General features: G+C 68.8%; 60 protein-coding genes and 1 pseudogene. 14 read left to right on the forward strand and 47 right to left on the reverse strand.

The window, feature by feature from the left end:
- Positions 1-109: 109 nt before the first annotated feature.
- The 4 genes from ACFT9I_RS07145 to tsaB are packed head-to-tail and all read right to left on the reverse strand — an operon-like array spanning position 110 to position 2,652.
- Positions 110-361, reverse strand: a complete 252-nt coding sequence (locus tag ACFT9I_RS07145) for a hypothetical protein (protein ID WP_382561654.1) — start codon at positions 359-361, stop codon at positions 110-112.
- Entirely contained in the window at positions 358-1,455 is a 1,098-nt protein-coding gene (gene tsaD, locus ACFT9I_RS07150; RefSeq protein WP_382561655.1) for a tRNA (adenosine(37)-N6)-threonylcarbamoyltransferase complex transferase subunit TsaD, read from the reverse strand. The genes ACFT9I_RS07145 and tsaD overlap by 4 nt, the downstream gene beginning before the upstream one ends.
- Positions 1,448-1,948, reverse strand: coding sequence for a ribosomal protein S18-alanine N-acetyltransferase (rimI, locus tag ACFT9I_RS07155; protein ID WP_382561956.1), 501 nt, complete (start codon positions 1,946-1,948; stop codon positions 1,448-1,450). The genes tsaD and rimI overlap by 8 nt, the downstream gene beginning before the upstream one ends.
- Positions 1,949-1,977: 29 nt before the next feature.
- Positions 1,978-2,652, reverse strand: a complete 675-nt coding sequence (tsaB, locus tag ACFT9I_RS07160) for a tRNA (adenosine(37)-N6)-threonylcarbamoyltransferase complex dimerization subunit type 1 TsaB (protein ID WP_382561657.1) — start codon at positions 2,650-2,652, stop codon at positions 1,978-1,980.
- A gap of 138 nt (positions 2,653-2,790) precedes the next feature.
- Between tsaB and ACFT9I_RS07165 the strand changes: the two genes are divergently transcribed.
- Complete coding sequence (locus tag ACFT9I_RS07165; RefSeq protein ID WP_382561957.1) at positions 2,791-3,321, forward strand: hypothetical protein; 531 nt, start codon at positions 2,791-2,793, stop codon at positions 3,319-3,321.
- A 27-nt stretch (positions 3,322-3,348) separates the two neighbouring features.
- On the opposite strand, the gene ACFT9I_RS07170 is transcribed toward ACFT9I_RS07165, so the two are convergent.
- The 5 genes from ACFT9I_RS07170 to ACFT9I_RS07190 all read right to left on the reverse strand — a co-directional run bounded on the left by ACFT9I_RS07170 (position 3,349) and on the right by ACFT9I_RS07190 (position 7,389).
- On the reverse strand, positions 3,349-3,534 hold the full coding sequence (locus ACFT9I_RS07170; protein ID WP_382561659.1) for a hypothetical protein: 186 nt from the start codon (positions 3,532-3,534) through the stop codon (positions 3,349-3,351).
- 177 nt (positions 3,535-3,711) lie between these two features.
- Positions 3,712-4,251, reverse strand: a complete 540-nt coding sequence (tsaE, locus tag ACFT9I_RS07175; protein ID WP_382561661.1) for a tRNA (adenosine(37)-N6)-threonylcarbamoyltransferase complex ATPase subunit type 1 TsaE — start codon at positions 4,249-4,251, stop codon at positions 3,712-3,714.
- A complete protein-coding gene (locus ACFT9I_RS07180) occupies positions 4,223-5,443 on the reverse strand; it encodes an alpha/beta fold hydrolase (RefSeq protein WP_382561663.1) in 1,221 nt (406 codons plus the stop codon). Before ACFT9I_RS07180 ends, tsaE begins: the two co-directional genes overlap by 29 nt.
- Positions 5,440-6,654, reverse strand: a complete 1,215-nt coding sequence (gene alr / locus ACFT9I_RS07185; protein WP_382561665.1) for an alanine racemase — start codon at positions 6,652-6,654, stop codon at positions 5,440-5,442. The genes ACFT9I_RS07180 and alr overlap by 4 nt, the downstream gene beginning before the upstream one ends.
- Positions 6,655-6,741: 87 nt before the next feature.
- Positions 6,742-7,389 (reverse strand): dihydrofolate reductase family protein, encoded by a 648-nt coding sequence (locus ACFT9I_RS07190; protein WP_382561667.1) that lies wholly within the window; start codon positions 7,387-7,389, stop codon positions 6,742-6,744.
- Between the two features lie 138 nt (positions 7,390-7,527).
- Here ACFT9I_RS07190 and ACFT9I_RS07195 point away from each other — a divergent pair, with 138 nt between their 5' ends.
- Entirely contained in the window at positions 7,528-8,388 is an 861-nt protein-coding gene (locus ACFT9I_RS07195) for a LysR family transcriptional regulator (RefSeq protein ID WP_382561669.1), read from the forward strand.
- A gap of 18 nt (positions 8,389-8,406) precedes the next feature.
- Here ACFT9I_RS07195 and ACFT9I_RS07200 read toward each other — a convergent pair whose 3' ends face one another.
- Complete coding sequence (locus tag ACFT9I_RS07200) at positions 8,407-8,862, reverse strand: MarR family winged helix-turn-helix transcriptional regulator (protein WP_382561958.1); 456 nt, start codon at positions 8,860-8,862, stop codon at positions 8,407-8,409.
- A gap of 212 nt (positions 8,863-9,074) precedes the next feature.
- Between ACFT9I_RS07200 and ACFT9I_RS07205 the strand changes: the two genes are divergently transcribed.
- On the forward strand, positions 9,075-10,313 hold the full coding sequence (locus ACFT9I_RS07205; RefSeq protein ID WP_382561671.1) for an FAD-dependent monooxygenase: 1,239 nt from the start codon (positions 9,075-9,077) through the stop codon (positions 10,311-10,313).
- On the opposite strand, the gene ACFT9I_RS07210 is transcribed toward ACFT9I_RS07205, so the two are convergent.
- Genes ACFT9I_RS07210 through ACFT9I_RS07220 form a run of 3 tightly spaced genes read right to left on the reverse strand, consistent with a single transcriptional unit; the run spans position 10,294 to position 11,530 of the window.
- A complete protein-coding gene (locus ACFT9I_RS07210) occupies positions 10,294-10,500 on the reverse strand; it encodes a DUF397 domain-containing protein (RefSeq protein ID WP_382561673.1) in 207 nt (68 codons plus the stop codon). The two genes, ACFT9I_RS07205 and ACFT9I_RS07210, sit on opposite strands and share 20 nt — an antisense overlap.
- The gene (locus tag ACFT9I_RS07215) at positions 10,497-10,706 is read right to left on the reverse strand and encodes a DUF397 domain-containing protein (protein ID WP_382561675.1); all 210 of its coding nucleotides are present in this window, start codon (positions 10,704-10,706) and stop codon (positions 10,497-10,499) included. The genes ACFT9I_RS07210 and ACFT9I_RS07215 overlap by 4 nt, the downstream gene beginning before the upstream one ends.
- Positions 10,703-11,530, reverse strand: coding sequence for a Scr1 family TA system antitoxin-like transcriptional regulator (locus ACFT9I_RS07220; RefSeq protein WP_382561677.1), 828 nt, complete (start codon positions 11,528-11,530; stop codon positions 10,703-10,705). The genes ACFT9I_RS07215 and ACFT9I_RS07220 overlap by 4 nt, the downstream gene beginning before the upstream one ends.
- A 110-nt stretch (positions 11,531-11,640) precedes the next feature.
- Here ACFT9I_RS07220 and ACFT9I_RS07225 point away from each other — a divergent pair, with 110 nt between their 5' ends.
- The 3 genes from ACFT9I_RS07225 to ACFT9I_RS07235 all read left to right on the forward strand — a co-directional run bounded on the left by ACFT9I_RS07225 (position 11,641) and on the right by ACFT9I_RS07235 (position 15,296).
- Positions 11,641-11,841 (forward strand): hypothetical protein, encoded by a 201-nt coding sequence (locus ACFT9I_RS07225; protein ID WP_382561678.1) that lies wholly within the window; start codon positions 11,641-11,643, stop codon positions 11,839-11,841.
- Positions 11,842-11,843: 2 nt separating this feature from the next.
- Positions 11,844-12,455: a hypothetical protein gene (locus tag ACFT9I_RS07230; RefSeq protein ID WP_382561680.1), complete on the forward strand. Its 612-nt coding sequence runs from the start codon at positions 11,844-11,846 to the stop codon at positions 12,453-12,455.
- A gap of 411 nt (positions 12,456-12,866) precedes the next feature.
- The gene (locus ACFT9I_RS07235; protein WP_382561682.1) at positions 12,867-15,296 is read left to right on the forward strand and encodes an ABC transporter substrate-binding protein; all 2,430 of its coding nucleotides are present in this window, start codon (positions 12,867-12,869) and stop codon (positions 15,294-15,296) included.
- A 106-nt stretch (positions 15,297-15,402) separates the two neighbouring features.
- On the opposite strand, the gene ACFT9I_RS07240 is transcribed toward ACFT9I_RS07235, so the two are convergent.
- Entirely contained in the window at positions 15,403-16,611 is a 1,209-nt protein-coding gene (locus tag ACFT9I_RS07240) for a S8 family peptidase (protein ID WP_382561684.1), read from the reverse strand.
- 248 nt (positions 16,612-16,859) lie between these two features.
- A complete protein-coding gene (locus ACFT9I_RS07245; protein ID WP_382561686.1) occupies positions 16,860-17,165 on the reverse strand; it encodes a hypothetical protein in 306 nt (101 codons plus the stop codon).
- 12 nt (positions 17,166-17,177) lie between these two features.
- On the opposite strand from ACFT9I_RS07245, the pseudogene ACFT9I_RS07250 reads away from it, so the two are divergent.
- A pseudogene (locus ACFT9I_RS07250) lies at positions 17,178-17,584 on the forward strand (GNAT family N-acetyltransferase); the annotation flags it as partial.
- A 344-nt stretch (positions 17,585-17,928) separates the two neighbouring features.
- Here ACFT9I_RS07250 and ACFT9I_RS07255 read toward each other — a convergent pair.
- The 4 genes from ACFT9I_RS07255 to glmS form a co-directional block, all read right to left on the reverse strand.
- Positions 17,929-18,837 carry a cyclase family protein gene (locus ACFT9I_RS07255; protein WP_382561687.1) on the reverse strand — a complete coding sequence of 303 codons (909 nt, stop codon included), beginning with the start codon at positions 18,835-18,837 and terminating at the stop codon, positions 17,929-17,931.
- A gap of 82 nt (positions 18,838-18,919) precedes the next feature.
- Positions 18,920-20,383 carry an NAD(P)H-hydrate dehydratase gene (locus ACFT9I_RS07260; protein ID WP_382561690.1) on the reverse strand — a complete coding sequence of 488 codons (1,464 nt, stop codon included), beginning with the start codon at positions 20,381-20,383 and terminating at the stop codon, positions 18,920-18,922.
- Between the two features lie 30 nt (positions 20,384-20,413).
- Complete coding sequence (locus tag ACFT9I_RS07265; RefSeq protein WP_382561692.1) at positions 20,414-20,782, reverse strand: holo-ACP synthase; 369 nt, start codon at positions 20,780-20,782, stop codon at positions 20,414-20,416.
- A gap of 16 nt (positions 20,783-20,798) precedes the next feature.
- Positions 20,799-22,664, reverse strand: coding sequence for a glutamine--fructose-6-phosphate transaminase (isomerizing) (glmS, locus tag ACFT9I_RS07270; protein WP_382561694.1), 1,866 nt, complete (start codon positions 22,662-22,664; stop codon positions 20,799-20,801).
- Positions 22,665-22,909: 245 nt separating this feature from the next.
- On the opposite strand from glmS, the gene ACFT9I_RS07275 reads away from it, so the two are divergent.
- The 3 genes from ACFT9I_RS07275 to ACFT9I_RS07285 are packed head-to-tail and all read left to right on the forward strand — an operon-like array spanning position 22,910 to position 28,661.
- Positions 22,910-23,287 (forward strand): SseB family protein, encoded by a 378-nt coding sequence (locus ACFT9I_RS07275; RefSeq protein ID WP_382561960.1) that lies wholly within the window; start codon positions 22,910-22,912, stop codon positions 23,285-23,287.
- Positions 23,284-23,931 (forward strand): hypothetical protein, encoded by a 648-nt coding sequence (locus tag ACFT9I_RS07280; protein WP_382561696.1) that lies wholly within the window; start codon positions 23,284-23,286, stop codon positions 23,929-23,931. Before ACFT9I_RS07275 ends, ACFT9I_RS07280 begins: the two co-directional genes overlap by 4 nt.
- Positions 23,931-28,661 carry a putative T7SS-secreted protein gene (locus tag ACFT9I_RS07285; protein ID WP_382561698.1) on the forward strand — a complete coding sequence of 1,577 codons (4,731 nt, stop codon included), beginning with the start codon at positions 23,931-23,933 and terminating at the stop codon, positions 28,659-28,661. Before ACFT9I_RS07280 ends, ACFT9I_RS07285 begins: the two co-directional genes overlap by 1 nt.
- Positions 28,662-28,967: 306 nt before the next feature.
- On the opposite strand, the gene ACFT9I_RS07290 is transcribed toward ACFT9I_RS07285, so the two are convergent.
- Positions 28,968-29,159: a hypothetical protein gene (locus ACFT9I_RS07290; RefSeq protein WP_382561700.1), complete on the reverse strand. Its 192-nt coding sequence runs from the start codon at positions 29,157-29,159 to the stop codon at positions 28,968-28,970.
- A 237-nt stretch (positions 29,160-29,396) separates the two neighbouring features.
- Between ACFT9I_RS07290 and ACFT9I_RS07295 the strand changes: the two genes are divergently transcribed.
- On the forward strand, positions 29,397-31,310 hold the full coding sequence (locus ACFT9I_RS07295) for a hypothetical protein (RefSeq protein ID WP_382561702.1): 1,914 nt from the start codon (positions 29,397-29,399) through the stop codon (positions 31,308-31,310).
- A gap of 182 nt (positions 31,311-31,492) precedes the next feature.
- Here ACFT9I_RS07295 and ACFT9I_RS07300 read toward each other — a convergent pair whose 3' ends face one another.
- The 7 genes from ACFT9I_RS07300 to ACFT9I_RS07330 form a co-directional block, all read right to left on the reverse strand.
- Positions 31,493-32,050, reverse strand: a complete 558-nt coding sequence (locus ACFT9I_RS07300) for a hypothetical protein (protein WP_382561704.1) — start codon at positions 32,048-32,050, stop codon at positions 31,493-31,495.
- A 173-nt stretch (positions 32,051-32,223) separates the two neighbouring features.
- Entirely contained in the window at positions 32,224-32,835 is a 612-nt protein-coding gene (locus ACFT9I_RS07305) for a hypothetical protein (RefSeq protein WP_382561706.1), read from the reverse strand.
- 178 nt (positions 32,836-33,013) lie between these two features.
- Positions 33,014-33,922 carry a hypothetical protein gene (locus ACFT9I_RS07310; protein WP_382561708.1) on the reverse strand — a complete coding sequence of 303 codons (909 nt, stop codon included), beginning with the start codon at positions 33,920-33,922 and terminating at the stop codon, positions 33,014-33,016.
- Between the two features lie 247 nt (positions 33,923-34,169).
- Positions 34,170-34,448 carry a hypothetical protein gene (locus ACFT9I_RS07315; protein WP_382561710.1) on the reverse strand — a complete coding sequence of 93 codons (279 nt, stop codon included), beginning with the start codon at positions 34,446-34,448 and terminating at the stop codon, positions 34,170-34,172.
- Positions 34,449-34,500: 52 nt separating this feature from the next.
- The gene (locus ACFT9I_RS07320) at positions 34,501-35,388 is read right to left on the reverse strand and encodes a Hint domain-containing protein (RefSeq protein WP_382561712.1); all 888 of its coding nucleotides are present in this window, start codon (positions 35,386-35,388) and stop codon (positions 34,501-34,503) included.
- A 55-nt stretch (positions 35,389-35,443) separates the two neighbouring features.
- Positions 35,444-35,680, reverse strand: coding sequence for a hypothetical protein (locus tag ACFT9I_RS07325; RefSeq protein WP_382561714.1), 237 nt, complete (start codon positions 35,678-35,680; stop codon positions 35,444-35,446).
- A gap of 445 nt (positions 35,681-36,125) precedes the next feature.
- On the reverse strand, positions 36,126-36,962 hold the full coding sequence (locus ACFT9I_RS07330) for a hypothetical protein (RefSeq protein WP_382561716.1): 837 nt from the start codon (positions 36,960-36,962) through the stop codon (positions 36,126-36,128).
- Positions 36,963-37,154: 192 nt separating this feature from the next.
- On the opposite strand from ACFT9I_RS07330, the gene coaA reads away from it, so the two are divergent.
- Positions 37,155-38,183, forward strand: coding sequence for a type I pantothenate kinase (gene coaA, locus ACFT9I_RS07335; protein ID WP_382561718.1), 1,029 nt, complete (start codon positions 37,155-37,157; stop codon positions 38,181-38,183).
- 29 nt (positions 38,184-38,212) lie between these two features.
- Positions 38,213-39,160 (forward strand): DUF389 domain-containing protein, encoded by a 948-nt coding sequence (locus ACFT9I_RS07340; RefSeq protein ID WP_382561720.1) that lies wholly within the window; start codon positions 38,213-38,215, stop codon positions 39,158-39,160.
- Between the two features lie 94 nt (positions 39,161-39,254).
- On the opposite strand, the gene glmM is transcribed toward ACFT9I_RS07340, so the two are convergent.
- The 4 genes from glmM to ACFT9I_RS07360 form a co-directional block, all read right to left on the reverse strand.
- Complete coding sequence (glmM, locus tag ACFT9I_RS07345; protein WP_382561722.1) at positions 39,255-40,613, reverse strand: phosphoglucosamine mutase; 1,359 nt, start codon at positions 40,611-40,613, stop codon at positions 39,255-39,257.
- 212 nt (positions 40,614-40,825) lie between these two features.
- On the reverse strand, positions 40,826-41,353 hold the full coding sequence (rpsI, locus tag ACFT9I_RS07350; RefSeq protein WP_354609323.1) for a 30S ribosomal protein S9: 528 nt from the start codon (positions 41,351-41,353) through the stop codon (positions 40,826-40,828).
- Between the two features lie 42 nt (positions 41,354-41,395).
- Positions 41,396-41,839, reverse strand: a complete 444-nt coding sequence (gene rplM / locus ACFT9I_RS07355; protein ID WP_354609322.1) for a 50S ribosomal protein L13 — start codon at positions 41,837-41,839, stop codon at positions 41,396-41,398.
- Between the two features lie 279 nt (positions 41,840-42,118).
- Positions 42,119-43,750, reverse strand: coding sequence for an ABC-F family ATP-binding cassette domain-containing protein (locus tag ACFT9I_RS07360; RefSeq protein ID WP_382561962.1), 1,632 nt, complete (start codon positions 43,748-43,750; stop codon positions 42,119-42,121).
- 97 nt (positions 43,751-43,847) lie between these two features.
- Between ACFT9I_RS07360 and ACFT9I_RS07365 the strand changes: the two genes are divergently transcribed.
- On the forward strand, positions 43,848-44,732 hold the full coding sequence (locus ACFT9I_RS07365) for a hypothetical protein (RefSeq protein ID WP_382561725.1): 885 nt from the start codon (positions 43,848-43,850) through the stop codon (positions 44,730-44,732).
- Here ACFT9I_RS07365 and truA read toward each other — a convergent pair.
- From truA to rpsH, 16 genes are all read right to left on the reverse strand, one after another.
- Positions 44,700-45,605: a tRNA pseudouridine(38-40) synthase TruA gene (gene truA / locus ACFT9I_RS07370; protein WP_382561727.1), complete on the reverse strand. Its 906-nt coding sequence runs from the start codon at positions 45,603-45,605 to the stop codon at positions 44,700-44,702. The genes ACFT9I_RS07365 and truA overlap by 33 nt on opposite strands.
- 79 nt (positions 45,606-45,684) lie before the next feature.
- Positions 45,685-46,200: a 50S ribosomal protein L17 gene (rplQ, locus tag ACFT9I_RS07375; protein ID WP_382561729.1), complete on the reverse strand. Its 516-nt coding sequence runs from the start codon at positions 46,198-46,200 to the stop codon at positions 45,685-45,687.
- A 79-nt stretch (positions 46,201-46,279) separates the two neighbouring features.
- The gene (locus ACFT9I_RS07380; RefSeq protein ID WP_146481858.1) at positions 46,280-47,302 is read right to left on the reverse strand and encodes a DNA-directed RNA polymerase subunit alpha; all 1,023 of its coding nucleotides are present in this window, start codon (positions 47,300-47,302) and stop codon (positions 46,280-46,282) included.
- Positions 47,303-47,420: 118 nt separating this feature from the next.
- Positions 47,421-47,825 (reverse strand): 30S ribosomal protein S11, encoded by a 405-nt coding sequence (rpsK, locus tag ACFT9I_RS07385; protein WP_003956432.1) that lies wholly within the window; start codon positions 47,823-47,825, stop codon positions 47,421-47,423.
- A gap of 64 nt (positions 47,826-47,889) precedes the next feature.
- Positions 47,890-48,270, reverse strand: a complete 381-nt coding sequence (gene rpsM, locus ACFT9I_RS07390; RefSeq protein WP_164252337.1) for a 30S ribosomal protein S13 — start codon at positions 48,268-48,270, stop codon at positions 47,890-47,892.
- A 182-nt stretch (positions 48,271-48,452) separates the two neighbouring features.
- On the reverse strand, positions 48,453-48,566 hold the full coding sequence (gene rpmJ / locus ACFT9I_RS07395) for a 50S ribosomal protein L36 (RefSeq protein ID WP_003956441.1): 114 nt from the start codon (positions 48,564-48,566) through the stop codon (positions 48,453-48,455).
- 55 nt (positions 48,567-48,621) lie between these two features.
- A complete protein-coding gene (infA, locus tag ACFT9I_RS07400; RefSeq protein ID WP_003956442.1) occupies positions 48,622-48,843 on the reverse strand; it encodes a translation initiation factor IF-1 in 222 nt (73 codons plus the stop codon).
- Between the two features lie 176 nt (positions 48,844-49,019).
- Positions 49,020-49,856: a type I methionyl aminopeptidase gene (gene map / locus ACFT9I_RS07405; protein ID WP_382561964.1), complete on the reverse strand. Its 837-nt coding sequence runs from the start codon at positions 49,854-49,856 to the stop codon at positions 49,020-49,022.
- A 269-nt stretch (positions 49,857-50,125) separates the two neighbouring features.
- A complete protein-coding gene (locus tag ACFT9I_RS07410; protein ID WP_382561732.1) occupies positions 50,126-50,788 on the reverse strand; it encodes an adenylate kinase in 663 nt (220 codons plus the stop codon).
- Positions 50,788-52,107, reverse strand: a complete 1,320-nt coding sequence (gene secY, locus ACFT9I_RS07415; RefSeq protein ID WP_382561734.1) for a preprotein translocase subunit SecY — start codon at positions 52,105-52,107, stop codon at positions 50,788-50,790. Before secY ends, ACFT9I_RS07410 begins: the two co-directional genes overlap by 1 nt.
- 265 nt (positions 52,108-52,372) lie before the next feature.
- Entirely contained in the window at positions 52,373-52,828 is a 456-nt protein-coding gene (gene rplO / locus ACFT9I_RS07420) for a 50S ribosomal protein L15 (protein WP_023539328.1), read from the reverse strand.
- Position 52,829: 1 nt separating this feature from the next.
- The gene (rpmD, locus tag ACFT9I_RS07425) at positions 52,830-53,012 is read right to left on the reverse strand and encodes a 50S ribosomal protein L30 (RefSeq protein ID WP_041985698.1); all 183 of its coding nucleotides are present in this window, start codon (positions 53,010-53,012) and stop codon (positions 52,830-52,832) included.
- Positions 53,012-53,614 carry a 30S ribosomal protein S5 gene (gene rpsE / locus ACFT9I_RS07430; RefSeq protein WP_023539330.1) on the reverse strand — a complete coding sequence of 201 codons (603 nt, stop codon included), beginning with the start codon at positions 53,612-53,614 and terminating at the stop codon, positions 53,012-53,014. The genes rpmD and rpsE overlap by 1 nt, the downstream gene beginning before the upstream one ends.
- A 46-nt stretch (positions 53,615-53,660) precedes the next feature.
- Positions 53,661-54,044, reverse strand: a complete 384-nt coding sequence (rplR, locus tag ACFT9I_RS07435) for a 50S ribosomal protein L18 (RefSeq protein ID WP_382561737.1) — start codon at positions 54,042-54,044, stop codon at positions 53,661-53,663.
- A 2-nt stretch (positions 54,045-54,046) separates the two neighbouring features.
- Positions 54,047-54,586, reverse strand: coding sequence for a 50S ribosomal protein L6 (gene rplF / locus ACFT9I_RS07440; protein ID WP_382561739.1), 540 nt, complete (start codon positions 54,584-54,586; stop codon positions 54,047-54,049).
- 21 nt (positions 54,587-54,607) lie between these two features.
- Positions 54,608-55,006, reverse strand: a complete 399-nt coding sequence (gene rpsH / locus ACFT9I_RS07445) for a 30S ribosomal protein S8 (RefSeq protein ID WP_382561741.1) — start codon at positions 55,004-55,006, stop codon at positions 54,608-54,610.
- Positions 55,007-55,028 lie beyond the last annotated feature (22 nt).

A 55,028-nucleotide genomic window follows, 5' to 3' on the forward strand; every position in this document is an offset into this window, starting at 1 on the left:
GGCTCATTTGAGCCCGTCCGGCGATTGAGGACGCACCGGCCACCGGACGGACCCGGTGAACCTTTCCCGTCAGCGCACCAGCGGTCCGCAGACCCCCCGCACGCCCAGGTCAGTCCGCCGACTCGAACCGCCAGCGGTGCACCGCCCGCGCCACCAGCTCGTCGGCCGGCTCCGGGATCTCGGGCAGTTCCGCGTCGTACGAGGCGTCCCACCAGGTCATCACCAGCACCCGGCCGCCGGGCGCGGTGAGCGTCTCGCGGCGCTGCGGGGCCGGGGCGAGAGCCCGCGCCCTGACCCACGCCAGCAGCTCGGCGCCCCGGCCGGGCGCGGCCTTGGCCTCCCACATCAGCGCGACCGTCATGAGTAGAGGTTGTCCTTGCTGACCTCGTGCACGTGGTCGTGCGTGTGGGCGTGCCCGGGTACGTGCGTCTCGGTCACCGGCAGCGAGGAGTCCGCCGACAGGTCCCAGTCCGACGCGGGCCGGTTCCGCGCCACCATCTCGGCGCCGAGCGCGGCGACCATCGCGCCGTTGTCCGTGCAGAGACCCGGCCGGGGCACCCGCAGCCGGATGCCCGCCCGCTCGCACCGTTCGGCGGCCAGCGCGCGCAGCCGGGAGTTGGCCGCGACGCCGCCGCCGATCATCAGATGGTCCACGCCCTCGTCCTTGCAGGCGCGCACCGCCTTTCGCGTCAGCACGTCCACCACGGCCTCCTGGAAGGACGCGGCCACATCCCGTACGGGCACGTCCTCACCGGCCGCGCGCTTCGCCTCGATCCAGCGGGCGACGGACGTCTTGAGCCCGGAGAAGGAGAAGTCGTACGGCGCGTCGCGCGGACCGGTCAGTCCGCGCGGGAAGGCGATGGCCGCCGGGTCGCCCTCGCGCGCGAGCCGGTCGATCACCGGGCCGCCGGGGAAGCCCAGTTGGAGGACGCGCGCGATCTTGTCGAAGGCCTCGCCCGCCGCGTCGTCGATGGTCGCGCCCATCGGCCGTACGTCGGCGGTGATGTCCGGCGCGAGCAGCAGCGACGAGTGCCCGCCGCTGACCAGCAGCGCCATCGTCGGCTCGGGCAGCGGCCCGTGCTCCAGCTGGTCGACGCAGATGTGCGAGGCGAGGTGGTTCACGCCGTAGAGCGGCTTGCCGAGCGCGTACGCGTACGCCTTCGCCGCCGACACCCCGACCAGCAGCGCGCCGGCCAGCCCGGGGCCGGCCGTGACCGCGATCCCGTCCAGGTCGCGGGCGCTCACCCCGGCCTCCTTCAGCGCGCGCTCGACCGTGGGCACCATGGCCTCCAGGTGCGCGCGGGAGGCGACCTCGGGCACGACGCCGCCGAAGCGGGCGTGCTCGTCGACGCTGGAGGCGATGGCGTCGGCGAGCAGCGTCGTACCGCGGACGATGCCCACACCCGTCTCGTCGCACGAGGTCTCGATGCCGAGGACGAGAGGTTCGTCAGCCATGGATCTCTGTTCCTTGTTGTTTCGGTGGGCGCTTCGGTGGACGCCGCTCCTCGTGCATGGACAGGCGCATGACGAGGGCGTCGACGTTGCCCGGCTGGTAGTAGCCCCGGCGGAAGCCGACGGGCTCGAAGCCGAACCGCTCGTACAGCTTCTGCGCGCGGGGGTTGTCCACCCGTACCTCCAGCAGCACCTCCTCGCACTCGAAGGCGGTGGCGTGCTGGAGAAGATCGGTGAGCAGCCGCGAGCCGAGCCCGGTCCCCCAGTGGTCGCGGGCGGCGGCGATGGTCTGTACGTCGCCGAGGCCGCCGGCGGCGGCGAGTCCGGCGTAGCCGACGATCCGGTCGTCGCCGGTCACGGCGACCACGTAGCGGCGGGTGGCGGCCGGGCCGCGCGCGTGGGCCAGCTCGGACCAGAACATGCCCGGCGACCAGGCGTCCTCGGGGAACAGCTCATATTCGAGCGCGAGCACGGACTCGATGTCCCACCAGCGCATCTCGCGCAGCTCGGGCTCCGTCTCATCGGTCACTTCGGCGTGACCACCTTGTAGTTCTTGGGCACCTGCGCGTCGGGGCGCCGCAGATAGAGCGGCAGCGCCGGCAGGAACCCCTCGGCGTCGCCCGCCGCGAGTCTCCCCGCCGCGAGTCTCTCCGCCGCGAGGGACGCGAGCGCGGCGGCCGACTGGTGCTCGGGCGTGCGGGCGTCCGGGAACGCCTCCGGGTAGAGCACGCCGCCCGCTCCCACGACCGGCAGCCCCGCCAGCTCCGCCGCGATGTCGGCGGGCCGGTCGACCGCGGGCTCGGTCAGCCGCGTACGGGAGTCCGCGTACCGCGCCCAGTAGACCTCCTTGCGGCGCGCGTCCGTCGCCACCACGAAGGGCTCGTCGAGCCCGGCGGCGTACGCGAGCCCGTCCAGCGTGCACAGCCCGTGGACCGGCACCCCGAGCGTCGAGCCGAAGGCCGCAGCCGTGACGAGGCCGACGCGCAGTCCGGTGTACGGGCCGGGGCCCACGCCGACGACCAGGTCCGTGACGGCGCCGAGCGCGAGACCGGCCTCGGCGAACACGCGGTCCACGGCGGGCAGCAGCAGCTCCCCGTGCCGGCGGGCGTCGACCTGGCTCTCGGCGGCGAGGACGGAGACACCGTCGTGGAGGGCGACGGTGACGGCGGGCGTGGCGGTATCAACGGCGAGCAGGAGCACGCAAACAGCCTACGGCTCCCCGGAGGGGCCCCGGGGCCGGGCACGGCGCCCCGCCCCCTCTACCGCCTGCTGCTAACGTCACCACGCATACGTACGTACGAGAGGTGGATCAAGGTGTCCAGGAGCAGCTCGGGATTCGTGGCCGGGCTCACCGCGTTGGCCGTGGCCGCCGTCGGTTTCCTCGCGTACCAGGCGTCGGCGAATGTGCCGGACCAGCTCGCTTCGCCCAAGAAGCCCGGCTCGTCGGCCTCCGCCTCTCCCTCGCCCAAGGAGAAGAAGAAGGACGCGCACGCGGTGCCCGCGGAGTCGGGCAGCGGTCAGCGCGTCGTCTACGCGCTGGACGCCAAGCGCGTGTGGCTGGTGGGCAAGACGGCGGAGAAGCCGCGGAATTTCGAGGTCATGCCGAGCACGGTGAGCCCGCCGCCGGGCACGTACCAGGTCACGTCGCGGTCCGGGAAGATCACGGGATCGGACGGGGTCGACATCGAGCACGTGGTGCGGTTCGCGAGCGTGAACCAGGTCGCGATCGGGTTCAGCGCGGCGGTCGACGGGACGATGGCGAGCCCGGACCCGAATCTGAAGACGGGCGGCGTCAGGATGACGCCGGAGGACGGCGACGCGATGTGGACGTTCGCGACGGTCGGTTCGAAGGTCGTCGTCGTCCCGTAGGCGTACCGCCCTTTGTTACGCGGCTTACTACGCGGCTTCGTCGGCCTGATCGGTGGCGGTCCCGCGGTTCTCGCTCGGCGGGGTCGGCGGGGTCGATACGGCGCTCGCCGCCGCGCACGACGCCAGCAGGTCGCTCATCGAGACGGACGACGGATCGGGAGACGCGATCGTCGGCTCCGACGGTCGCGTTTCGGTGCTCTCTGATGCCGGCATGGATGCCTCCTGAGGCTCCGGGGGCAAGCTTGGTTAGGTAGACCTAACCAAATCTCGTTTACCATGTGACCACGCGCCGCACGGCACATGCAAGAGTTTACCGACGTCTTGTCGGAAAGCACGGACGCTCAGGCCGGCGAGGGCTCCGCCGGGCGAAGGTCGGGACAGGCAGCGGCGTCAGACGAGCGAGGCCAGGTCCGCGTCGGCCCAGCGCGCGCCGATGCCGGTGAGGGTGACCTCGCGCCGGTCGTCCTCGTCCACGGCGAGCGGGTCCACCGCTCCGACGACACGGTCGATCACGACATGCAGCCGGTCGTCCGACAGCTCCTCGACCTTCCCGTCGCCCCACTCCACGACCACCACCGAATCCGGCAGCGACACGTCGAGGTCCAGATCCTCCATCTCGTCGAGACCGCCGCCGAGCCGGTACGCGTCCACGTGCACGAGCGGCGGGCCCGAGATCAGCGAGGGGTGCACCCGCGCGATGACGAAGGTCGGCGACGTGACCGCGCCGCGTACGCCGAGCCCGGCGCCCAGGCCCCGGGTCAACGTCGTCTTGCCGGCGCCGAGTTCGCCGGTGAGCATCACCAGGTCGCCGGGGCGCAGCAGACCGGCGAGTCTCCGGCCCAGCTCGCTCATCCGTTCGGGTGAGTCGACGGTGACGCGTGCGACGGCACGCTTGGTGCTCTCAGCTGCCGGGCTGTGCGGTGCTTCCATACGAACCCACGTTAGTGGCTGCCGGGACGGCACCGACCCGTACCAGCAGGTCGGCGAGCCGGTCCGTGACCACCTCCGGGTGCTCCAGCATCACCAGATGGCCCGCGTCCGGCACGATCACCAGCTCGGAGTCCGGCAGCAGGTCCGCGATGGCCTCGCTGTGCGAGCTGGGCGTGATGAGATCGCGGTCCCCCGCCACCACCAGCACCGGAATCTCCATGAAGACCGGCAGCGCGTCCGACTCGTCGTGCTCGGTGAACGCCGGGTAGAACTCCGCCACCACGTCGATCGGCGTCCCCTCGATCAGCCGCTCGGCGAACCGCGCGACGGCCGGGTCCACGTCCTTCGAGCTGAACGAGTAGCGCTTGATCAGCCCGGCGAAGAGATCGGCGGTGGCCCGCCGCCCCCGCTCGACCAGTTCGGTCTGCGAGCCGAGAGCCTTCAGGACACCGGGCAGTACGCGGCGTACGGCGTTCACGCCCGCCACCGGCAGCCCGAAGCTGACCTCGCCGAGCTTCCCGCTGGAGGAGCCGACGAACGCGGCGCCGACGACCCGGTCCCGTACGAGTTCGGGGCAGTGGCCCGCGAGGGCCATCATCGTCATGCCGCCCATGGAGTGGCCCACGAGGACGAGCGGCCCCTCGGGCGCCGCCTCCTCGATGACCGCCCTGAGGTCGCGGCCGAGCTGGTCGATCGAGACGGCCACCCCGTCCGGGCCCTGCTGTGCGACACCCCGGGCGGACCGGCCGTGGCTGCGCTGGTCCCAGAAGACGGTCCGCACCAGACCGCGCAGCGCGGCGCGCTGGAAGTGCCAGGAGTCCTGGTTGAGGCAGTAGCCGTGGCTGAAGACGACGGTGACGGGCGCGGGTGCCTTGCGTCCGAAGAGCCGGCGGCGGCGCGGGGTGCCCGCGCCGGTCTCCGGGTCGACGTCGTCGACCTCGAAGTACAGCTCGGTGCCGTCGTCGGCGATCGCCTTGCCGGGGGTGCCGCGCAGGGCGCCGTACGGCCCCGTCGAGTCGAGTGCGAGCCGGGCCTTCTTTCGCATGCCGCGGCCGACGGTCAGCCGCTCGATGGCGACGCCCGCGGCGGCCCCGGCGGCGATCACGCCTATCGCCGTCCCGGCGATACCGGCCAGCCGCCAGTTGCCGCCGCCGACGGCCGACGTGATGTCCCCTGCGGTGTTCTCGCTCAACGTCCCGCTCCTCGTCCGTCTCCGCCGACACGCTCTTCATGCCCATCCACGCCGTCCGTATAGACGCGGGGAACGCGGGGACCGATACGGGTCACGATCTCGTACGCGATGGTGTCGGCCGCCTCCGCCCAGTCGGCGGCGGTCGGCTCGCCGTCGTCGCCGGGCCCGAACAGGACGGCGGGCGCGCCTTCTTGGACGGCGTCGGCGTCCGGCCCCGCCCCGAGGTCCACGACGAACTGGTCCATGGCGACCCGCCCCGCCACTCGCCGAACCGTCCCGCCGACGAGCACGGGGCCCCGGCCCGACGCGTGGCGCGGGACGCCGTCCGCGTACCCGAGGGGGATCAGGCCGAGGGTCGTCTCGGCGGAGGTGCGGTAGGTGTGGCCGTAACTGACGCCGTGGCCCTCGGGAACGCGCTTCACCAGCGCCACGGACGCGGCGAGCGTCATGACGGGCCGCAGCCCCAACTCCCGTGAGGTGCCCAGCTCGGCGCTGGGTGAGATGCCGTAGACCGCGATGCCGGACCGTACGAGATCGAAGTGCGACTCGGGGAGGGTGAGGGCGGCGGCGGAGTTCGCGATGTGCCGGACCTCGGGCTCGACGCCCGCCTTCTCGGCGTACGCGACCAGCTCGTCGAACACGTCGAGCTGCGCGGCGATCGAGGAGTGGCCCGGCTCGTCCGCGCACGCGAAGTGCGACCAGAGGCCGGTGACGCGGACGGTGCCCGCGACCTCTGCGGCGCGGGCGGCGGCGACGAGTTCGGGCCAGTCGGCGGGCTGGCAGCCGTTGCGGCCGAGCCCGGTGTCGGCCTTGAGCTGGATCCGCGCGGGCCGCCCGGCCTCCCGCGCGGCGGCGGTCACCTCACGCAGGGCCCACATCGCCGACACGGACATGTCGAGACCGGCCTCGATACCGGCGCGCCAGGGGTCGCCGGGGGTCCACAGCCAGCACAGGATCGGGGCGGTGATCCCGGCGGCACGCAGCGCCAGGGCCTCGTGCGGCGTCGCGGTCCCGAGCCAGGCCGCCCCGGCGTCGAGGGCGGCGCGCGCGCAGGGCAGCGCACCGTGCCCGTACGCGTCGGACTTCACGACGGCCATGAGATCGGCACCGGGCGCGAGGCCGGCCCGCAGGGCACGGACGTTGCCACGGAGCGCGCCGAGATCGATCGCGGCGCGGGCGCGAAGGGGCGAGGTGGGTACGGTTCCGGTCATCCCCGACAGTCTCTCAGAGCCCCCCGCCGGGGAGTCGCGGGTCGCGCCGGGCTGGGCGGTGTGGGGGGTGTGGGCGGTGTGAGCGGTTCACCGCCCCTTACGAGTGAACGTCACATGCGTGACCCCGCTGGGCGAGGAGACGGACTCGATGGCGTAGTCCTTCTCCAGGCCCTCCGTCCCGTCCCAGAGGCGTTCGCCCCGGCCGAGCAGGATCGGGACCACCACGACGTGCATGTGGTCGATGAGCCCGGCGGCGAGGAAATCGCGGACGACGGTGGGTCCCCCGCCGATCCGTACGTCCTGGCCGCCGGCAGCCTCACGGGCCGCCGCGAGTGCCTCGGCGGGCGAGGTGTCGACGAAGTGGAACGTCGTGCCGCCCTCCATCTCGACCGACGGGCGCGGGTGATGGGTGAGGACGAAGACGGGCGTGTGGAACGGCGGGTTGGGCCCCCACCAGCCCTTGAACTCCGGATCGTCCTTCCATCCGGGATACCCGAACTTCCCGGCCCCCATGATCTCGGCACCGATCCCGGGAGCGAACCGCCGCGCGAACGCGTCGTCGAGCCCGCCGTTCCCACCGGCCTGGCCGGTCATCTCGTGCCAGAACCCGGTGGCGAACATCCACTCGTGGAGCCGTTCGCCGGCGTGGCCGAACGGCGCGTCTTGGCTCAGACCCTCACCGGTGCCGAAGCCGTCGAGCGAGACGGAGAAGTTGTGGACGCGGGCGAGTGACATGGCTGGCGACTCCATTCCTTCGGTCGGCCGGGCCGCGTCGGACGGGCCCGGTCATGAGGCGATGAAGCGATGATGGCCGCCGCGATGTCATGACGTCCAATGCCAGTTCACCCCGTGTCCCATAGATAAACTTAATTTATGCTGAACCTGACGCAGCTCAAGGTGCTGGAGGCGGTCGCCCGCCATGGATCGGTGACCGAAGCCGCGAAAGAGCTGCACTACTCCCAGCCGTCGGTCAGCCATCACCTGGGGCGACTGGAGACAGCCACCGGAGCCAAGCTCCTCCAGCGAGTGGGCCGCGGGATCCGGCTCACCCCCGAAGGAGAGCTGCTGGCGCAACGGGCGACGGAGATTCTGGGGCGGGTGAACGCCGCGTCCGTCGAACTGGCCGCCCACGTGGGGCTCCGCGCCGGACGAGTACGGCTCGCGGGATTCCAGACCGTCCTCAGCACCCTCGTACCGAAGGCGGCCACCGAGCTGTCCCGGACGCACCCGGGAATCGAGCTGAACCTCGTCGACGCCCACCCGGCCGAGGGGCTGAAGATGCTGCGGGCCGGGCACGTCGACATCGCCCTGATCTTCCGGCACGCCGACACCCCGCTGGAAGAGGAGGGAGTCCGGCTCATCCACCTGCTGGACGACCCCCTCCACCTCATCAGCGACCGGCCCCACCCGCGCCTGGAGGACCACCGCGACTCCGCCTGGGTCGGCGGCTGCGAACGCTGCCGGGCCGCCACGGTCGCCGCGTGCGAGCGCGCCGGCTTCGTACCGCGTATCGCCTACTCGTGCGACGACACGGTCGTCGCCCAGTCGCTGGTGGCCGCCGGGATGGGTGTCGCCATCCTCAACGGGCTCGCGCTGCGCGCACACCGGGCGCCGGGCATCCACACCACACAGCTCACCGGCAACGCGCGCCGGATCTATGCCGCCACATACGGCGACCCGCCGGACCCGCCCGCCACCACGGCGCTGATCGAGATCCTGACGTCACTGGCGTGACTGGCGTGACTGGCATGACTACGGCGTGGAGTCCGTGCCCTTGTCCAGTCGCGCCATGTGGGCGGTGACGTCGTCGACCAGTCGCCCCAGCAACCGCCCCAGGTCGCCGCGGTCCTGGTCGGACCAGCCGCCGATGGCTTCGGAGAACCAGCCGATCAGATAGGTCGCGTACCGGTTCGCCGCCCGCGCGCCCTCCGGGGTCGGCTCGATGAGGCTGGCGCGCCGGTCCTCCGGATCGCTGAGGCGCCCCACCAGACCGCGCCGCTCCAGCGCCTGGACCTGGCGGGTCACATGCGGGCCCACGACCTGCATGCGTTCCGCGATCTCGCCGATCCGCAGGGGCTTGTCCGCCATGTGCAGCGCCATGAGCACCGTCAGCTCGGGCCGGTCGAGCGCGAGACCGGTGGCTTCGATCGCACGCTCGGGCAGCCGGCCGCGGGTGACGGCGTTGCTCAACTCGGCCAGGCGGGGCATCACGGCCAGTACGTCCTTGGGCACATGGCCCGGGTCGGGCGCACCTGGTGGTTCGCCGTTCACATCACTCACGTCACTCACCATTCCAAACTTGCATACCTAAGTTAGGTATATGTACTGTATGAGGGAGACCTCTTCGGGGGCGCTCCACGCCTCAATAAAGGATACCTAAAGTAGGTACTTTTCTCTCCGGAAGGAACGAGGAATCCACCATGACTCACTCCGCGAACCACTCCACGAACCACTCCGCGAACCGCAAGGTGCTCATCTCCGGCGCCAGCATCGCCGGTCCCGCCCTGGCCTACTGGCTCGACCGTTACGGCGTCGAGGTCACCGTGGTCGAGAAGGCCCCCGTGGTCCGCGGTGGCGGGTACGCCATCGACATCCGCGGCACCGCGCGTGACGCCGTCGACCGCATGGGCCTGCTGGAGCGGCTGCGCGAGGCGCACGTCGACAGCCAACTCATCACCTTCCTCGACACCGACGGCACGACGATCGCCGGTATCCGCCCCGAAGCCGTCACCGGCGGCACGGAGGGCCTGGACCTGGAAGTACGGCGCGGAGACCTGGCCGACGCGCTCGTCACGCCCATCCGCGACAGCGTCGAGTTCCTGTTCAACGACTCCATAGCCACCCTGGACGACCGGGGCGACCACGTGGACGTCGTCTTCGACAGCGGCACCCGCCGCACCTTCGACCTGGTCATCGGCGCCGACGGGCTCCACTCCAACACCCGGCGCCTCGTGTTCGGCCCGGAGGAGCAGTTCCACCGCTACATGGGCTACACCTTCGCCGGCTTCACCCTGGACAACGACTTCGGCCTCGCGCACGAGGGTGTCCTCTGGAACGCCCCGGGACGCGCGGCGGTCCTGTACGCCCACGAGCCCGACGACCGCCTGCACGGCTTCCTCAACTTCGCCCAACAGGAGCCGCCCTTCGAGGCGTTCCGCGACCCGGAGGCGCAGCGCGACCTCGTCGCCTCCCAGTTCCCCGAGCAGATCTGGCACATCCCGCGCCTGGTGGCGGCCATGCGGGAGGCCGACGACCTGTTCTTCGACGTCGTCAGCCAGATCCACATGCCCACATGGTCCCGTGGCCGCGTCGCTCTGGTGGGCGACGCGGCGTACGCCACGTCGTTCATGTCCGGCCAGGGCTCCAGCGTCTCCCTGGTCGGCGCGTACATCCTGGCCGGCGAGCTGGCGAGCCGCGCCGACCACGCGGAGGCTTTCGCCGCGTACGAGCGGACCTCCCGGGACTTCGTGGAACAGAACCAGGCCCTGGTCACCACCGGCGGCACCGTCGTGGCGCCCCGCACCCAGGAAATCCTCAACGCCCGCAACGAGGCGCTCCGCAACCCGGCCGCCATGACCGGAGACGAGGGCCGGGCCGCCAACACGGGCCTGATCCTGCCGGATTACCGGGCGGCGGAGGTCATAGGGCGCCGGTCTTAACGCCCGCGACGAAGGCGCCGAAGGAATCGACGGGGAAGCCGAGGACCGGGCCGGTGGGGTTCTTGGAGTCACGGACGGGGACGATGCCGCGTGTCGCTGCGAGGTTGGCGGCAACCTCGACGCATGCGCCGCCGTTGTTGCTGCACGAGGACGTGAACCAACGCGGGGACTCGGTCGTGGTCGTCACGAGGTGCCCAACCCTCCGGCCTTGACGCCGGCCACGAAGGCGGCGAAGGAGTTGACGGGGAGGCCGAGGACCGGGCCGGTCGGATTCTTGGAGTCACGGACGGGGACGATGCCGCGCGCGGCAGCAAGGTTGGCGGCGACCTCGACGCATGCGCCGCCGTTGTCGCTGTACGAGGACGTGAACCAACGCGGGGTCTCGGTCGTCACGGGGTGCCCTTTCCCAACTTCTCGATCATGGCCACGGATTCCGCCTGTGACAGCGCTTCGGCCTGTAGTTGATGGTAGGCCGTCAGTATGGGCAGTACGAACGTGCTTTCCCGTTCGAGATGTCCTCGATGGGTCGACTCGGCGTACGACATCAGCGAACGGTCCGGCATCGTCAGTAGGTAGAGAGGCAGGTTGAAGGAGCGACGGGCGCCCATATCGAAGGGCGCGACCTGAAGGACGGTGTTCGGCAACTCGGCGAACTCCACTAGTCGCTCCAACTGCGCCTTCATCGCTGCGGGTTTCCCGATGGGCCGCAGGATGCAGCTTTCGTCAAGCACCACGAACACCAGCGGCCGAGCCGTCCTGGCGAGCGAGGCTTGTCGCTCGGCGACGATCGTGACCCGCTCACGGGCCTGGTCCGCGGTGATCGCTCCCCGTTTGACGGCGCTGTCGGCCAGCACATCCGCGTACTCCGGCGTCTGGAGCAGACCGGGGATGACGCCGACTTCGTACAGCCGGATCTCCGCCGCTCGCCCCTCGTGCATGACGTACTCCGGAAAGCCTTCCAGCAGAGAACCGTGCCGCATGTCGCGCCATTCGCGCTCGAACGCGTCTCCCGTACCGAGAACAAGATCCGCGCTGCGCGCCAGCCGCAAGGTTGGAAGCTTCCGACCAGTTTCGACCGATGAAATATGCGTGCTGGAATATCCCATTCGGTGCGCCAACTCCTCCTGCGTCCAGCCGCGATCTTCGCGTAAGCGGCGCAGACGTGCTCCGAAGGCGGCTTGCGGAGAGCTGTCCGGGTTCAACTCCTTGCGATTCAAAGGGTTGTCACCAATCTTTCGTCCACGTCCGACAGGTTGAATGGTCCCCCGACTCTAGGTCACGCTGAGCGCCCTTGGTAGTGGAACGACTACACAGAGGCGTGAGAACCATGACCAACAACGCACCGGACACCGTCGCCGGCACGGTCGGGGACGACGTACGAACCGTGCACAGGCTGCGGGTACTTGACGAACACAAGCGCCAGGCGGCGTGCGGGGCGGGCGACCCCGACGGCGTGACGGACGTGTGGCTGCGCGCCGTGAACTGCCCGGCATGCCTCGCCACTCCCGACGCCGACGAGGAGGCGTAGCGATGCCGCCGCCCGCCACCCCGTACGTCGCCGCGCGTAGCACCGACAAGGGCCCGCGCAAGGCCGAGTTGAGCGTCGAGTTCACCGCGAAGGGTCCCCGCCTCGCGTACAAGCACCCCCGCCCAGACGACCGCGACAGCCACGGCAACCTGTGGATCCGCATGGAGGAACCCACCGAACCGGGCCGGATCCTCTACGACTCCATGCACCCGGCCCGTCAACGCACCTGCATGGAACGGATGCTGTGCCAGATCTGCGCGCAGCCCGCCGACCGCGACAGAGACGGCTGGCTGTTCATCGACTGGCGCCGCGAGGACTCACCACCCACCTGGCCGGAGAAGTCCGTCACCTCCATGCCACCCCTGTGCACCGCACACGTCCAACTGTCCCTGCGCCAGTGCCCGTTCCTCCGCCGCACCGAGCACGCCGTACTCCGCGTACGAAAACCCCACCTCTACGGAGCCTCCGGCACCCTCTACCGCCTCACCGACCACGGCTGGCACGCCTCCGACACCGACACACTCCACCCCTACGACAAACCCCGCCACCCCGGCCTGCTCGCCTCCCGCCTCCACCGCCAACTACGAGGCGTGACAGCCGTGGACCTCCCGTAGGTCATGTCGGGGAGTCCCCCTGGCCCGCTACGCCTGGCACGCACGTTCGCGGCGGACGACACCCGATCCGACGTGATCAAAATACGCACCCGGGCAGTCTCCTTGGATCATAAGGCGGGCCAAATAACGACCAACGCACCCCATTCCCCAGGCGAATTGACCGTCAGTCACTGAGCCGTCACGCTCGTCGCCCATCTACGATTCGGGGAGACACGGGTGAGCGACTTAGTTCCATTTCCCGGTTGGGAAAAAAGCGTTGAGTTTGTCGGTGCGTACCGCAGCGCGGTACGCAACCGGCCCAGGCGGCACAAGCTCGGGCTGATCCATCCGCCCGTCGTCCTGCGAACCGGTCGGGACGAGGGGCGCGCCGCCCTGAAGGCACTGGGTGCGGGGCTGGAGCGCTCGGCGAGTTTGCCCTGCACGCCGTACGCGCTCGTCCACTGGCCCGAGGGGACCACCACCGAGCTGATCGCGAAGGTCGCCGAGCAACTGCTGGAGAAAGCCCCCAGGGAGGCGGGCCGTCTCAAGCTGCCCGCGTACAAGCTGATCAGCAGCCTCTCGGGGGCTGCCCCCGTACTGAAGGACAGGGCCTGGGCAGCCCACCGCGGCGCTCAACGGAGCCGACCACCCGGTGACGGGGGGAGCGTGACCGTGAGCGTGTTCCCCTTCACCGTCACGACCGACTTCGTGGTGTCACGGTTCGAAGAGTTGCGCCGCTGGGCCTGGGAGCAGCGCTGGACGGTGCGGCTGCGATGGAGCCGCTACCGGCATCTGTGGCCGACGGGCTTCAGCGGGAAGCGCACCTACGGCGCGGCGCTGAGCGAATTCGACGCAGTGCGAACGGGGGGCGGCGACGAGTGGGACGGGCTGCTGCTTGCCGCGCTCATGACCGATCTGTTCGCGTACGCGCGTCAAGGGATCCTTCACCCCGGCCGCCGCCGCCGTCGTCCGCGCCATGTCCTGCTGCTCAATGGCACCGCGGAGGCGAACGACGGCACAACCGCGGGAGCGGACGCCGTCGACACGTTCGTCTCCCTCTACAACGAGAAGCAGACGGCCGGGCCCCACCCGGTGGCGGTGCTGGTCGCGGCGTTGCCGCCGGTTGAGGGTGTCGTGGCCGATCCGCAGGCCCTGGACAACGCGGCCAAACGCTTGAACCCGGCGAAGGGTGACATTCCCGTACGTCTGGATGTCACCCCGCCGCCGCCCGACCCGGCCGCCGGTATCCCCGTTCCTGTGATCTGGAAGCCTTTCGCGCGCCTGCGCCCGCCGACCGAAGTGTTCTTCGAGACTGCGGCGGTCGTCGTCGCGCTCTGGCTGGGCGGACAGCTCGCCTTCCTGCCGTGGATCGGCCCGGGACCCATCAAGGACAACTACACCGGCTGCCTGGAGGGCGGCTCCAACTACTCCGAGAGCGGCGAGGTGAAAGGCGGCGCCAAACATCAGTACGCGGCGGCGAGCGCCCTCATCGAGGAACAGAACAAGGTCGCCGAACCCCAGGGCGGAAAAGAGACCAAGGGCGAGGCTGACCCGGCCCGGACCGTGACCATCGCCCACGTCCGCTCCACTCTCGCGGCGAACGAACGGGAGGGCCGCTCCGGCGGAGCCATTCCCGAACTGCGCGGTCTCGCGGTGGCACAGGAACTGCTGCACGCCGCCGCGCCCGCCGACAACAACAGCGTCTGGGTGAAGATCCGGACCTATCAAGCGGGGGTGCAGTACGCCGACGCCGAGAAAGCGGCGCGGCAGATCATCAAGGACGCCGAGAAGGACCCGAGTCTGATCGGCGTGACAGGATTCACCGAAAGCCGTACGCAGACCGTCGCCGCGCTCAACATGCTCGACAAGGCCAGGATTCCGATCGTGAGTTCCGCCGCCACGGCGAAGGCGATGGAGGTCGGGCGGTACTTCCACGGAGCCGCGCCGAACTCCAAGCGGGAGACAGTCGTCGCCGCGAAGTTCATCCAGGAGGCCAACACCGTCAAGACCGGCCCGGGTTCGGATTCATGCGTTCCGGCGGAGGACGTCGCCGTGGTGACCGACCCGACGGATGTCTACAGCGATGAACTGGGCAAGGATCTGGCCGAAGCACTGCTGCCTTACAAGGTGCAGCGGATCGGCTACACGCCGACGGAGGTCGATGGACCGCCGCCCACCGAGACGGACCTCGACATGCAGTTCAGCATGAGCCAGGTCGCCGACGTGGTGTGCGGCAAACTGATGGCGAATCCGAGAACGCTGGTCTACTGGACGTCCAGGGTCCGCGAATTCGACTCCTTCCTGGACACGTTCCAGGCAGGTGCCTGCGCGAACAAGGACCTCACCGTGGTGGGCGGCAACGAACTGACGAACGCGGCGTTCTCCGGGAACTTCAAAAGCAAGTCATGGCTGCACCTCTACCACATGGAGCACATGCTCCCTTACGGACATCCGGACCGCAGCCAGACCGCCAAGGACTTCAGTGACCAATACCGCAGGATGTTCGGTGACAACGATCTGTGGCTGAACGACGGGCACGCGGCGCTGGCGCACGACACGGTCCGTATCCTCGCCGACGCCGCGAGCCGCGCGAGCCAGGCGGGCACGGATCTCACCCGGCCCAACATCCAGCAGCACATCAACGGCGGCCACTTCACGGCAGAGGGCGCCAGCGGGCTCCTGGAGTTCAAACAGGGCTCGCTCCAGCGGCCGTACAACAAACTACTGGTCATGCTGCACCACAACGGAGAAGGATCCGCCCCCGTGCTGGTGTGCGGCGATCCCGGCGCGAACCTCAACGCCGGACGCGACTGGAAGCAGGGCACCGAAACCTACGCCTGCCCCAGCGACGACGAGCAGTGACCCGCCCCGACCCCTTGACGTCAGGCGGGTCGGGGGGCCGGGGAAGGTGCCGGGCGTGCCACGGGGCTCCCGGCCCGTGGCACGCCCGGCCGTCCGGCCTGTCCGGCTACGGGATGATGCGCAGCAGCCGGTTCGGCGAGCCGGTGCCGGCGCCGATGACAGCACCGGAGGTGGCACCGGAGGTCAGGGCACTCGACACCTGCGAGGGCGATGAGGAGGTGTGGCTGGCGAGGTAGACGGCGGCCGCGCCGGCGACGTGCGGGCTCGCCATCGAGGTGCCGGAGATGGTGCTGGTGGCGGTGTCGCTCGTCCTCCAGGCGGAGGTGATGGACGAGCCGGGGGCGAACAGGTCAAGAATCGAGCCGTAGTTGGAGTAGCTGGCACGGGCGTCGGTGTTGGTGGTGGCGCCGACGGTGATCGCCTCACCGACGCGGGCGGGCGAGTAACCCGAGGCATTGGCACCGTTGTTGCCCGCGGCGACCGCGTAAGTGACGCCGGAGGCGATCGAGTTGCGGACGGCGGTGTCAATGGCGGTGTTGGCGCCGCCTCCGAGGCTCATGTTGGCGACGGCGGGCTTCACCGCGTTGGCGGTCACCCAGTCGACGCCTGCGACGACCTGGGCGGTGGTGCCGGATCCGGCGTTGTTCAGGACACGTACGCCGACGATCTTGGCCTTCTTGGCGACGCCGTAACTGCTGCCGGCGACGGTGCCCGCGACATGGGTGCCGTGGCCGTTGCCGTCGTCGGCGACGAAGTCGTTGTCGATCGCGTCGTAACCGTAGGAGGCGCGGCCACCGAAGTCGGCGTGTGTGATGCGTACGCCGGTGTCGATGATGTAGGCGTTGACGCCCGCGCCGGCCGTGTCCGGGTAGGTGTAGCTGCTGTTGAGGGGCAGGGCCGGCTGGTCGACGCGGTCGAGGCCCCAGGACGGCGGGTTGGCCTGGGTGGCGTCGGCACTGACGGTGGTGTCCTGGATGACCTGGGCCACCGCGGGGTCGGCGGCGAGCCGCTTGGCCTCGGTCTCACTCAGGTGGGCGGCGTAACCGTTGATCGCGGCGCGGTAGGTACGCGTGACCTCACCGCCATGGCGGGCGATCAGGCGTCTGCCCGCAGCGGACGCGGACTTCGGACCGGAACTCTCGCTGAGTATGACGATGTAGCTGTCCTTCACGGCGTCCGCGGCGCCCGCGCCGATGACGCGGCCTTCGGCGGGTGCGGCCTGGGCGGGGCTGACCGTCAGGCCGAGGGTGGCCGCCGCTACCGCGGCCGAGAACACTGCGACGATCCGCAGCCGGGTTCCGTGCGTCACTGCCATGGGGGGTCCTCCTGCATAGGTGGTGCGCTGCCCAGACAAACGGAATGATCGAGTTCTGATGCGTCCACTACAAGAGGGCCTTGATGAGTAACTTGCCTTGCCTGGCGCTTACTTGCTGGTCGGGGCCCGGTGAGAACGGCCCAAGAAGCTCTCGTTGCGCAGCCTGCGGGCGGGAGACTTTCAACCGCGGTGTCACGTCCGCCGGTTTCCTCCCGATCGGCGGGGCGAGCAGCGGCGCGTGCGCCGGATCAACCACCCGGCGGCGGACGCGGCGGCGAACTGCAAACCGCGGCCGCGTGCTCGGTCCTGGTGATCCCGGTCGGCAGACGTTCGTCTGCGGCCGGCCGGGTCGCCTCGACCAGACGGTCGACATCCGGCCGGTAGTCAGGTGGCCGGTAGTCAGGTGGCCGACGAAAACGGTCATCGGACTGCTTCAGCTCCGCGGCGCAGCGGGTCTGGTCCAGCGCGATCGGGGCCGCCTGTGGGGCGGTTGGTGTCTGACCACACGCCGCGGCGGTGACGAGGCACAGGCCCACTGCGGTGAAGGCCGGCACGATCCTCACGCCATGGCCGAACGCGGCAAAGGGACACCCACGGTCGAGCACACCCGGACGTCCATCGCAAAGCTGCTCACCGTGACGGAGGCAACGGGGATCGCCCTGCTGCCCATCCAGCGCCGTGAGGAGGGCGACTTCATCGGCTACTGCGGGTTGATCATCGGCCGCTCCACCGTGGAGAAGCCAGAAATCGCGTACGAGTTGTTCCAGCGCGCGCATGGGCATGGCTACGCCACCGAGGCGGCCGGCGCGGTGCTCGACGCCGCTGTCGCGACCGGGCGGAAACGGCTCTGTCGACCGTCGGCGCATGGAACACACCGTCATTGCGCGTCCTTGAGAAGCTCGGGTTCGAGCGGGAGCACGTTTCCACGAACGACAGCGGTGAAGTCGTATGGCTCACACGCTCGTTGCCGTGACGCGGGATCGCGCCTCCGGACGTGGTCGGGCAGTCGCGGCGAGACGTACGGTGCCCGCGCCGAGCGTGCCTTTCGCCGTCGCCGACTACGCGGTAACCCCATGGGACGGCCTGGTCATCGAACCGGCTGGCAGGCTCTCCAATTTCTCCCAGGCCAGTGGGAGCCGCCGTCGCGGAGGCCTTCGCGCGAGGGACCGGCCCGCTGACGGCCGCGGCGACGCCCGGGGTCCACCACGGCGTTCTGGTGTGGGGGCCGTTGCCGGGCGACGGCGCTCCCTGGACACCCGGACACACGAAGAACGAGCCCAAGGCCTGACCCTCGGGATCGGCGCGTCGTCCGCGCGGTCAGAACGTCGCGATCGGGTTGACCGGCGCCCCGGTCAGGCCGTGGACGCGGGGCGGCGCGACCGTGAGCATGAAGCTGTAGCGCGCCAACTCCGCGCACAGTGCGGCGAGTTCGTCGAGCAGTGACGCGTCGATCAGCGGCATCGCCAGTCGGCCCAGCGCGACGCCGTGCAGCGGGGACGGTCCGGCCGGGTCCAGTGCGGGGTAGGCGTCGCCCGTGTAGAGGGAGACTCCGCGACGGTGCATCCAGCGCACCGCGTCGAGGCTGATTCCCGGGGTCGGCCTGTCCGCGATCAGCGGGTCGGCCGGCCAGCCGAACCGTACCGCCAGCGCGTCGCCCGACCGCACCTCGACGCCCTGCCGCTTCTCGGCTTCTTCGAAGTCGTGCGAGGTCACCGCGTGACCGGCCGGGAGGGGTTCTTCGACAGCGAGATCGAGCAGAACCCCCCGCGTCACGATCCCGGCGGCGAAGGCCGTCGTCGAACCGAAGGTGACCCCGCCGGCCGTCACGGCCTGGTCCCTCGGGCGGCCGGGGTAAACCTCGCCGTCGCTCGACCAGTGCGCCAGGGCGTCGATGTGCGTCGACCTGGCGTGGTGGTTCGTGACCAGCATCAGATCGGCCGCCACGCCCACCCCGGTGTGGGCCATCATCTGCTGCACGGGAGAGACGTCCACCGTCGTGGGCGCGAACGGGCTGCTGATCATCGGGTTGGGTGTGATCGGCTGCGCCAGCGACACCCATCGGCCGGTCCGCACCTCGGCGGCGGCCTTCGCGCGTACGTCGTCGGTGATCAGGTTGAGCGTGCCGAGTTCGTCGTCGGCTCCCCACCGGCCCCAGTTGTCCGGCAGGTCGGACTCGGTCCGCTCAACTGGCTCGGTTGCCTCGGTTGCCTCGATCGGCTCGGCCATGCGGTCGGTCCCCTCTCGTCACAATCCACGATGTACGACGATCCACCGTGTACGAGTAGGACGCCCCCGCCGGATCTTCGGTTCAGCCGCCGCCACCCGAGCCCGCCTCCGCCGCCACGTCCCGCCACGCCCCCCGCACCCCCGCCCCCACATCCTCGGCACTCACCGGCGCCCCCCGCGCCGCCCCGCGCGCCGACAACCCGTGCAGATACGCCCCCACCGACCCCGCGTCCCGCGCCGCGAGCCCCGCCGCGAGCAGCGAACCCGTCAGGCCCGAGAGGACGTCGCCGCTGCCCGCCGTGGCCAGCCAGGGGGTGCCCGTGGGGTTCACCCGGACGGGGAGCGAGGTGTCCGGGGAGGCCACCAGGGTCGTGGAGCCCTTGAGCAGTACCGTCGCGCCGTAGCGGGCCGCCAGTTCGCGTACCGCCGTCAGGCGGGACGACTCGACCTCCTCGCGCGGCACCCGCAGCAGCGCCGCCGCCTCCCCCGCGTGCGGGGTGAGCAGTGTCGGGGCCGTACGCGCCCGTACGGCGTCGGCGTCCAGCCCGCGCAGGCCGTCCGCGTCGATCAGGACCGGGACGTCGGACGCCAGCACGTCCGAGACGCCCGGCTCGTCACCGAGGCCGGGGCCGACCACCCAGGCCTGGACGCGGCCCGCCTTCGCCGGCGGGCCGGGGTGGATCAGGACCTCGGGGAAGCGGGCGATCACCGCGTCCCCGGCGGGCCCCACGTACCGCACCGCGCCCGCGCCGCCGTGCAGCGCGCCCGCCACCGCCAGCACCGCCGCACCCGGATAGCGCGCCGACCCGGCGACGACACCCACGACCCCGCGCCGGTACTTGTCGCTCTCGCCCGTCGGCACCGGCAACAGCCGTGCCACGTCGGCGTGTTGGAGCGCCTCCAGCTCCGGCACCGACGGCAGCACCGCGCCGAGCCCGATGTCGACGAGGCGTACGGCTCCCGCGTACTCGCGTGCCGGGTCGATCAGATGGGCGGGCTTGTACGTGCCGAACGTGACCGTCGCGTCCGCCCGCAGCGCCTCCCCCACCACCTCGCCGCTGTCCGCCTCGACCCCGCTCGGCAGGTCGACGGCCACGACCACCGCGTCCGAGCCGCGCGCGGCCCGCGCCACCGGTACCGCGTCGGGCCGCAGCCCGCCGCGCCCGCCGATGCCGGTGATGCCGTCCAGTACGAGATCGGCGGCGGCCAGTACGTCGAACGGGTCGTCCACGACCCGCCCGCCCGCGCCCACCAGCGCCGCCAGCCCACCCGCGTGCGCGCGCCCCGCGGCCGGCAGCACCGCCGACACCCCGGCCCCGCGCCGCGCCAGCCGGGCCCCGGCGTACAGCGCGTCGCCGCCGTTGTCGCCGCTGCCGACCAGAAGGACGACCCGGGCGCCGTACACCCGGCCCCGCCGCCGCAGCAGATCCGCGCACGCGGCGGCGAGCCCGGCCGCCGCACGCTGCATCAGTACGCCCTCGGGGAGCCGGTCCATCAGCTCCCGCTCGGCGGTCCGTACGGTCTCGACGCTGTACGCAGTACGCATGCCTCCGAGTCTGCCGCACAACGAGAGACGTCACCCCTCCGCGATCACCACCGCCGACGCGATCCCCGCGTCATGGCTGAGCGACACATGCCAGGCCCGTACGCCCAGTTCCGCCGCGCGCGCCGCCACCGTGCCCCGTACCCGCAGCCGCGGCTGCCCGCTCTCCTCGACGTACACCTCGGCGTCCGTCCAGTGCAGCCCGCCCGGCGCGCCCAGCGCCTTCGCGAGCGCCTCCTTGGCCGCGAAGCGGGCGGCGAGCGACGCGACACCGCGCCGCTCGCCGCTGGGGAGCAGCAACTCGCTCTCCACGAAGAGCCGTTCGGCCATGGCCGGTGTCCGCTCCAGCGACGCCGCGAAGCGTTCGATCTCCGCGACGTCGATCCCCACCCCGATGATCACTGTGCAGTCCTGCCTCTCACTCCACTGTCACGGACTTCGCCAGGTTCCTCGGCTGGTCCACCTCGTTGCCGCGCGCCGTCGCCAGTTCGCACGCGAAGACCTGCAACGGCACCGTCGAGACCAGCGGCTGAAGGAGCGTCGGCGTCACCGGGATGCGGATGAGATGGTCGGCGTACGGCACCACCGCCTCGTCCCCCTCCTCCGCGATCACGATCGTCCGCGCTCCCCGCGCCCGGATCTCCTGGATGTTCGACACGATCTTGTCGTGCAGCACCGAACGCCCGCGCGGCGAGGGTACGACGACCACCACCGGCAGATCCTCCTCGATCAGCGCGATGGGCCCGTGCTTCAGCTCGCCGGCCGCGAACCCCTCGGCGTGCATGTACGCCAGTTCCTTCAGCTTCAGCGCGCCCTCCAGCGCCACGGGGTAGCCGACGTGCCGCCCCAGGAACAGCACCGTCCGCTTGTCGGCGAGCGAGCGCGCCAGCGCCCGTACCGGCTCCATCGTCTCCAGCACCCGCTCGACCTCGTGCGAGATGCGCGACAGTTCGCGGATGACGCCGCGGATCTCGTCGCCGTACTTCGTGCCGCGCAACTGCCCCAGATACAGCGCGACGAGATAGCAGGCCACGAGCTGCGTCAGGAACGCCTTCGTCGACGCGACCGCGACCTCGGGGCCCGCGTGCGTGTAGAGGACGGCGTCCGACTCCCTGGGGATGGTCGAGCCGTTGGTGTTGCAGATCGCGAGGACCGTGGCGCCCTGGTCGCGCGCGTGCCGCAGCGCCATCAGCGTGTCCATCGTCTCGCCGGACTGGGAGATCGCGATGACGAGGGTACGGGTGTTCAGGATCGGGTCCCGGTAGCGGAACTCGCTCGCCAGCTCCACCTCGCACGGGATGCGGGTCCAGTGCTCGATGGCGTACTTCGCGATCAGCCCCGCGTGGAAGGCCGTACCGCACGCCACGATGACGACCTTGTCGGCCGCCCGCAGCACGCGCGAGGGGATCCGCAGGTCGTCCAGCGTCAGCGAGCCCTCGGCGTTGATGCGCCCAAGGAGGGTGTCGGCGACGGCCTTCGGCTGCTCGGCGATCTCCTTGAGCATGAAGTAGTCGTAGCCGCCCTTCTCAGCGGCCGACGCGTCCCAGTCGATGTGGTACTCGCTTACGTCGTTGGACGCGTCCTCGCCTTCGAAGTCGGTCACCGACACGGTCACCGTCACGCCGTCGCGGCGCAGCTCCACCACCTGGTCCTGGCCCAGCTCGATCGCGGAGCGCGTATGGGCGATGAAGGCGGCGACGTCGGAGGCGAGGAACGCCTCGCCGTCGCCGACACCCACCACGAGCGGCGAGTTGCGGCGCGCGCCCACGACGACGCCCGGCTCGTCCGCGTGCACGGCGACCAGCGTGAACGCGCCCTCCAGCCGCCCGCACACCCACCGCATCGACGCGGCTAGCTCGCCGCAGGACGAGAACGCCTCGGCGAGCAGATGTGCCACGACCTCGGTGTCGGTCTCGGAGGACAGGTCGTGGCCGCGGTCGGTCAGCTCGGTGCGCAGCGCGGCGAAGTTCTCGATGATCCCGTTGTGTACGACGGCGACGCGGCCCGCGTTGTCGGCGTGGGGATGGGCGTTGGCGTCGGTCGGGCCGCCGTGCGTGGCCCATCTGGTGTGCCCGATGCCGGTGCTGCCGCTCGGCAACGGCGCCTCCACCAGCGCCTTCTCCAGATTGACGAGCTTGCCCGCCTTCTTGGCCGAGGCGAGTCCGCCGTCGGCGAGTACCGCGACACCGGCCGAGTCGTAGCCCCGGTATTCGAGCCGCTTGAGACCGGCGATGACCACATCGAGCGCCGGCTGCCCGCCGACGTATCCCACGATTCCGCACATGTCCGGCAGCCTACGGCGGCCGGTGCCGAGGTCCGGGGAGCGCTCGCGGGGGACTTTCCGGCCGCGCGGGCCGGCCGAGGCGAGGAGCTTGCACGCGGAAACTCTCCCGTGACAGCCTGTCAACTATGCGTGACAACGGGGACGACATAGTGGGGCCTGGCCGCCCGTCGAGACTGACCGAGTTGGTTGACTGGCCCGAGGCGGAGCGATCGACCGCACCTCAGGACGTCGACCCGGCGCCCGACATGGTGTCGGTGGATGAATTTGCGTTCACGAGGCGTCAGTTCAGGATGTTGTTGGGGGAGTTTCGGCGTGCGGCGGTGTTGGTGCCGTTGGATGCCGAGGGGGATTTGTGGTCGGCGGATCAGGGCGGGGTTCGGTGGATCTGTGCGTTCTCGGACGAGGGGGCGTTGGGCCGGTTCGCTCGGGTGCGTGGTGAGGCGGGGCGGGAGTGGGTGTACCGGACCGTGTTGGGTGCGCGGTTGCTGGATGTGATGGTGCCGTTGCTGCCGGGGCCGGCGGGGGTGGCGCTGGATGCGGGTGGTGAGGGCGGGGTGCTGTTCCCGCCGGTGGCGGGGATCGTGCCGGATGCGGTCGCGGCGGATCTCGGGGGGACGCGGTGAGCGGGGAGAGTCCTGATCTTCAGGTGCCGCCGGAGGCGTTGGCGGCGATCGCGAAGGGGATCGATCTGGCGCATGCCGAGCTGAAGGATCTCGGGATGATCGGTGACGCGTCGGCGGGGCGTGGGTTCTCGGATCTGGCGTTGTCGGGGCTGGAGTTGGGGCATGGCGGGCTGGCGTCGAAGTTCGGGACGTTCTGTGACCGCTGGGAGTGGGGTGTGCGGTCCCTGACGCAGAAGGGGAACGGCTTCGCGCAGGGCGTGGGGCTGTCGGCGGGCGCCCATGCGGAGCAGGAGCGTTACGTCAAGGACTCGATCAAAATCGGTGTGAACTCGGTCAACGGGAATCCGCACCTGTCCGAGGACGAGGTCAAGGCCAAGAGCTGGGACACGATCAGCAACCAGTCGGCCTTTGACAATCCTGACTGGAGCGCGGAGTCGATGGCCGAGGCCCACGGGGAGGTCAAGCAGACCTGGAAGGACACGACGTACGACGTGGAGGACGCCGTACTGGACTCCATGGAACGCAACGGGCAGATGGACCCGGAGGTGCGGTCGGCGGTGGACGAGGAGCTGAAGGAACGGCTCGATCCCTCGCAGGCGACGATCGATCAGGCCGAGCAGCCGCGATGGGGTGACAGTCGCTGATGACGGACTGGGGGAAAGTCGGCGGAGACCTCTGGGACGGTGCCGGGAAGCTGTTCGACGAGGGCAAGGAAGTTGTCGGTAAGGGCATCGACAAAGGCACCGACGTGGTCGGCTCCGGTCTGGAGAAGGTCGGTGCCGACGAGTGGGCGGACACGGTCGAGGACTGGGGCGACGAGACCGCGTCCTCGCTCGGCGCGGAGGTCGGTGAGCAGCAGCTCGGCCAGAGCGAGGAAGCGAACGAACTGGTCCACGGGCGGCCGGAGAAGATCACCGCGGCGGTGAAGAACCTCCGTGACTTCCAGAAGGCGTTCGATCTCGTCGGCGGCGGGATGAAGAAACTCGACGCCGGTCACTGGAAGGGTGAGGGCGCCGATGCCTTCCGGGCGAAGTTCGCGCCGCTGCCCACCGACTGGCTGCGCGCGGCGGACGCGTTCGAGGCCGCGGCCAAGGCGCTGGAGACGTACGCGACGGCGGTCGTCAGCGCGCAGGGCAGGGCGGGTGAGGCGATCGCCCTGTTCAAGGAGGGCAACGAGGCTTCCAGTACGGCCGCGGCCACGTTCAACAAGAAGGCGGACGCCTACAACGCCGCCCGTAACAGCGACGCACCCCTTCCCCATCCGGGGGAGTTCTCCGACCCCGGCGTGGCCATGCGGCGGCGTGCGCGGGAGATCCTCAACGACGCCCGGCGGGCGCGCAACGAGGCCGCCGTGTCGGCGGAGGGCGCGGTCGGTACGGCGATGGCGCATGCGCCGAAGGAGCCCACCGGTCTCGACCGGGCGAGGCAGGAGATCCTCGACTACGGCTTCGGCCAGGGTGTGGAGCTGGCCCACTTCGGTGGCGGGATCGTCAAGGGCACCGCAGGTCTGGCCAACTTCGTCCGCTCGGTCAACCCACTGGACGCGTACAACCTGACCCACCCGGCTGAGTACTACAAGGGCGTCAACATGACGCTCGCCGGCCTCGCCTCCACCGTCGCCAACCCCGACCGGGCGCTGAAGAACGCCTGGGACTCCGCCAAGGGCGACCCCTCCGAATTCATGGGCCGACTCGTCCCCGAACTCATCGGCACCAAGGGCGCGGGCGTCGTCAAGGGGCTGGTGCGCCACGGGGTGAAGGACGGGGCGGAGAGCGCCGCCCGCAAGGGCGTCGACGATCCGGCGAAGCCGTCTCGGCCCAACGAGGCGGTGGAGAACGGGCCGTCCGATCCAGTCGACATCGCTACCGGAACGATGTATCTGCCGCAGACGGACATCATCCTGCCCGGAACGCTTCAGCTGGCCTTCCGCCGTCGGGTCGCCTCTGATTACCGCGCGGGGCGGTGGTTCGGACCCTCATGGTCCTCCACGGCCGACCAGCGGCTGGAGATCGACTCCGAAGGGATCGTCTTCGTCTGCGAGGACGGCTTGTTGCTGTCCTACCCACACCCCGCGCCCGGCGTTCCGGTTCTGCCCAGCCACGGCCCGCGCCGGCCCCTCAACCTGGACGCTGCCGGGAACTACACGATCACCGATCCGGATACCGGCAGGGTCTGGCGCTTCACCGGCCACAGCGCGAATCTCGCACTCCTGGCACAGATCGACGACCGTAACGGCAACTGGATCAGCTTCGAGTACGCCGACGGGGGCGCTCCGACGGATATCGTCCACGGAGCCGGATACCACCTCAAGCTCAGCACACACGAGGGCAGGATCACCGCACTGCGTCTGGTCGGCGCGGCCCCGGACGGCACCGACCAGGAGATCCTCCGCTACGGCTACACGGACGGACACCTCACCGAGGTCATCAACTCCTCCGGCCTGCCCCTGACTTTCGAGTACGACGAATGTGCCCGGGTCACGTCCTGGACCGACACCAACGGCAGCCGCTACGAGTACGTCTACGACAACCAGGACCGCTGTGTCGCCGAAGGCGGCACCGAAGGCCATGTGGCTCTACGGCTGGACTACGACGGCACCGACCCGGAGACCGGCCTGCGTGTGACCACCGCAACCACCGTCACCGGCGCAGTCCATCGGTACGTGATCAACGACGTCCATCAAGTGGTCACGGAAACGAACCCGCTGGGTGCCGTAACCCACTTCGAACGCGACCGCTACAACAGGCTGCTCTCCCGAACCGACCCGCTCGGGCGCACCACGCGCCTCCACTACGACGACGCGGGCCATCTCACTTCCGTCATTCGGCCGGACGGGCGCGAAGCCACTGCCGCGTACAACGAACTCGGCCTGCCCGTAAGGGTGACGCGCCCGGACCGGACGTCGGTGCGCCAGGAGTTCGACGAGCGGGGCAACCGCACCTCGGTCACCGATCCGTCCGGCTCCACCACACGGTATACATACGACGAAGCAGGCCGCGCGACCTCGGTCACCGACGCAGCGGGCGACACCACACGCATCCGGTGCGATGCGGCAGGCCTGCCCACCGAGATCACCGGTCCGCTGGAAGCGGTCGTGCGCTGCGAAAGGGACGCCTTCGGCCGGGCGGTTGCCCTCACCGATCCGCTCGGTGCCACAACGCGCTTGGAATGGACGGCAGAGGGCAAGCTGGCCCGCCGTATCGAGCCGGACGGCAGTGAGCAATCGTGGCTGTACGACGGCGAGGGCAACCGCGTCAGCCACACCGACGCCATGGGCGCGGTGTCCCGCTTCGAGTACACCCACTTCGACCTCATGACAGCCCGCACCGGCCCCGACGGCGTGCGCCACGAATTCACCCACGACCACGAACTACGCCTCACCCAGGTCACCAACCCACAGGGCCTGACCTGGAACTACACATACGACGCCGTCGGCAACCTCATATCGGAAACCGACTTCGACGGCCGGGCCCTCGTCTACGACCACGATCGGGCGGGGCGCCTCACCGCGCGCACCGACTCGCTGGGCCGGACAGTCCGCTACGAGCGGGACGAACTGGATCGCGTCGTCGCCAAGGACGCCGACGGAACGCTCACCACGTATACCTACGACTTCGCCGGCCAACTGGCCCGAGCGGAAAGCCCAGACGCGACGGTCACCTACCTCCACGACCGCTTCGGACGCCTCAGGTCCGAGACGGTCAACGGGCGCACGCTCACCTACGACCACGACTCACTGGGCCGCCGCATCCGCCGGACGACACCATCCGGCGCAGTGAGCACCTGGGCCTACGACGCAGCAGGACGCCGAGCGGCACTCACCACCTCAGGCCGCACACTCACCTTCGAACACGACGCCGCGGGCAACGAACTGACCCGGCACATCGGCGACACCGTCACCCTCACCAGCCAGTGGGACACGACCGGCCGCCTCACCAGCCGATCCCTGCACAGCCCGAGCACAGAACTTCTCCAGCACCGCGCCTACAACTACCGGGCGGACGGGCACCTCACCGACGTGGACGACCACCACGCCGGCACCCGCCACTTCGACCTCGACCCGGCAGGCCGCGTCACCGCCGTCCAAGCCGCGAACTGGACGGAGCACTACACCTACGACGAAGCAGGTAACCAGACCACCGCCTCCTGGCCCACCACGCACCCCGGTGCGGAGGCCACCGGCCCACGCACCTACACCGGAACCCGCCTCACCCGAGCCGGCAACGTCCGCTACGAACACGACGAACTCGGCCGCATCACCCTCCGCCAAAAGACTCGCCTTTCCCGCAAGCCCGACACCTGGCGCTACACCTGGGACGCCGAAGACCGCCTCACCTCCGTCACCACCCCCAACGGCACCTGCTGGCGCTACCTCTACGACCCACTCGGCCGCCGCACAGCAAAACAGCGCCTCGCCACCGACGGCACCACCGTCGAGGAACAGGTGAATTTCACGTGGGACGGCACGACTCTCTGCGAGCAGACCACCACATCAGCAGAGCTGCCGGATCCGGTCACCCTCACCTGGGACCACCAGGGCCTGCATCCCATCGCCCAGACCGAGCGCATTACCGCCGCGCACGCCCCACAAGAAATAATCGACCAGCGATTCTTCAGTATCATCACCGACCTCGTCGGCACCCCCACAGAACTCGTAGACGAACAGGGCGGCATCGCCTGGCGCAGCCGCACCACCCTCTGGGGCACCACCACCTGGAACAGAACCGCAACCGCCCACACCCCGCTCCGATTCCCCGGCCAATACCACGACCCCGAAACCGGCCTCCACTACAACTACTTCCGCCACTACGACCCCGAAACCGCCCGCTACCTCACCCCCGACCCTCTCGGCCTCACCCCGGCGCCCAATCCCGCAACCTATGTCGAAAATCCACACAGCCAAGTAGACCGTTTCGGCCTGAATCCATGTCCCGGAAAAAGCGACTCAAATACACGATCCGGCACGGCCCCGAGCTTCGTAGCTGAAGCTTCTGGGCCTCTTCAAGACGTCCGAAATCTTGGACGCCCCGACAGTCAGTTTGTGTACAGTGGTCATGGCGGAATACAAGCCGGTGACGGTACGCCTGTCATCGTCCCCGAGGGGACTAGTATTTCCATGTACTCGTATCACGGTGATCCAATTTCCGACTGGCTCGGAAATCAAATAGAAACAGGAACAAAACATGCGATCCCGCTCGAGATTTATGGCCCCGGCGAGAAGCTCCCAGATTACACACTTTACCCTCCGGGTGGATTGAACATCCTAGGGCTACCGAGAAACCTTACCGTGGACAACCCCTACTACCTCTCCCAACTAATCCAAGAAAACATGGGGATGGTACACTGGGCCGCCTGCCGCTCCGTCATCAAATAATGGTGAACTTTTGTGACTCATTATGAGGATCTCACTCCTTACTCTTACCTCCAGGAAGCAATCCCGAGATCTTCACCAGCTCTCAATGTTGGCTGGTTGGAGAATGGGATGAAATTTCGAGTCGGCGAGACGTCCGAAGAATTCAAGACGAGTCTCATTCGGATCATCCAAAACCACCCCCGCGCAAGAACGCGAGGATGGCATTCCTGCACCCTTCCTCATCATGTTCGCATTCCGTATCCCTGTGTGGTCGAAATAGGCAATCAAAAGATCTCACTCGGCTCCGCCGAGGTCCGCGTCATTGATTCAGACGGCCGCGTCCTCATAGCTCCAGATCTTGTCTACCACTACGTCGTCGACCACCATTATCTCCCTCCTGAAGAATTCATCGAAGCAGTAATCCAAGAGAATTACTTCCCGGAAACCGTCGGCACGTGACCTCGATCCGTGGACAAGGATTTCAAGTGATCTCCTGAGCGAGTTCGCGGTGTCGGGCACTGTGCGCGATCGAAACTGGCGAAATTCGACGGCGGCGGCCCAGAGCCGTCCTCGCGGGGACGCTCACGCTGCTGTTCCAGAGGTCTCTCTGGAACTCAACAGGATCCTCCCAGCCCTGTCAGCAATCCAACGCGGTGGGACGACTCCTCGGTCCCCCTACGCCATGCGATACGGCTTTGTCACCGAAAGCCTCTGGTGGCGGCAACCTCCGACCGCCTTCAATGGATGACCGTGACAATGACCGCGACGCTACGCACCTTGATCACCCTGCCGCGGATGCTCCGCCACGGGGCCGCCGTCGGCGCGCAGTTGCCGCCCGACGCGTCCGTCGTCCTCGACCCGCCCGCGCCCGAGCTGCGCGCCGCGCTCACCGCCGCGTACGCGGGGGACCACGCGCCGGCCAGGGACCTGCTCGCGGCGACCCGCGTCGGTGCGGAGTGGGAGCGGCGTGGCGGATACGTGCCGCGGCTGGCCGAGAGCGCGTTGCACAGCCCCGGCTGGCTGGACGCGTGGCTCGCCGAGTCGCCGCAGGATCCGGACGCCGTACTGGTGAAGGCCGAGCACAGCGTCCAGCAGGCGTGGGAGATACGGACGGGCGCCCGCGCGAGCAGCGTGGCGCGCGACCAGTTCCAGGCGTTCTTCGCGCTGCTCGACGACGCGGTCCCGGTGCTCGGAGCGGCGGCCGAGCTGAACCCCACCGACCCCGTGCCCTGGCAGGTCGCGCTCACGCACGCGCGCGGGAGCCAGGCGCCGCGCGAGGTGTTCGACGCGTACTGGGCGGAGGCCACCGCCCGCGCGCCGCACCACTACGGCTGCCATCTCTCGGCGCTCCAGTACCTGTGCGACAAGTGGTACGGCTCGCACACCGAGATGTTCGACTTCGCCGAACGCGCGGCGGAGGAGGCACTGCCGGGCTCGAAACTGCACGCGCTGCCGCTGCTGGCGGCCGTCGAGTACGACGTGGTGGCCGGCGGCCCGTCACGGGAGGGCGGGCGGATCGAACGCTCGCGGATCCAGGCGGCACTGGACCGGGCACGGGAACTGTCGGACGCGTACCCGCAGGGCGACCCGGAGGTGGCCGGGGTCCGGAACCATCTGGCGCTGATGCTGGTGCTGGCGGACCGGCACGAGGAGGCGCTGGAGCAGTTCCGGGCGCTGGGGGTGCACGCGACGGAGTATCCGTGGGCGTATCTCGGGGACGCGCGGGGCGAGTTCCTGGACTTCCGGGCGGGTGTACGGATGCGGGTGGCGGCGCGGATGCCGTTCTTTTCGCGGTCGAAGCCGGCTGGAGCGTCGGGGGCGGTGAAGGCGGGCGCGTACGAGGCCGGGACCGAGGCCGTCGCCACCCCCCGCCCCTCCCCCGTCACCCCGCACTGCCTCGCGCTCGTCGCCGCCCCGCCGCACACCGTCGCCGACGCCGCGCTGATGTGCGGTGTCCCACTGCGCATAGCCCCGGCGCCGGGCCGGTCGTCGTACGTCGAACTCGCCGCCGACTCCGAGCCCGGCATCCGCGCCACCCTCCTCGGCGAGGACCGGCTCACGGCCGCCGCCGACAACTTCACCACCGGCGAACCGTGGCCCGCGCTGGTCCTGCGACGGACCGGTGACCGGTACGGCTTCACGCTGCTCCGGCAGGGCAAGAAGGTCGCCGACCACGACTGGGACCCGGCGGCACCGGTCCCCGACCACGCCGCCGTGGCGGCCACCGCCGCGACGCTGACAGCGATGTACGGCGTCGCCGACGCCCGCCCGGTCACCAACCTCCTCCGCGGCTCGGCCGACCCGGCCCGCCGCCAGTCCGCCCTGGTCAAGGCGCTCGGCCTGCCCCCGATCCCGGCCGGTTTCGGCACCCGCGACGAAGTCCTCACCACCCTCGCAGGCGCCCAGGTACTGGCCCGCCGCGGCTTCCTGGCAGGCATCCTGGACACCCTGTCGGGCGACCCGTCCGGCCGCCCGCCAATGCCGCGACGCCCGCGCTGGTGGGTGCTGCGCATCGCGGGGCTGGTGCTGTTCACCCCGGTGACGGCGTACGCCTGGTGGTCCCCGGACATCGGCTGGTTCCGCGCGTCGCTGTCGACGATCGCGACGTGCTACATCGCGCGGCAGTTGACGGGCGCGTGGCGGCGACGGGGGCGCGTCACGAAGGTCTGAGGCCGGGCCGGCGGTGGTGCGGGCTGTACGTCGGAGACGGGGGCGTGCTCTCTCGGCCGGTCGCGTGATCGTGCCTGGACCGCGTCGTACCGCGCGGGCGATTCCTCGTTGATTTCAGGCGACGGCACAATACGACGCAGGCTCGGGGCCCGCCTGACATATCTTGGCGGGCCCAGAAAAACTTACGCCGTGGATCCAGACTGCGATTCTTCCTCGACCCAGCGATCGTCGTCCGCCTCCAGGGTCCCCTGATCACTCACGAAGAAAACTCCAGTACGGTAGAAATCACAGAAGCCATTCACCATGGCTTCGATGCTCTCATACACGAACCCTGATTCTCCGCCAATCATTGCATGAGCAACCCTGGGCGACCGCAATGACGCATCGTAAACTGCCGCATAGAAATCCCCGCCGCCCGTCGCAAGGAGCGGCATGAAGAAATCTCCGAGCACAGGATCGCCGATCTCATACGATTCCCGCACGCCCATCGCTTCACGCAGCGAGAGCGGCTCATAGCCCGGCACCAGAGCAGCATCGTCCTGAACTTGTCCCGAGCGATATTCCACGCCATTTGACCAGCCGAACCATATGGCAATGTCTTCTGGAACGGGACCTTGAATCACCGCCTCAACCTCACTTGCCGAGACGCCGGGCACACGAGATTCAACAACGGGACGATTCAGGCCCGCAACCTGCTGCCAGAGTCGCTCGATGGACTGAATCAGCATTTCGATTGCCACCCACCCACTACAAGATAGTGATCGTCGACGGTGCGCTGTACGCCGCGGGCGGGCGGCCCGCCGTACTGCTGCCCTTGCTGACCCGCATGGTCGACCACGACGCCGACCTGTCACGCCGCCTGCTCAGCCCCGCCCCCGGCGCACGAAGGCATACACACTCACTTGATAGTCGCTCATCCCAGGAGAGCGAGCCAGAAGTTGATGATCCTCGAGAAGCCCGCCCGTACGGCGCCCCACTTCGTGAGCACGGACCGGTTGACTCCGCAGAAAAGAGCCGCGAGACAGACATCGGCGGGCAGAACCCGGCCTGCCGCCCGCACGGTTGCCTTCCTGCCGCTTCCGCGCCCCGACTGCCGCACCGTGACGACGACGCCGGGATCTTCGGCGCCGGGCCGCCGGGACAGCGTGAACGCCCAGCGGTTGATCGCCGTGAGCACGTACGCGTCGCCCAGATACGTCATACGCAGGGAGCGCCCACGGCGCGTCTGCGCCCACCGGTTCCGGCTCAGCCGCACGACCTCGTCGCCCACCCGCAGCGTCGCGCCGTTGAGGGTCGGCATGAACACGACCTCCGTGTGGATGCCACGCGTCTCGAACGTGGCCGTGGGGATCAGCGCACCCTGCACAGCCGTGACGATCCCCGGCTCCCTGTCCAGGCCCGCCGGGTAGACGACCCGGATGTCGCCGAACTCCGCAGAAGTGCCCTGCCAACCGTGCTTCGTGAGCCCGACGGGCTGCCTCTCCTTCCAGTACGCGAGCGTGAACGGGCTGATGGTCGTATGCATGACTTTCCCTCGCTAGTCGAACGCCCACCCACTCCCCGGCCGGCCGTGTCGAGTCCCTTGCCCTGTGCGCCCCTGTTGCCGTCATCGTCGCCGTCAGACGGCCACGCGCGAGGACGGTGGAGTGGTGGGCTTTGGCCGGCGTCGGTATACGAGCCTGTCCGGCAGGCGAAGAGCCGGCTCAGAGGTCCGCGACGGTCACCCACAGTTCCTCGTCGGTGGCGATCAGCCGACCCGGTCGCTGTGAGGCGGTGTCCGGGACGACCGCGCGCACCAACGGCTGGTCACCCTTGTCCACGGTCACCTTCGTACCGTCGAACTTCGGCGACTCCTCACCGACGACCGACCGCAGCTTGGCCGCCAGCCGCTCGGCCGTCCTGTCGTCCTTGACGACGAAGCACAGCACCTCGGTGTTCTTCGCGGCGGAGGTCGCCCGCTGGCCGACAGAGGCCAGGCGCACCGGGTTGGGGGACGTGAGCGGGTTGAAGTCCGCGCGGTAGACGTCTCCCAGACACTCGGCAGCCCGCCGGAAATCGTTGTTGTCGGCCAGGGACGAACCCTTCTTCGGCGTGACCGCCGACAAGGGGTCGGAGTCCTTGGAGGAGTAGGAGATCTCGTCCTCCGAAACCCGGAACGCCAACCCCGATCTCCCGGAGTCCGTCCAGACCTCATCGCCGTCCCGCTCGCTCTTCGTATAGCCCTCGGCCTTCAGCGATGCGGTGATTGCCTTCGCGTCGAACGAACCCTCCCAATGGCCCGCCTCGGGGGTGTCGACCTCGGTGTCGATCTGCGTCGCCTTCAGTGCCTGCCCCCATGGCGCGGCCTGGAACGAGTTCAGCAGGGCCCCGCCGGGCTGCGCGACGAAGCTGAACCGCGTCGCGTCACCCTTGCTCAACTTCCTTACCTCGGCGGCGTCGAGAAAGGTCACCTGCTGCACGCCGTTGTCGTCGGCCAGGGTCCCGAGCCCGCCGAGCAGCGGGGACGCGCTGTCCCCCTCGCCGGAGTCGGACGAACAGCCGGTGACGGCAACCAGCAGGACGGTTCCGAGAGCGACGACCCCGAGGGCCGATCGACGAGCTGATATGCGCATGACGAAGAAGGCTATACCGCCCCCTGCCGACCGCACGCTGCTCCACCGGGCGCGTGGGGGCAGGGACGAGGACGAAGAACTGACGCCCTCGGTCCCGCCGACGGAGACCCTGACGACCCACCCACCAGGGCAGCCGTCCGCTGATGTGAGTCAGGCTTGCCGTGAAACCTCACAAAGAGCTCCACCGGGACGCCCGGTGGAGCTCCTTATACGAAGGTCAATCGATCGCGTAGAGCGCGACAGCGCCTCATTGGTTGACGACCGAAGAAACCCAGATCGTTACATCACTTGCGATCCCTGACGCATCGCCACCGGTGACAACTCGGTGCTCTCGCCGATCCGGGTTTCGATACTCTACTTCGAGTCTCCTGTCCGAATCCAGAGTCACAACGACGTACCACTGATTTCCGGATCCCTGCGGCTCGATCGAAAGAAATGAATTGTTCGGGTAATTCAGCTCCTCGATCAGCTCGAAGAGCAGATCTTCCGAGAAGCCTTCATACGACTCACCGCTCTCCGTCTCCACGGTGTAAGGGATTGATGACATCCCACCTCCAGCGCTCGCTCGAGAAGAGGACCTATCCGCCGTCGCGATCCCTGAAGAACCCGCCGCCAGTAACATACCGCAAATCCTGCTCCCAGGATCGCGAAGGTGACACGGACCCCCTGTGCGGCTCAAAATTCAACGGCCCAGGATGCCGCTCCGTCATATAGCGCTCAACATCAAGAGCATCCCGCCTAGAATCGTAATTCCTGAGGATCACCATCCGAGTCCCGCCGTCATAATCCGAGCTCTTGTAGCGACCGGCGGGATTCTTCGATATTCCCCACTTGAGCAATTCGCCATTCTTGGGGTTCACCAAAGCATACAGGGACGTCTGTCCAGCATCAGGAATTGGACCACTGATTGGCTTTCCAGTCCTGAACGCCGGGCAGGTGGAGTTATGAACCAGGACCGGCGTCGCCCGTGCCAGCACATAGTACGTATGCACGTCAGCGACAGTCAGGTTGTAAACCGTCGCCTGCTGCGTCCAGCGCGCCACCGCCGTGATCTGGACGTGCGTGCCCGCGCTCGTCCGCAGCCACTGGCCCGGCTTGAGTGCCGTCGCCGTGATCCACTCGTTCAACTCCGGCACCCAGAACGGGTGTCCGTCGGTCGCCGTGACCGACGCCGTCTTGGTGCCCTTCTTGCCGTCCGTGTCGATCGTCACCTTGACGAGTTTCTTGGCACCCTGGCCCTTGATCTCCGGCGTGACCGTCTTCGCGTACGTCTTGCCGGTCTTCGGGTCGGTGGCGAGGACCTTGTCGCCGACCCGGACGTCCTTGATGGACTTGGTCGTGCCGTCCGCGAGGAGGACCTTGGTCTCCGGCGTGAAGCTGTTCTTCGTGCAGCTGCCGAGACCGCCCGCCCTGGGGCCGCCCAACGCGGCAGCAGCCGCCGCTTCGAGGAGGAAGCCTGCGGCCATCGAGCCGAATTTCGCGTCCAGTTCCTTCGGACACTCCCCCGTCAGTGGTGTACGTCTACTTGGCACCCGAGGGGTCGGTGACCTGCTTCGACAGTCCCCGGTCGTCGTGGGAGTAGGTGATGGACTGCGACTGCGTGCGGTCGGCGTCGGTGTACTGCTTCACCTCCGTCGTATGTCCCAGCGCGTCGACGACCGTGGTGGTGTCACCGGTGTAGCTGGAGGTGGTGCGCTTGGTCTCGTCCCTGAACTTCCGGGCGATCACCGCGGTGACGCGGCCTGCACCGTCGTACAAGGTGTCGCCGGCCCGCCATGGTGACCTTCACCTTGCCGGGCAGCTCACCGGCCGCCCGGTTCGTGGCCGGGGTACCGACGACCGAGACCGGCAGCTTTCCCGCCCGCCGGGCCTTGCCCGCCTGCGGGGTCACCTCTGCCGAACCGCTCGCGGGCCAGGCCACCTTGGGGCTCTTCCACGGGTGGGCCCTAACATGAAGGCCACTCCGCGCACTAGATCATTTCCGGAGCCGGATCCCCCACGCCCCTCCCGCCGCACCCGACCGGCGCCCGCACAACTCGCCCCGACGCGACGAAGACGACCGCGGCGAGCACGACCGCCACGAACACGACCGCGCCGGGGCCGACCTGAAGCGGCCCCGGCACGGACTTCGGATCGGCCGGCCAGCGGCCGGTCAGCGGCCGATCAGCGGCCGACCCTCGGCTGTCCCCCGTCCGTCCCCCGGTCAACTCACCAGGAACTCGTAATCGGTCCGGGCGCTGACGTTCCACGCGGCGTCGAATGCCTGGACCTCCACGTACCAGCGTCCCGCCCTGTTCGGCGTCCAGCTGACCGACGCGGTGCCGTCCGCGCCCGCCACGACCGTCTTTGTCGTCTCCCCGAGGAAGGTGTAGCGAAAGTGGGCCACGTCGCTGTCCCCGTCGGCGGCGGTGAACGTGAACGTGCCCGCCTCACCGCCCGGGTGCCACACGTCGTCGTCCGGGTACCTCGCCGATTCGACCGCCGGTTTCCCCGGCCCGACGCTGTCCAGCACCACCTCGCACCGCCCGGACGCACCGTCCGAACTCCACGGGCCCCACGCCTCCCCGTCGTACGCGCGGGCGTCCCAGCGGATGACCGCGTCCGACGGAATCTGCGGCTCGCCCGAAGGCGGCTGAGTCACGTAGTGGGTGAAGGGTGTGCCGGGGGTCGGGGACTTGTAGCCGGTGTCGTAGGTGTACGAGCGCTCCGCGCCGGCTCCGTCCTGCCAGGCCACCCGGAACTGCACCATCACCTTGTCGGCGACCGGCGGCACATTGTCGGGATCGCGTGCCTCGACGCGGAGTTGGGGCAGTTCAGCGGCGTACGTGCGCGCCTCACCCCAGCCGCACCCCCCGCCCGGAACGGTCGACATCAGCTCATGGACGATCCGCTCCGGCGGCGAGTTGCGCACGGCGGCGACCGCCTCGCCCTGTCCGCCGGGCAGCACGCCCGAGCCCGCCACCAGCACGGCGGCCAGCGCTCCGGCCGTCACCGTCGTAACCCGCCACCACCTGCGTCTTGCCGTCTCCCAAGTCGTCATCGACGCAGTCAACGCGATCAAGGAAAGCCACTCAAGACCACAAGTCGCAACATAGATAGACACGTTCAGTCACGGGATCATCACAGAAACTTCATCACTCATGTCGCTTCGCTGTCAGCCCCGCGACACCACGTGACCCTCCCCACCACCCCCCACAGCCACCCCTTTACCCCCACCCCCGACAATGGCGACGTGATCACACCGCCTTCGCCTTCGTCATCGTCGCCGTCGCCGTCGCCGTCGCGGAGCGTCCAGCGGCGCGCCGAGCACGGGCCGACCCCCTTCGTCGACCTCAGCCGCGCCGAGTGGAGCGCGCTGCGCGACAAGACGCCCCTGCCGCTCAGCGCCGAGGAGGTCGAGCGGCTGCGCGGGCTCGGGGACGTCATCGATCTGGACGAGGTGCGGGACGTCTATCTGCCGATCTCCCGGCTGCTCAACCTGTACGTGCAGGCCACCGGTCAACTCCGCGGCGCGCTCAACACCTTCCTCGGGGAAGCGGGCAACGGCCACGGCGCCCAGCGCGGCACCCCCTTCGTCATAGGAGTCGCCGGGAGCGTGGCCGTCGGGAAGTCCACCGTCGCGCGGCTCCTCCAGGCGCTGCTCGCCCGCTGGCCCGAGCACCCGCGCGTGGAGCGCGTGACCACCGACGGGTTCCTGCTGCCGATGAAGGAGCTGCAGGCGCGCGGGCTGATGTCGAGGAAGGGCTTCCCGGAGTCGTACGACCGCCGGGCCCTGACCCGCTTCGTCGCCGACATCAAGGCCGGCAAGGACGAGGTGACCGCGCCCGTCTACTCACATCTCAAGTACGACATCGTGCCGGGCGAGAAGCTGACCGTACGGCGCCCCGACATCCTCATCGTCGAGGGCCTCAACGTCCTCCAGCCCGCGCTCCCCGGCCAGGACGGCCGTACCCGCGTCGGGCTCGCGGACTTCTTCGACTTCAGCGTGTACGTCGACGCGCGCGCCGAGGACATCGAGAGCTGGTATCTGAACCGCTTCCGCGAGCTGCGCGAGACGGCGTTCCAGAACCCGTCCTCGTACTTCAGGAAGTACACCCAGGTCTCCGAGGAGGAGGCCCTCGACTACGCGCGCACCACCTGGCGCACCGTCAACCGCCTCAATCTGCTGGAGAACGTGGCACCCACCCGCAGCCGTGCCACCCTGGTCGTCCGCAAGGGCGCCGACCACAAGGTGCAGCGCCTGTCCCTCCGTAAGCTCTGACCACTCCAACCGAGCGTCTGAGAGCTGTTGTGCTGCATCTGCGCCTGATCGTCCCCGCCGACCTGACCGACCAGGTCGTACGTACGGTGGAACAGACCGTCGGCACCACCCACCTGGTCGTCGTCCCCGGCGCCGCCCGCGATCCGGCGGGCGATCTCGTCCTGTGCGACGTCGCGCGCGAGGCCGGCGACGGGCTCATCGCCGAGCTGCGCGAACTCGGCCTCGACCGGAGCGGTTCGATCGCCGCCGACGAGATCGGTCTGTCCCTGTCCCGGCGCGCCGACAAGGCGGAGGACGACGCCCCCGGCGAGGGCGCCGACGCCGTGCTGTGGGATCAACTGGCCGACGCGACCCACGAGGAGTCCACCCTCTCGGTCACCTATCTCGCCTTCCTCACCCTCGCGACGATGATCGCCGCCTGCGGTGTGGTGCTGGACAACGCGATCCTGATCGTCGGCGCGATGGCCGTGGGGCCGGAGTTCGGCCCGCTCGCCGGGCTCTGTACGGCGGTGGTACGGCGCTCCGCGCGGCTCGCCCTGCGCGCTCTGGCCGCGCTGATCGTGGGATTCGCGGCGGCGATGGTGCTGACGACCGGCTTCAGTCTGATGATGAACGGGTTCGGCCTCTTCCACGAGTCCATGCTGAAGGGTGACCGCCCGAACACCGCCTTCGTTTACGCCCCCGACCTGTTCTCGTTCGTGGTCGCGATCCTGGCCGGCGTGGCGGGCATGCTCTCCCTGACGTCGGCGAAGTCCGGTCTCCTGGTCGGCGTGGCCATCTCGGTCACCACGGTCCCCGCCGCCGCCAACGCCGCGGTCGCTCTCGGCTACGGGGACCTCAACCAGGTACGGGGCTCCAGCGAACAGCTCCTGATCAACCTCGGCGGCATCGTCCTGGCGGGGACGCTCACGCTGCTGCTCCAGAAGGCCCTCTGGAAGAGGACGCGCCGCGTCGGTCCTCATCCACGTACTCGATGACGTCTCGATGACGTCCTCGTCGTACTCCTCGCGGCGAACGGGGAAAGGAGAAAGGGCGCCGGAAACCGCTCCCGGCTCCGCTACCTCAACTCCCCTACCCCAGCGCCGACTTCACCACGTCCGCCAGCCGCCCCGCCACCGCGCGTGCCTGTTCGATGTCGGCCGCCTCCACCATCACCCGTACCAGCGGCTCCGTACCCGACGGACGCAGCAGCACCCGGCCCGTCGAGCCCAGCTGGCGCTCGGCCTCCGACACCGCCGTCGCCAGCTCCGCCGACGTCGTGACGCGCGACTTGTCCACGTCCGGCACATTCGTCAGCACCTGCGGCAGTCGCCGCATCACGCCCGCCAGGTCGGCCAGCGAACGGCCCGTGGCCGCCACGCGGGCCGCCAGCATCAGGCCGGTCAGCGTGCCGTCGCCGGTCGTCGCGTGGTCGAGGACGATGACGTGCCCGGACTGCTCGCCGCCCAGCGCGTAACCGTGCTCCTTCATCGACTCCAGTACGTAACGGTCGCCGACCGCCGTCTCCACGAGGGTGATGCCCTCACGCTCCATCGCGATCTTGAAGCCGAGGTTGGACATCACCGTCCCCACGACCGCGTCGCCGCGCAGCGTGCCCGCCTCGCGCATCGCGAGGGCCAGCACGGCCAGGATCTGGTCGCCGTCGACCTCCTCGCCCGCCGCGTCCACGGCCAGGCAGCGGTCGGCGTCGCCGTCGTGCGCGATACCGAGGTCCGCGCCGTGCTCGACCACGGCGGCCTTCAGCAGCTCCAGGTGCGTGGAGCCGCAGCCGTCGTTGATGTTCAGGCCGTCCGGCTCCGCGCCGATCGTGACGATCTCCGCGCCGGCGCGGGTGAACGCCTCCGGCGACACGCGGGCCGCCGCGCCGTGCGCCTCGTCCAGGACGACCTTGAGCCCGTCGAGCCGGTTCGGCAGCACCCCGATGAGATGCGCGACGTACTGGTCGAAGCCCTCGTCGTAGTTACGGATCCGGCCCACGCCCGCGCCGGTCGGCCGCTCCCACGGGGCACCCGTGCGGTGCTCGTCGTACACGGCCTCGATACGGTCCTCCAGCTCGTCGGCCAGCTTGTGGCCGCCGCGCGCGAAGAACTTGACTCCGTTGTCCGGCATGGCGTTGTGGCTCGCGGAGAGCATCACGCCGAGGTCGGCGCCCAGCGCCCCGGTGAGATACGCCACCGCGGGGGTGGGCAGCACACCGACGCGCAGGACGTCCACGCCCGCGCTCGCGAGACCCGCCACCACGGCGGCCTCCAGGAACTCACCCGACGCGCGGGGATCGCGCCCGACCACCGCCGTCGCCCGATGGCCCTCGAACGTGCCCGCCTCGGCGAGCACATGCGCCGCCGCGACCGAGAGGCCGAGCGTCAGCTCCGCCGTCAGATCCGCGTTGGCAACGCCGCGCACGCCGTCCGTGCCGAAGAGTCGTCCCACAGCTGTCCCTCCGAAAAATGCTCAGAAAATGCCCCGAAGAGCTTCGCCAAGATCCAAGGAGAACACGGGGATTGCCCGAGGGATCGTCCAGGGGATCAGGAAGCTCGGAAAACGAACGCCCCGGCAGCACAAGAGTGCCGCCGGGGCGAACATATGCCATACATACGCCGTGAGGCCGTAAGGGCCCTGGCGCGGTAAGGCCGAGCGAGCGTTTAGCGCTTGCTGTACTGCGGCGCCTTGCGGGCCTTCTTGAGACCGGCCTTCTTGCGCTCGACGGCGCGGTCGTCGCGGCTCAGGAAGCCGGCCTTCTTCAGCGGGGCGCGGTTGTTGTCCACGTCCGCCTCGTTCAGCGAGCGGGCCACACCGAGGCGCAGCGCGCCGGCCTGGCCGGAGACGCCGCCACCCGAGATACGGGCGATGACGTCGTAGCGGTTGTCGAGCTCAAGCACCTTGAAGGGCTCGTTGACAGCCTGCTGGTGCACCTTGTTCGGGAAGTAGTCCTCGAGCGAACGCCCGTTGATCTTCCACTTGCCGGAGCCCGGAACGATCCGGACGCGGGCGATGGCGTTCTTACGACGGCCCAGGCCGGCGGCCGGCTGGGGGTCGCCGAAGCGGGAGGCCAGCGACTCGGAGGTGTACTCGCCCTCGACGGGGGTCTCCGACTCGAAAGTCGTCACCTCCGCGAAGGTCTCCTCCGCCTCGGGGGCGTCCACGGGGGTCTCTGCAGTGGTCTCGGCCACGATGTTCCTCAGATTTCTTTTCGTCTTAGGCGGTGGCCGGAATTACTGCGCGACCTGGGTGATCTCGAACGGAACCGGCTGCTGGGCAGCGTGCGGGTGCTGGTCGCCCGCGTAGATCTTCAGCTTCGAGAGCATCTGACGGCCCAGGGTGTTCTTGGGAATCATGCCCTTGATGGCCTTCTCGACGGCCTTCTCGGGGTTCTTCGCCAGCAGCTCGTCGTAGCGGACGGAACGCAGACCACCCGGGTAACCGGAGTGGCGGTACGCCATCTTCTGGGTCTTCTTGTTGCCGGAGAGGTGGACCTTCTCGGCGTTGATGATGACGACGAAGTCGCCCATGTCCATGTGAGGGGCGTAGATCGGCTTGTGCTTGCCCCGGAGGAGGTTCGCTGCCGTAGTCGCCAGACGGCCCAGGACGATGTCCTGCGCGTCGATGATGTGCCACTGGCGCGTGACATCGCCGGGCTTGGGGCTGTACGTACGCACGGTCGTAGCCTTCGCTTCTTCAGTGAGTGAGTCCTGACAAGGCCACCCGGACGATCACGACAGCCCTGGCAGACATACGGGGACGCAACCCGTGCCTGCCGCTGGATCATCGGCCCGGTGGACCGGCGTAAGGGCCTCTCACGTGAGAATGAACAAGCCAATACGCATAACGAACCAGAAGGATACCCAGGGTGCGCCGTACGGGTCAAAACGAGGCCCCGCCCCGCCCCCCGCCCGGCCCCTCGCGGGCTCCGCCCCGCACCCCGCCCGTCACACGCGTCACCGCGCCCGCACCACCCGGCGCTCGTCCCACACCGGCTCCACCGACTCCCGCACGACCCCGTCCGACCCGAAGACCAGATACCGGTCGAAGGTCTTCGCGAACCACCGGTCGTGCGTCACGGCCAGCACCGTCCCGTCGTACGCCTCCAGCCCGTCCTGCAGGGCCTCCGCCGACTCCAGGTCCAGGTTGTCCGTCGGCTCGTCCAGCAGCAGCGCCGTCGTCCCGCGCAGCTCCAGCAGCAGGATCTGGAAGCGCGCCTGCTGCCCGCCCGACAGCTTGTCGAACGGCTGGTCCCCCTGCCGCTCCAGCTCGTAGCGCCGCAGCACGCTCATCGCGCCGCCCCGGTCCTTCGCGTGCTCGGTCCACAGGATGTCGACCAGCGCCCGGCCCAGCAGCTCCGGATGCGCGTGCGTCTGCGCGAAGTGGCCCGGCAGCACCCGCGCGCCCAGCTTCCACCGCCCGGTGTGCGCCACCGACGGATCGCCCGCGAGCAGCCGCAGGAAGTGCGACTTGCCCGAGCCGTTCGACCCGAGGACCGCGACCCGCTCGCCGTAGTAGATCTCCAGCGAGAACGGCTTCATCAGCCCGGTCAGCTCCAGGTTCTCGCAGGTCACCGCCCGTACGCCGGTCCGGCCGCCCTTGAGTCGCATGGTGATCGCCTGCTCGCGCGGCGGCTCCGGCGGCGGGCCCGCGTCCTCGAACTTCTTGAAGCGCGTCTGCATCGCGCGGTAGCGCGAGGCCATGTCGGGGCTGATCGCCGCCTGCTGCCGCAGCCGCAGCACCAGTGCCTTCAGCCGCGCGTGCTCCTCGTCCCAGCGCCGCTTCAGCTCCTCGAAGCGCGCGAAGCGCTCCTTGCGCGCCTGGTGGTACGTCCCGAACCCGCCGCCGTGCACCCACACGTCCGAGCCGGCCGGGCTCGGCTCCACGCTGACGATCTTCTCCGCCGCCCTGGCCAGCAACTCCCGGTCGTGGGAGACGAACAGCACAGTCTTACGAGTCTCCTTGAGCCGCTCTTCCAGCCACCGCTTCCCGGGCACGTCCAGATAGTTGTCCGGCTCGTCGAGCAGCAGGACCTCGTCGGGCCCGCGCAGCAGCGCCTCCAGCACCAGCCGTTTCTGCTCGCCGCCGGACAGCGTGGTCAGGGCGCGGAACTGCGCCTTCTCGTACGGGACACCCAGCGCGGCCGTCGTGCACATGTCCCAGACCGTCTCGGCCTCGTACCCACGCGCCTCCGCCCAGTCGCTGAGCGCCTGCGCGTACCGCATCTGCGCGGCCTCGTCGTCGACCGTCATGATCAGGTGCTCGGCCTCGTCCACCGCGCGGGCCGCCTCGCGGATCCGCGGCTGCGCGACCGAGACCAGCAGGTCACGGACCGTACGGTCGTCGCGCACCGAGCCCACGAACTGCGACATGACGCCGAGCCCGCCGCTGACCGCCACCGTGCCGCCGTGCGGCTGGAGCTCTCCGGCGATCATCCGCAGCAGCGTCGTCTTGCCCGCCCCGTTGGCTCCCACGAGCGCCACGACGGCGCCCTCACCCACCCGGAACGAGGCATCGTTGAGGAGCACCCGTCCGTCCGGTAGGTAGTACTCCAGGTGCGCGGCCTCTAGATGTCCCATGCTTCGCATTGTCACGGCCAGGACCCCACTCTCCCAACCGATTTCCGTCCGAATCCCGTTCTCGGCCCGGAACCGTAACCCGCTCCCGGCGGTTTAAACTCCGCCCATGAGCTTTGGTCAAGGGGGGCCTTACGGGCCGCCCCCACAGGGGCCGTACGGATCGCGGGACCCGCAGGGGCAGACACCGGACTGGGCCGCGCTCGCCGACGCCTCGGCACAGCGGGCCCGTCGCAGGCGATGGATGCTGATAGGCGGCGGCGCGCTGGCAACCGCCGCCGTCGCGGCGATCGTCGCGACGGCCGTCGTGTCCATGAACGGCGACAGCGGTGACCGGGGCGGCGACAAGAACGCGAGCGACCTGCCCGCCCCGCCCGACCTGCCCAGCGAGAGCGCCGATCCCGAGCCGTCCTTCTCCGACGCCGTGCCGCTGCCGCCGCCGAACCCGAAGGACTTCATCTCCACCGAGGACAAGGACACGGCGCCGCTCAGCGCCGACACCCTCTTCCCGGGCTCGAAGCTGACGATGGGCGACCGCGTCTACGCGAAGGGCCCGACGAACCGCACCACGAACTGCGCGGGCGCGACCCAGGGCGCCCTCGGCTCGATCCTCGCCGCCAACACCTGCGACCAGGTCATCCGCGCCACGTACACCCGGGGCGGCACGGCGGTGACCGTCGGCGTCGCCGTCTTCTCCACCGAGACGCAGGCGCTGAAGGCGAAGAAGGAGGCGAGCGGCGGTCTGGCCTCGCTCTCCGGCTCGGGTGTCCCGACGTTCTGCCGGGGCGGCACGATCTGCCGCAAGACCACCAACTCGGTCGGCCGGTACGTGTACTTCACCGTCGGCGGCTTCACCAACGGCAAGAACGTGGTGAAGGGCGACCAGGACGTCTTCGACACCGGCGACGACGTCGCGGAGTTCACGTTCCTCCAGATCCGGCGCCGCGGCGAGGCCCAGGCGTCAGCCGCAGCCACCGCACCCGTCGACGAGTGACACACCGGCTCCACCGGAGCCCCCCGCCGCCGGCAGGGTCCGCTTGTTGCGGGCCAGCCGGTTGCGCGCGGCGAGCTGGTCGTCGGCCGGGTAGCCGACCTCCTCCAGGGTCAGACCGTGCGGCCGTACGACATGGACGGCCGAGTCCCGCACCCCGGCGGCCAGCACCTTCGCCGGCCACTCCACGGGCCGGTGCCCGTCGCCCACGAACAGCAGCGCGCCGACGAGCGAGCGCACCATGTTGTGGCAGAAGGCGTCGGCCCGCACGGTCGCGGTGACGACGCCGTGCGCGTCGCGCTCCCACTCCAGCCGCTGGAGCGTGCGGATCGTCGTCGCGCCCTCGCGCTTCTTGCAGTACGCGGCGAAGTCGTGCTCGCCGAGCAGTCCGGCCGACGCCGCGTTCATCGCGTCCACGTCCAACGTCCAGTCGTGCCACAGGACATGGCTGCGCAGCAGCGGGTCGACGCCGCCGGGGTCGTCGGTGACGCGGTAGGCGTAGCGCCGCCAGATCGCCGAGAACCGGGCGTTGAAGCCCCGCGGTGCCTCCTCGGCCCGCCACACCCTCACGTCGTGCGCCAGACGCCCCGCGAGGCGCCGCAGCAGCCTCTCCCGGTGCTCGGCCCACAGCTCGACGGGCAGATCGACGTGCGCGACCTGTCCGCGGGCGTGCACGCCCGCGTCGGTCCGCCCCGCGACGGTCAGGTCGTACGTCTCCGAGGACCGCGTCACGACCTTCAGCGCGTCCTCGATGTCCCCCTGGACGGTCCGCCGGGTGGCCTGCCGCGCCCAGCCGGAGAAGTCCTTCCCGTCGTAACTCAGGTCGAGCCGCACCCGTACGAACCCGGGCGCCGCACCCTCGATGTCCTCACTCACCACTCACCCCATTCATACGGAACGGGCCCGCACCGCCCCTGAGGGTGATGCGGGCCCGTTCTGCGACCTGGAAATACGGTCAGGCGTCCTTGGGCTCGTCCTTGGACTCCGCCTCGACCGGCTTGGCGTCCTCGACGGGGGCGTCCTCCGTGGAGGTGGCCTCCTTCTTGAGGGCGTCTTCCTTGACTGCGCGCTTCGTCGCGGCCTCGGCCTCACCGGTGGCCTTCTGCGCCACGGTCAGGGCCTCGACCAGCTCGATGACCGCCATCGGGGCGTTGTCGCCACGACGGGGGCCGATCTTGGTGATGCGCGTGTAGCCACCGGGGCGGTTCTCGTACCGCGGAGCGATCTCGGTGAAGAGCGTGTGGACGATGCTCTTGTCCGTGATCGTCTGAAGAACGAGGCGACGGTTGTGGATGTCGCCCTTCTTCGCCTTGGTGACCAGACGCTCGGCGACCGGACGCAGGCGGCGGGCCTTGGCCTCGGTCGTCGTGATCTTGCCGTGCTCGAACAGCGCCTTCGCGAGGTTCGCGAGAAGCAGCCGCTCGTGCGCGGCGCTGCCGCCCAGACGGGCACCCTTGGCGGGCTTCGGCATGGTGTTACTCCTTCATATCTGCACCGGCCGTATCAGGTACCGATGTCAGTTCCCCGCAGACGGTCGTCTGCGGAAAGGCTCAGTACTGCTCGGTCTCCACGAACCCGGCGTCCGCGTCGTCGTCCGCGCCGAACGCGTCCGCCGCGGCGGTGGGGTCGAATCCGGGCGGGCTGTCCTTCAGGGCCAGGCCCATGCCGGCCAGCTTCGCCTTGACCTCGTCGATCGACTTGGCGCCGAAGTTACGGATGTCGAGCAGGTCCGCCTCGGACCGCGCCACGAGCTCACCCACGGAGTGGATGCCCTCGCGCTTGAGGCAGTTGTACGACCGAACGGTGAGCTCGAGCTCCTCGATCGGCAGGGCGAGATCGGCGGCGAGCGCCGCGTCCGTCGGCGACGGGCCCATGTCGATGCCCTCGGCGTCGATGTTGAGCTCGCGCGCCAGACCGAACAGCTCGACCAGCGTCTTACCGGCGGACGCCATGGCGTCGCGGGGGCGCATGGCCTGCTTGGTCTCGACGTCGACGATCAGCTTGTCGAAGTCGGTGCGCTGCTCGACACGGGTCGCCTCGACCTTGTACGTGACCTTGAGCACCGGCGAGTAGATGGAGTCGACCGGAATACGGCCGATCTCCTGGCCCACCTGCTTGTTCTGGACGGCGGAGACGTAGCCGCGACCGCGCTCGACGGTCAGCTCCATCTCCAGCTTGCCCTTGCCGTTCAGCGTCGCCAGGACGAGGTCCGGGTTGTGGACCTCGACACCGGCCGGGGGCGCGATGTCGGCGGCGGTGACCAGGCCGGGGCCCTGCTTGCGCAGGTACATCACGACCGGCTCGTCGTGCTCCGAGGAGACGACCAGCTGCTTGATGTTGAGGATGAGGTCGGTGACGTCCTCCTTGACGCCCGGCACGGTGGTGAACTCGTGCAGGACCCCGTCGACCCGGATGCTGGTGACAGCGGCACCGGGGATCGAGGAGAGGAGCGTACGACGCAGAGAGTTACCGAGCGTGTAGCCGAAACCCGGCTCCAGGGGCTCGATCACGAACCGCGAGCGGTATTCGTCGACGACCTCTTCGGTCAGCGACGGACGCTGAGCGATAAGCATGGAAAATGCCTCCAGTCTTGGCACCCACTATTTGATGCCAACAGGAACAAGGGTACGGGCGGTACGGAGCCGAGGCCCCGTACCGCCCGCGATCCATACCCTCAGGGGGTACAGAAGATCAAACGCGGCGACGCTTCGGGGGGCGGCAGCCGTTGTGCGGGGTGGGGGTGACGTCCTGGATCGAACCCACCTCCAGGCCGGTGGCCTGGAGCGAGCGGATCGCGGTCTCACGGCCGGAGCCGGGACCCTTGACGAAGACGTCGACCTTGCGCATGCCGTGCTCCTGCGCGCGGCGGGCGGCCGACTCGGCGGCCATCTGCGCGGCGAAGGGGGTGGACTTGCGCGAGCCCTTGAAGCCGACATGGCCGGCGGAGGCCCAGGAGATCACGTTGCCCGAGGGGTCCGTGATCGAGACGATGGTGTTGTTGAACGTGCTCTTGATGTGGGCGTGCCCATGAGCGACGTTCTTCTTTTCCTTGCGGCGCACCTTCTTGGCAGCGCCCTGACGACCCTTGGGGGGCATCTATTACTCCTACGGGAGGTGGTCGGTCCTACAGCGAAGACCGCTGATGAGCGTCCGCTGAGGACTACTTCTTGCCCGGCTTCTTCTTGCCGGCGATGGCGCGACGCGGACCCTTGCGGGTACGTGCGTTCGTGCTCGTGCGCTGGCCGTGGACCGGCAGGCCGCGACGGTGACGCAGACCCTGGTAGCAGCCGATCTCGACCTTGCGGCGGATGTCGGCCTGGATCTCGCGACGGAGGTCACCCTCGGTCTTGAGGTTGCCGTCCACGTACTCGCGGAGCTTGACGAGGTCTTCCTCGGCAAGGTCGCGGACGCGGACGTTGGGGTCAACGCCGGTGGCGGCGAGGGTCTCCTTGGACCGGGTGCGCCCGATGCCGAAGACATAGGTGAGGGCGACCTCGACGCGCTTTTCGCGCGGGAGGTCAACGCCTGCGAGGCGTGCCATTCATGGCTCCTGTGTGATTTCGGAGGTCTTCCGCAGTGACTCTCCCGGACGACGTGCTCTCTCCGGGTCCCCGGCCTCCGCCGGAGGTGTCGGCGCCATCAGCTGGTGATGACGTCGGACACTGCGTATATACGTGTTCGCTCGCGTCGCGCGAAGTACTGCGAGATGCAGGGGGTCGTGCGTCAGCCCTGGCGCTGCTTGTGGCGCAGGTTGTCGCAGATGACCATGACCCGACCGTGACGGCGGATCACCTTGCACTTGTCGCAGATCTTCTTGACGCTCGGCTTGACCTTCATGGTGTGAGGTTCTCCGGGTCAGTGCCGGCACCCCGGAAGCGGGGTGAGGCAAGATCTACTTGTATCGGTAGACGATCCGGCCACGCGTCAGGTCGTAGGGAGACAGCTCCACCACTACCCGGTCATCGGGAAGGATTCGGATGTAGTGCATCCGCATCTTGCCGCTGATGTGCGCGAGGACCTTGTGACCGTTCTGGAGCTCCACCTTGAACATGGCGTTCGGGAGAGACTCGATCACGGTGCCCTCAATTTCGATGGCACCTTGCTTCTTGGCCACGCTTCGCCCTTCGAATCGGCTACCTTGATCGATTCTGGGCCACCGTATGTGGACACACGGGTACACCAGAGCCGACGCGTCAGTCTACGGCAGGGCTCTCGAAAAGACGAATCCGTTGAGTTTGCCCACCCCCGTAGATCGTCAATCCTCGGGCGGTACGGGCGCGCCCGTACGGCCTAGCCCAACGGGTCCGGCGCAGCCGTGACACCCAGCTCCGCCAGCTTCGCCTTGCCCCCGTCGACCGCCGTCAGGACCAGCGGGCCGGCCTCCGTCAGGGCGACCGAGTGCTCCCAGTGCGAGGACCAGGTGCCGTCGGTCGTGATGACCGTCCACTCGTCGGCCAGGACCTCGGTGTGCGGCGTGCCGAGCGAGACCATCGGCTCGATCGCCAGGCAGAAGCCGGGGATCAGCTTCGGGCCCTTGCCGCGCTTGCGCGAGACGTAGTTCAGCAGGTGCGGGTCCATGTGCATCTGGGTGCCGATGCCGTGGCCGCCGTAGTCCTCGACGATGCCGTACTTGCCGCCGCCGGGCTTCGGCTGGCGGCGGATGTACGTCTCGATCGCCCGCGACACGTCGACGAGCCGGTTACCGAGCCGCATCGCGGCGATCCCCGCCCACATCGACTCCTCCGTCACGCGGGAGAGCTCGATCAGCTCCGGTGCGTGACCGCCGCCGACGAACGCCGTGAAGGCCGCGTCGCCGTGCCAGCCGTCCACGATCGCGCCGGCGTCGACCGAGATGATGTCGCCGTCCTTCAGTACGGTCTTGGTGTCCGGGATCCCGTGCACCACCACCTCGTTGACCGAGGTGCAGATCGTCGCGGGGAACCCGCCGTAACCGAGGAAGTTGGGCTTCGCGCCGTGGTCCGCGAGGACCTTGCGCGCCACCTCGTCCAGGTCCTTCGTGGTGGCGCCGGGCACCGCGGCCTCGCCGGTGGCCGCGTGGATCGCGGCGACGACCAGCCCCGCCTCACGCATCTTCGCGATCTGCTCGGGGGTCTTGATCTCCACCATGACGGCGGCCTGCCTCACTCGGTCGAAGAAACGATGTCCCTGTCTGCGCTGAGAGTCCGCGCCAGGACACCTACGGTAGTCCCCCGGACAGCAGTACGGCCGTGGTGCCCCTGGGGGCGCCCCGGCCGTATCACTGTGCCGTGCTGTGGTGCTGTCGTGCTGTGGTGCTGTCGTGCTGTGGTGCTGTCGTGCTGTCGTGCTGTCGTGCTGTGCCGTGCTCGGTGGTACCACGTGGTGCGGTCGCGCCGTGCCTCGCGGGTGAACCGGACCTATGCGGCCCGGCCGCCACCCTCCAGAGCCGCCATCGCGCGCTTGGTCACCTCGGCGACCTTGCCGAGCGCCGAGATGGTGACCACGAGGCCCTGCTCCCGGTAGTGGTCGATGATCGGCTCGGTCTGCGTGTGGTAGACCTCCAGCCGCGTGCGGACCGTCTCCTCGGAGTCGTCGTGCCGCTGGTACAGCTCGCCGCCGCACTCGTCACACACACCCTGCTTCTTCGGCGGGCTGTACGTGAGATGAAAGACGTGCGAGCTGTCGTTGCGGCAGGTGCGCCGACCGGCGATCCGCTTGACCACCTCATCCTCGTCGACCTCCAGGTCCAGCACGGCGTCCAGGTGCAACCCCTCGGCCGTGAGCGCCTTGTCGAGCGCTTCGGCCTGCGGGACGTTGCGGGGAAAGCCGTCCAGAAGGAAGCCGTTCGCGGCGTCCGGCTGCGCCATCCGCTCCAGCGCCATTCCGATGGTGACCTCGTCGGGAACCAGGTTCCCGGCGTGGATGTAACTCTGCGCCTGCTTGCCGAGGTCGGTGCCCTGGCTGATGTTGGCGCGGAAGAGGTCACCTGTGGAGATGTGCGGAATGGAGAGGTTCTGGGCGAGGTACGCAGCCTGCGTTCCCTTGCCGGCACCGGGCGGTCCGACGAGGACGATTCGCATCAGCGGAGGAACCCTTCGTAATTACGCTGCTGGAGCTGGCTCTCGATCTGCTTCACGGTCTCCAGACCCACACCCACGATGATCAGGATGCTTGTCCCGCCGAACGGGAAGTTCTGGTTCGCGCCGCCGAAGCCTGCCAACGCCATCGTTGGGACGAGAGCGATCAACCCCAAGTACAGCGAGCCCGGCCAAGTGATCCGGTTGAGTACGTAACTCAGATACTCGGCAGTAGGTCGACCTGCCCGGATGCCCGGGATGAAGCCACCATACTTCTTCATGTTGTCCGCGACTTCTTCGGGGTTGAACGTGATGGCCACGTAGAAGAAGGCGAAGAACACGACAAGGATGAAGTACGTCGCGATGTAGTACGGATGGTCGCCCTTGATGAAGTGGGCTTCGATCCAGGTCTTCCAGCCGGACTGCTGACTGGAGAACTGCGCGATCAGCGCCGGGATGTAGAGCAGCGACGACGCGAAGATGACGGGGATCACACCCGCCTGGTTGACCTTCAGCGGGATGTACGTGGACGTACCGCCGTAGGACCTCCGCCCGATCATCCGCTTCGCGTACTGAACGGGGATACGGCGCTGCGCCTGCTCGACGAAGACGACGAGTCCCACCATCACGAAGCCGATGAGAATGACCGTGCCGAACTCGATCCAGCCCTGAGCGAGCTTGCCGCTCTCCTTGATGGCCCACAGCGCACCGGGGAAACCGGCGGCGATCGAGATGAACATCAGGATGGACATGCCGTTGCCGATGCCCTTGTCGGTGATCATCTCACCGAGCCACATGACGGCGGCCGTACCGGCGGTCATCGTGATGACCATCGTGATGGTGATGAAGATCGACTGGTCCGGAACGATCTCCGAGGCGACCGGGCAGCCGCTGAAGAGCGCGCCGCTGCGGGCGGTTGCCACCAGGCCGGTGCCCTGGAGCACCGCGAGGGCGACCGTCAGGTATCGGGTGTACTGAGTGATCTTGGCCTGACCGGACTGCCCTTCCTTCTTGAGGGCTTCGAGTCGGGGGATGACCACGGTCAGCAGCTGCAGGATGATGCTTGCCGTGATGTACGGCATGATGCCGAGCGCGAAGATCGTAATCTGCAGCAGCGCTCCGCCGCTGAACATGTTCACCAGCCCGAACAGGCTGTTATTGCCCTTCTGCGCTGCGTCGACGCACGTCTGCACATTCTCGTAACTGACGCCCGGTACGGGAATGTGCGCCCCGAACCGGTACAGCACGATGATGAACAACGTGAAGAGCAGCTTCTTGCGCAGGTCGGGCGTCTTGAACGCCCGGGCGAACGCGGTGAGCACGGTGCCTCCTGCGACCCCCGCGCTCGCGCGTCAAGGGTGACGGTCTTGAGGATCGACAGATACATATCAGGCAAAAAGCCACGCGACCACCCCTGCGGACAGTCCGCGCGGCTCGGGGTCCGGGGGCGGACCCCCGGGTTCAATACAGCAACAGTGCACGCCACCTTACCGGCGTACCCGCTCCCCCGGAACGACCAACCGGGGATGCCCCTTTTGAGAGGCACCCCCGGTCGGATGTTCAGTCCATCAACTTGTCCGAGACGTCTCAGACGAGCTCAGTGACGGAGCCGCCGGCGGCGGCAATCTTCTCCTTGGCGGAGCCGGAAGCGGCGTCAACCGAAACCGTCAGCGCCACGGAGATCTCGCCCTGGCCCAGGACCTTGACGAGGCTGTTCTTACGGACCGCACCCTTGTCGACCAGATCGGCCACCGTGACCTCGCCACCCTGCGGGTAGAGCTCGGCCAGCTTGTCCAGGTTCACGACCTGGTACTCGGTACGGAACGGGTTCTTGAAGCCCTTGAGCTTCGGGAGACGCATGTGGAGGGGCATCTGCCCGCCCTCGAAGCGCTCCGGAACCTGGTAACGGGCCTTGGTGCCCTTGGTGCCACGACCTGCGGTCTTGCCCTTGGACGCCTCGCCACGGCCCACACGGGTCTTGGCGGTCTTGGCTCCGGGGGCAGGACGGAGGTTGTGGACCTTCAGCGGCTTCTGCTCCGCCATGTCAGTCGACCTCCTCAACCGTCACGAGGTGCCGCACGGTGTTGGCCATGCCGCGGAACTCGGGACGATCCTCCTTGACAACCACGTCGTTGAGCCGCTTGAGGCCCAGCGAACGAAGGGTGTCGCGGTGGTTCTGCTTGCTGCCGATGTACGACTTCGTCTGCGTGATCTTGAGACGGGCCATTACGCACCCGCTCCCGCACGTGCACGAAGCAGAGCCGCGGGGGCGACGTCCTCGAGGGGCAGACCGCGGCGGGCCGCGATCTCCTCGGGACGCTGCAGACCCTGGAGGGCCGCCACGGTCGCGTGCACGATGTTGATCGGGTTCGACGAACCGAGCGACTTCGACAGGATGTCGTGGACGCCGGCGCACTCGAGCACCGCACGCACCGGGCCACCGGCGATGACGCCGGTACCGGGGGACGCGGGCTTGAGCAGGACGACGCCCGCCGCCTTCTCACCCTGGATCGGGTGCGGGATGGTGCCCTGGATACGGGGGACCTTGAAGAAGTGCTTCTTGGCCTCCTCAACACCCTTGGCGATGGCGGCCGGCACCTCCTTGGCCTTGCCGTAACCGACACCCACGGTGCCGTCACCGTCGCCCACCACGACCAGCGCGGTGAAGCTGAAGCGACGACCACCCTTCACGACCTTGGCAACGCGGTTGATCGCGACGACACGCTCGACGTACGCGGTCTTCTCGGCGGCAGCGCCACCGTCACGGCCCTTCCGGTCCCGCCGCTCGCCGCCACCGGCACCGCTTCCGCGGCGCTGGGGTCCAGCCATTGGATTTACCTCTCTCTGTTACGTCCGCTAGCTCCGGAACCGGGGCTTAGAACTTCAGCCCGGCTTCACGGGCGGCGTCGGCCAGAGCGGCAATCCGCCCGGCGTACTGGTTGCCACCACGGTCGAACACGACAGCCTCGACGCCGGCGGCCTTGGCGCGCTCGGCGACCAGGGCACCGACCTGCTGTGCCTGGGCGCTCTTGTCGCCTTCGGCACCGCGGATCGACGTGTCCAGGCTCGACGCCGAAGCGAGCGTGTGGCCCGCGATGTCGTCGATGACCTGGGCCACCATGTGGCGGTTGGAACGCGTCACAACGAGGCGGGGGCGCGCTACCGTGCCCGAGACCTTCTTGCGTACGCGGATGTGACGGCGCTTGATGGCAGCGGCCTTGTAGGCCTTGCCCTTGGCGATCTTTACACCGTATGCCATGGCTACTTACCCGCCTTTCCGACCTTGCGGCGGATGACCTCGCCGGCGTACTTGACGCCCTTGGCCTTGTACGGGTCGGGCTTCCGCAGCTTGCGGATGTTCGCCGCGACCTCGCCGACCTTCTGCTTGTCGATGCCCTCGACGCTGAGCTTGGTCGGGGACTCGACCTTGAAGGTGATGCCCTCAGGGGCCTCGACGACGACGGGGTGGCTGTAGCCCAGGGCGAACTCCAGATTGGAGCCCTTCGCCTGGACGCGGTAACCGACTCCGCTGATTTCGAGCGCCTTGCTGTATCCCTGGGTCACACCGGTGATCATGTTCGCCACCAGCGTGCGGGACAGGCCGTGCAGGGCCTTGTTCAGACGCTCGTCGTTCGGACGCAGCACCTTGAGGGTGCCGTCATCGTCCTTGGTGACCTCGATCGGCGCTGCGACGGTGTGCGAGAGGGTCCCCTTGGGGCCCTTCACCGCGACCGTACGGCCATCGATGGTGACGTCCACACCGGTGGGAACCTGGATGGGGAGCTTGCCGATTCGCGACATGAGCTTTTCCTCCGTTCCCGACTACCAGACGTAGGCGAGGACTTCCCCACCTACGCCCTTCTTGCCTGCCTGCTGGCCGGTCAGGAGACCGTGGGACGTGGAGATGATCGCCACGCCCAGGCCGCCGAGCACCTTGGGCAGGTTGGTGGACTTGGCATACACACGCAGACCCGGCTTCGAGATGCGCTTGATGCCGGCGATCGAACGCTCGCGGTTCGGGCCGAACTTCAGCTCCAGGGTCAGCTTCTTGCCGACCTCGGCATCCTCGACCTTCCAGCCGGTGATGAAGCCCTCCTGCTGGAGGATCTCCGCGATGTGCGACTTGATCTTGCTGTGCGGCATCACGACATCGTCGTGGTATGCCGAGTTCGCGTTACGCAGACGGGTCAGCATGTCTGCGATGGGATCAGTCATGGTCATGAATTGGCCTTCGGCCTCTCTC

It is taken from the genome of Streptomyces sp. NPDC057137 (assembly GCF_042670825.1).
Classification (GTDB): Bacteria; Actinomycetota; Actinomycetes; order Streptomycetales; family Streptomycetaceae; genus Streptomyces.

Coding starts and splice junctions, on each gene's coding strand:
- ACFT9I_RS07310 (WP_382561708.1), bottom strand. CDS start 33,922: ATGCGCATATCAGCTCGTCGATCGGCCCTCGGGGTCGTCGCTCTCGGA.
- rplF (WP_382561739.1), bottom strand. CDS start 54,586: ATGTCGCGAATCGGCAAGCTCCCCATCCAGGTTCCCACCGGTGTGGAC.
- rplQ (WP_382561729.1), bottom strand. CDS start 46,200: ATGCCGAAGCCCGCCAAGGGTGCCCGTCTGGGCGGCAGCGCCGCGCAC.
- rplR (WP_382561737.1), bottom strand. CDS start 54,044: ATGGCATACGGTGTAAAGATCGCCAAGGGCAAGGCCTACAAGGCCGCT.
- alr (WP_382561665.1), bottom strand. CDS start 6,654: ATGACCGGAACCGTACCCACCTCGCCCCTTCGCGCCCGCGCCGCGATC.
- rpsM (WP_164252337.1), bottom strand. CDS start 48,270: ATGGCACGCCTCGCAGGCGTTGACCTCCCGCGCGAAAAGCGCGTCGAG.
- ACFT9I_RS07205 (WP_382561671.1), top strand. CDS start 9,075: ATGACTCACTCCGCGAACCACTCCACGAACCACTCCGCGAACCGCAAG.
- ACFT9I_RS07380 (WP_146481858.1), bottom strand. CDS start 47,302: ATGCTTATCGCTCAGCGTCCGTCGCTGACCGAAGAGGTCGTCGACGAA.
- rpsH (WP_382561741.1), bottom strand. CDS start 55,006: ATGACCATGACTGATCCCATCGCAGACATGCTGACCCGTCTGCGTAAC.
- map (WP_382561964.1), bottom strand. CDS start 49,856: ATGGTGGAGATCAAGACCCCCGAGCAGATCGCGAAGATGCGTGAGGCG.
- ACFT9I_RS07410 (WP_382561732.1), bottom strand. CDS start 50,788: ATGCGAATCGTCCTCGTCGGACCGCCCGGTGCCGGCAAGGGAACGCAG.
- rpmJ (WP_003956441.1), bottom strand. CDS start 48,566: ATGAAGGTCAAGCCGAGCGTCAAGAAGATCTGCGACAAGTGCAAGGTG.
- ACFT9I_RS07305 (WP_382561706.1), bottom strand. CDS start 32,835: ATGCATACGACCATCAGCCCGTTCACGCTCGCGTACTGGAAGGAGAGG.
- rpmD (WP_041985698.1), bottom strand. CDS start 53,012: ATGGCCCGTCTCAAGATCACGCAGACGAAGTCGTACATCGGCAGCAAG.
- ACFT9I_RS07190 (WP_382561667.1), bottom strand. CDS start 7,389: ATGTCACTCGCCCGCGTCCACAACTTCTCCGTCTCGCTCGACGGCTTC.
- ACFT9I_RS07295 (WP_382561702.1), top strand. CDS start 29,397: ATGACCGCGACGCTACGCACCTTGATCACCCTGCCGCGGATGCTCCGC.
- ACFT9I_RS07285 (WP_382561698.1), top strand. CDS start 23,931: ATGACGGACTGGGGGAAAGTCGGCGGAGACCTCTGGGACGGTGCCGGG.
- ACFT9I_RS07170 (WP_382561659.1), bottom strand. CDS start 3,534: ATGCCGGCATCAGAGAGCACCGAAACGCGACCGTCGGAGCCGACGATC.
- ACFT9I_RS07275 (WP_382561960.1), top strand. CDS start 22,910: ATGGTGTCGGTGGATGAATTTGCGTTCACGAGGCGTCAGTTCAGGATG.
- ACFT9I_RS07255 (WP_382561687.1), bottom strand. CDS start 18,837: ATGGCCGAGCCGATCGAGGCAACCGAGGCAACCGAGCCAGTTGAGCGG.
- tsaD (WP_382561655.1), bottom strand. CDS start 1,455: ATGGCTGACGAACCTCTCGTCCTCGGCATCGAGACCTCGTGCGACGAG.
- ACFT9I_RS07195 (WP_382561669.1), top strand. CDS start 7,528: ATGCTGAACCTGACGCAGCTCAAGGTGCTGGAGGCGGTCGCCCGCCAT.
- ACFT9I_RS07145 (WP_382561654.1), bottom strand. CDS start 361: ATGACGGTCGCGCTGATGTGGGAGGCCAAGGCCGCGCCCGGCCGGGGC.
- ACFT9I_RS07360 (WP_382561962.1), bottom strand. CDS start 43,750: ATGCGAAGCATGGGACATCTAGAGGCCGCGCACCTGGAGTACTACCTA.
- rimI (WP_382561956.1), bottom strand. CDS start 1,948: ATGCGCTGGTGGGACATCGAGTCCGTGCTCGCGCTCGAATATGAGCTG.
- ACFT9I_RS07240 (WP_382561684.1), bottom strand. CDS start 16,611: ATGGCAGTGACGCACGGAACCCGGCTGCGGATCGTCGCAGTGTTCTCG.
- ACFT9I_RS07200 (WP_382561958.1), bottom strand. CDS start 8,862: ATGCCCCGCCTGGCCGAGTTGAGCAACGCCGTCACCCGCGGCCGGCTG.
- ACFT9I_RS07225 (WP_382561678.1), top strand. CDS start 11,641: ATGACCAACAACGCACCGGACACCGTCGCCGGCACGGTCGGGGACGAC.
- glmS (WP_382561694.1), bottom strand. CDS start 22,664: ATGTGCGGAATCGTGGGATACGTCGGCGGGCAGCCGGCGCTCGATGTG.
- ACFT9I_RS07330 (WP_382561716.1), bottom strand. CDS start 36,962: ATGACGACTTGGGAGACGGCAAGACGCAGGTGGTGGCGGGTTACGACG.
- rpsE (WP_023539330.1), bottom strand. CDS start 53,614: ATGGCTGGACCCCAGCGCCGCGGAAGCGGTGCCGGTGGCGGCGAGCGG.
- rpsK (WP_003956432.1), bottom strand. CDS start 47,825: ATGCCCCCCAAGGGTCGTCAGGGCGCTGCCAAGAAGGTGCGCCGCAAG.
- ACFT9I_RS07320 (WP_382561712.1), bottom strand. CDS start 35,388: ATGGCCGCAGGCTTCCTCCTCGAAGCGGCGGCTGCTGCCGCGTTGGGC.
- tsaE (WP_382561661.1), bottom strand. CDS start 4,251: ATGGAAGCACCGCACAGCCCGGCAGCTGAGAGCACCAAGCGTGCCGTC.
- ACFT9I_RS07230 (WP_382561680.1), top strand. CDS start 11,844: ATGCCGCCGCCCGCCACCCCGTACGTCGCCGCGCGTAGCACCGACAAG.
- ACFT9I_RS07365 (WP_382561725.1), top strand. CDS start 43,848: ATGAGCTTTGGTCAAGGGGGGCCTTACGGGCCGCCCCCACAGGGGCCG.
- rplO (WP_023539328.1), bottom strand. CDS start 52,828: ATGGCGGAGCAGAAGCCGCTGAAGGTCCACAACCTCCGTCCTGCCCCC.
- ACFT9I_RS07260 (WP_382561690.1), bottom strand. CDS start 20,383: ATGCGTACTGCGTACAGCGTCGAGACCGTACGGACCGCCGAGCGGGAG.